We start from the raw sequence: 42,509 nt of genomic DNA on the forward strand, positions 1-42,509 counted from the left end.
ACTGCTCGGCTGGCTGACCTGGCACGGAATTCCGGCGAACGTGCCCGCCGCGACCGGCGCCCGTGGGGCACGCCTGCTGGGCAGCATCACGCCCGGAGCGGGACCCCTCACCCTGCCCCGATCACGCTCCGCGACCGTCACCCATCTGCGGGTAGCGGCATCCCCACCGGAAGAGTAGGAGAGACAGATGCATCCCGTGGATCTGGCGATCATCGTCGTCTACCTGGCCGCCATGCCCGCGATCGGCGTCCTCGTCGGCCGCAAGCAGCGGTCGGCCACCGACTACTTCATCGGCGAGCGCAGCCTGCCGTGGTGGGCGGTGTGCTTCTCGATCGTCGCGACCGAGACCTCGACGCTCACGGTGATCAGCACTCCCGGCCTCATCTGGGCCGGGCAGGGCAGCTACAACGGGCTGACCTACCTGCAACTGCCCTTCGGCTACATCATCGGCCGGATCCTCGTGTCGTTCGTGCTGCTGCCGCGCTACTTCAAGGGAAAACAGACGACGGCGTACGCGTTCCTCGGCGAACGGTTCGGCTCGACGATGCAGGGGGTTTCCTCGATCGCGTTCATCGTCACGCGGCTGCTGGCCGAGGGCGTGCGGCTGTTCGCGGGCGCCATCCCGATCCAGCTGATCCTGTCCTACTACGGGGTGCACGCCCAGTACTGGCAGATCGTGGTCGTGCTCACCGCACTGACGGTGATCTACGCGCTGGTCGGCGGGATCAAGGCCGTGGTGTGGGTCGACGTCATCCAGCTGTCGATCTACATCGGCGGCGCCGTCGTCGCCATGATCGTGCTGGCCACGAAGCTGCCTTCAGGCTGGACGTCACGGGCGGCGGACACCGGCATCTTCAAGCTGTTCGACTTCGACGTCGACATCCTGCATCTGCTGACCAGCCAGTACGCGTTCGTGACGGCGGTGGTCGGCGGGGCGATCTTCACGATGGCCTCGCACGGCGCGGACCAGCTGATCGTCCAACGGTTCCTGTCCTGCCGCAGCATCGCCGACGGGCGTAAGGCGCTGATCGGCAGCGGTATCGCGGTGACCATCCAGTTCGGGCTGTTCCTGTTCGTCGGCGCGATGCTGTGGGCGCACAACGGGTTCAAGAACGCCCAGCAGCTGGGCGGCAAGAGCGACAACATCTTCACGAAGTTCATCACCAGCGAGTTACCCGCCGGGGTCGCGGGGCTGCTGATCGCCGCGATCCTCGCCTCCACGATGGGCGCGCTCGCCTCGGCGCTCAACGCACTGTCCAACTCGACGGTCGCCGACCTCTACCAGCGGTTCACCAAACGCAAGCCCGAGGACTCCACGCTGCTGCGGCACGGTCGCGTGTGGACACTCGTGTGGGCGGTCGTGTTCGCGGTGTTCGGTTCGCTGTTCTCCAGCACGAACAACCCGGTGATCGAGCAGGGGCTGTCCATCACCGGCTACACCTACGGCGCGATGCTCGGCGCGTTCTTCCTCGGCATGTGGGTCAAGCGGGCGCGGCAGCTCGACGCCATCATCGCGTTCGTGGTGACCGTCGCCGTGATGGCGGTGGTGGTGCTCGCGGTGCGCATCCCGCCCGCGCCGGGTGCGAAGCCCGTCGTGCTCGCGTTCCCCTGGTATACCCTGCTCGGCGTAGGAATCACGCTCGTCGTGGGCGGTGGGCTGTCGCTGCGGCACCGCACGGCGGACCCGAAAGCGGACGCCACGGCACTGAAGGAACCGGAGCCCGTCTAGATGGACGCGAAGGTCTTGCTCACCACCGCCGAGACATGCGCGGAGTTCCTGTCGGCGCATCTCGACGGCGACTGGACCGCCAAGGTTCCGGACCTGGAGATGACGGTCGCCGAGGTCGTCGCGCACGCCTGCGACAGCGTGCACTGGTACGCCTACGACCTGGCCGGCGGTCCCGTGGAGCTGTCCACAATGGATGCGAAGGTGAAGCCGGACTCGGCGCCCGCCGAACTCGTGGTGACGGTCGGCACCACCGCGAAGGTGCTGGCGGCGGTCGTGGCCACCAGCTCCGACGAGGCACGAGGCTTCCACCCGGCGGGCATCGCCGACGCAGCCGGCTTCGCGGCCATGGCGTGCGACGAGCTGCTGGTGCACACCTACGACGCGGCACGCGGCCTGGGCGTCGAGTTCGAGCCGCCCGCCGTGCTCGCCGCGGCGGCGTTGTACCGGCTGTTCCCGTGGGCGCCGACGGACACGCCCGCCTGGCCCACCCTGCTGTGGACGAACGGCCGCGCCCCGCTCGGCGAGTACCGCCGGCTGACGAAGTGGACCTGGCACTGCGCCCCGCTCGAGGAGTGGGACGGCGAGCTGCCGATCAGCTAGGCGATGGCGTCGCCGGGAGGCTTCGTTTGTGTCGCTGCCTTTGGACGGTCAGGCCGGGGTTGGTTCCGGCGTCGCTTCGATCTTCTCGTCGCGCAGGCGTTGCGAGATGACCTTCGTGATGCCGTCGCCCTGCATGCTCACGCCGTACAGCGCGTCGGCGATCTCCATCGTCGGCTTCTGGTGCGTGATGATGATCAGCTGGCTCGAATCGCGCAGCTGCTCCAGCAGGCCGATCAAGCGCCGCATGTTGGTGTCGTCCAGTGCGGCCTCGACCTCGTCCATGACGTAGAACGGCGAAGGCCGGGCACGGAAGATCGCGACCAGCATCCCGACCGCCACCAGCGACTTCTCGCCACCCGACAACAGTGACAGCCGCTTGACCTTCTTGCCCGGCGGCCGCGCCTCGACATCGACGCCGGTGGCCAGCATGTCGTCCGGCTCGGTGAGCACCATCCGGCCTTCGCCACCGGGGAACAGGACCGAGAACACGGTCTCGAACTCGCGCGCGACGTCGTGGTAAGCGCTGGTGAAGACCTCCAGGATCTTCTCGTCGACCTCCTTGATCACTGTCAGCAGGTCCTTGCGCGTCGCCTTGAGGTCTTCCAGCTGCGTGGACAGGAACTTGTAGCGCTCCTCCAGCGCCGCGAACTCCTCCAGCGCCAGCGGGTTGACCTTGCCCAGCATCGACAGGTCCTTCTCCGCGCGCTTGGCCCGGCGCTCCTGCGTGCCCCGGTCGTACGGGATCGGCGGCGGCGGGCTGACCTGCTCGCCCCGCTCACGCGCCTCCTCGTACTCGGCCATCTCCCCCGCGCTCGGCGGAACCGGCACGTCCGGGCCGTATTCGGCGACCAGTTCCTCCAGCCCGATGCCGAAGTCCTCGCCGATCTTCGTCTCCAGCTGCTCCAGCCGCAGCCGCTGCTCGGCCCGCAGCACCTCGTCGCGGTGTACCGCGTCGGTCAGCTTCTCCAACTCGCCGGTCAGCTCCCGCACCCGGCTGCGCACCTGGGCCAGCGCGGTTTCCCGGCCCTGACGCGCGGCCTGCACCTGATCGCGTTCGGCCGCGGCGCGCTGCACGGACAACTCGATGCGCTCCAGCGCCAACTCGCCCGCATCCACGACCGCACTCGCGATCGCGGCGCCCTTCGCCCTGGCGGCGCGAGCCTTCTCGGCGCGCTCACGTGCCTGCTGTTCGGCGTAGGCGGCGCGGCGCAGCGATTCCGCCCGGCCCGCGATGCCCCGCGCGCGCTCTTCCGCGGTACGCAGCGCCAGCCGCGCCTCGACCTCTTCCTGCCGAAGGGTCGCCAGTTCGTCGGCGAGATCGTCCCGCTCGCTCGTGTCCGGATCCTCGTCGACGGGCTGCTCGGCGACCGCGGCCAGACGCTCCTCCAGCTCGGCGAGCTTGGTCAGCGCCTCCTCGCGGCTGGCCTCGACCTTCGCGCGCTGCTGGTGCAGCCGCGTCACCTCGGCCTCGGCCGAACGCGCCGCCTGCTGCAGCCGGTTCAGCCGCTCCGACGAACGTGCCTTGCGGACCTTCGCCTCGCCGAGCGCCTCCTTGGCCTGGTCGACCTCGTCGCGGCGGGCCTGCTGCTCGGCGCGTGCGCCTTCCAGTTCGGCGGCGGTGCGTTCGAGGCCGCGCTCGGCCGCCAGCATCCGGTCGCGCGCCTCGTCGACCGCGGCCTGCACCTCGATGACGCTTTCGCTGCGCGCCGAACCGCCGACGGCCCAGTGCGCACCGAACACGTCGCCTTCGGTGGTGACCGTGCTGACGCTCGGCTGCGTGGCCACCACGCGGCGCGCCGTCTCCAGGGTGTCCACAATGGCCACCCGCTCCAGCGCCCGCTCGACCGCCGGGCGCAGCGCCTCCGGCGCGGTCACCACGTCGCGCGCCCACCGCGCCCCCTCGGGCAGCGACGGCCACGACGAGACGTCCACTGTGTACTCCTGGCCGCCGAGCAGCACGCCCGCGCGGCCGGAGTCGTTGTCCTTCAAGAACTTCAGGGCGGCCAGGGCGTCCTCGCCGCCCTGCACCGCGACCGCGTCGGCGACCGGGCCGAGCGCGGCGGCGAGCGCGACCTCGTATCCGGTCTCGACGGTGAGCAGCGCGGCGACCGAGCCGAGCAGGCCGGGCAGCCGGTCCGCGGCGCCGAGCAGCTCGCCGGCGCCGTCCTTGCGCTTGAGGCCCATCGACAGCGCGTCCATGCGCGCCTTCTCCGACGCGATCTCCTTCTCGGCGGCGCGTTCGGCCTTGACCAGTTCCTCGACGCGGGCCCGTGCGACGTTGTCGGCCTCGACCGCGCGGTCGTGCCGCTCGCGCAGCTCGGCGTCGTCGGACTCCTCGATGCCGCCCTCGGCCTTGGCCTCTTCCAGTTCCTCGGTCGCGACCTCGGCGCGTTCGGCGGCCTCCTCGATCGCGGTGCTCAGCCGGTCGATCTCGTCGGACGTGGCGCCGTTCTTGCTGCGCAGCGCCTCGACCTGGCCGGTGAGCTTGGCAAGACCTTCGCGGCGGTCGGCGACGGCCCGAACCGCCGCCATGTGCGCCTTTTCCGCCGCCTGCACCGCATGTTCGAGCTGCTCGCGCCGCTGCACGGTCTCCGACAGCACCGAGCGCGCCTGCGCGACGGCCTCGTTCAGCTCCTCCTCGCGCTCGGCGACCTGCTCGGCCTCGGCCAGCAGTTCCTCCGGATCGCGGCCGCTGCTCTGCGTCTCGACCTCGGCGGAGAGATGCCGCTGCCGTTCCACGGCCAGCCGCACCGTGCCACGCAGCCGTTCGGCCAGCGCCGACAGCTTGTACCAGGTGTCCTGCGCGGCGGCGAGCTTCGGCGCGTCCTCGCCGAGCAGCGCCTCCAGCTCGGCTTCCTCGGCGGCGACGACCTCGAGCGCCTGCTCGACCTCGGCGCGACGGGCACGGGCGGCGTGCTCGTCGGCCTCTTCCCTGGCGATCGTCGTGCGCTGGGTGACCAGGTCGTCGGCGAGCAGCCGCAGCCGCGAATCCCGCAGCTCGGCCTGCACGGCCTGCGCCTTGCGGGCGATCTCGGCCTGCTTGCCCAGCGGTTTGAGCTGGCGGCGCAGCTCCGCGGTCAGATCGCCGAGGCGGTCGAGGTTGCCCTGCATCGCGGTGAGCTTGCGCAGCGCCTTTTCCTTGCGCTTGCGGTGTTTGAGCACGCCCGCGGCCTCTTCGATGAAGGCGCGGCGTTCCTCGGGCTTGGACTCCAGGATCTGGGAAAGCTGACCCTGCCCGACGATGACGTGCATCTCGCGGCCGATACCGGAGTCCGACAGCAGTTCTTGGATGTCGAGCAGCCGGCACGAGCTGCCGTTGATCTCGTACTCGCTCGCGCCGTCACGGAACATGCGGCGGGTGATCGAGACCTCGGAGTACTCGATGGGCAGCGCGCCGTCGGCGTTGTCGATGGTGAGGGTCACCTCGGCGCGGCCGAGCGGCGCGCGGCCGGACGTGCCGGCGAAGATGACGTCCTCCATCTTGCCGCCACGCAGATCCTTCGCGCCCTGCGTGCCCATCACCCAGCGCAACGCGTCGAGCACGTTCGACTTACCGGACCCGTTCGGGCCGACCACACACGTGATGCCGGGCTCGAACCGCAGCGTGGTAGCCGAGGCGAAGGATTTGAAGCCCTTCAGCGTCAAGCTTTTCAGGTGCACTTCGCGGAGATCCCTCCGACCGCTGGGAACTGCTATGAGAAAAGTACTGCCGGTCGGGTGAGTCTACCGAGGCGCTCGTCCCCGCCCGTGGACGCCGGTCGCCGCTCGGCGTGCCGCGGCCTCCTGCGTCACATTCGCCCCAGGCGTCTCACAGTTCGTCGAAACCGTGAAGGCCGCCTTGCGCCTGCGCCCATCGCTCGACAACACGATCCACACTTCCGGGTGAGGCCGAAGACCGCAGCGCGGACAACAACTGCTCACAGTGATCTTTCGGGCCCTCGGCGACGACCTCGACTCGGCCGTCCGCGAGGTTGCGCGCGCTGCCCACCAGCCCCAGTTCGAGCGCGCGGCACCGGGTCCACCAGCGGAAACCGACACCCTGTACTCGTCCGCTCACCCAGGCGGTCAAGCGCACCGACTCGTTCTGCACTGTCACGACCCCCATGCTGCCTCACCGGTTTGACTGCGGACAGTTAACCCTGGGCGGTGCAGTGCACGCGCACCGTTAACAGACAGTGCTAATGTGCGCGACGGGGTCCACCGCTCGGGCTACACACTCCCGGGCAGCAACCGGCCGAAATTCCTCAGCAAGGAGCCACAATGGCCCATTTGGGGTCACGTTCGGGTAAGCGAACCGAAGTCGCACCGCCGCGCGATCCGTCGTCGCGGTCGAAGCGCGCCGGCTACGTCATGATCGCCGTGAGCGGCGTCGTGCTCGCCACCGCTTTCGGCGGCCTTGCCCAGCTCGCCTCGCCGTCCTCGGAGACCTCCGACATCCGCGCGGGCAATACCAATACGGGTTCCGGTCCGCAGGTCATCACCGGTAACCCCGTGCCCGGCACGATGACGGTCGGCGGCCAGGCGGTCCCGAGCCCCAGCCACGGGACGGCCGTGGTGAGCGTGGGCCCGGACGGCCAGTCGGTCGTCACGATCGTGCCGCCCGCCGGTTCGTCGCAGGCGCCCTACGTCCTGCCGCCCGGCACGCCGATCCCGTCGGATGTCTACGTTCCGCCCGGCACGCAGCTGCCGCCGTCCACGCCGCGCAGCGACACCACCACCCCGCCTCCGAGCACGACCACCAGCACCGGCGGCGGGACGACCAGCCCGACCACACAGCCGACGTCGCCGACCACCGATCCGACGAAGCCGACCACGTCGGCGAGCGGCACGACCAGCCCCTCGGGCAGCCCGAGCACGTCCACGAGCAGCACCTCCGGAACGACGTCCGGCGGCACCAGCAGCGGCTCGGGCAGTACCTCCCCCAGCCAGGGCTAGTTTTCGAAGCGGTAGCCCATTCCCGGTTCCGTCAGCAGATGCCGGGGCCGGGAGGGCTCCTGTTCCAGTTTCCGCCGCAGCTGCGCCAGATACACGCGCAGATAATGCGATTCGGTCTCGTACGCGGGGCCCCAGACCTCGCGCAGCAACTGCTTCTGCGACACCAGCCGCCCCCGGTTGCGCACGAGCAGTTCCAGCACACCCCACTCGGTCTTGGTCAGGTGCACCTCGCGATCGTCGCGCAGCACCTTCTTGGCCGCGAGGTCGATCGTGAAGCTGTCGGTGCGCACCACCGCATCCATCCCGTCCGAAGTGGACACCGCCGAGCGGCGGACGGCGGCGCGCAACCGGGCGAGCAGTTCGTCCATGCCGAAGGGTTTGGTGACGTAGTCGTCGGCGCCCGCGTCCAGGGCCTGCACCTTGTCCGGGGAGTCGCTGCGCGCGGACAGCACGATGATCGGCACCGCAGACCAGCCCCGCAGCCCGGCGATCACCTCGTTGCCGTCCATGTCCGGCAGCCCGAGGTCGAGCACCACCACGTCCGGTTTCGCCTCCGCGACCGCCTTCAGAGCCGCGGTGCCGTCGTGCGCGGTGACGACCTTGTAGCCGCGGGCCGTCAGGTTGATCCGCAGCGCGCGCACGATCTGCGGCTCGTCGTCCACGACAAGGACCGTCGGTGTGCTCACGGAATCCGCTCCTCACTGACCACGATCGGAATCACCTGCGGCGCCTGGTAGGCGGGCAGCGACAGGACGACGGTCAGTCCGCCGCCGGGGGTGTCCTCCGCCCTGATCGTGCCACCCATCGCCTCGGTGAACCCCTTCGCCACGGAAAGTCCCAGCCCGATGCCGGGTGTCGCGTCCCGGTCCCCGAGCCGCTGAAACGGTGCGAACGCCGAGTCGGCCGCGCCTTTGCGCAGCCCCTTGCCGTGGTCGACCACCCGCAGCTCCACGTACTCCGCGTAGTTACTGGCGCGCACCGCGACCGCGCCGGCGCCGTGCCGCAACGCGTTGTCCACCAGGTTCGCCGCCACGCGTTCCAGCAGTCCCGGATCCGCCAGCACCGCGGGCAGCCGCTCGTCGACCTCCACCCGCACCCGATCGGAACCGTCCACACTGGACAACGCGTGCCACACCACCTCGTCGTAGCCGACCGGCCGCAGCTGGGGGCGCACGGCGCCGGTGGCCAGCCGCGAAGAGTCGAGCAGGTTGTCCACCAGCCCGGCGAGCCGGTCGGTCGATTCCTCCGCGGTGGCAAGGAGTTCGCCGGTGTCCTCCGGGGAGAGGTCGATGTCGTGCGCACGCAGGCTGCCGATCGCCGCCTTGATCGACGTCAGGGGGGTGCGCAGATCGTGGCCGAGCGCGGACAGCAGCGCGGTGCGCAGCTCGGTCGCCTCCGCCTTGCGCTCCGCCCGCGCGGCCGCGGCCGCCATGCGCTGCTGTCGCAACGCCAGCAGCGCCTGCCCCGCCGCGCCTTCGAGCACCTGCCGGTCCGCGGCGGGCAGCGCGCGACCACGCAGGGTCAGGTGCACGTCGGCGGTCACCGGAATGTCCACATCGGCCTCGTCGGGCTCGGCACACGGGTTCGGACCGCATTCCTCGACCCGTTCCCAAGTGCCGTCCCGCTTTTCCAGCAGTGTCACCGATTCCAGCCCGAAGTTCTCCCGCACCTTCGCCAGCAGCCTCGGCAGCGGCTCGGTGTTGGTGAGCACCGTGCGCGCGTACGACGCGAGCAGCGACGCCTCGGTGCGTGCCTGCGCGGCCTGCGTCGCCCGGCGGGCGGCGGCGTCCACGACGAGCGCCACCAGCACCGCCACGATGATCATCGCCACCAGCGTGACGATGTTGTGCGGCGAATGGACGGCCAGTGTGTAGAAGGGCTCGGTGAAGAAGTAGTTGAGCAGCCCGGCCGAGAGCACCGAGGCCAGCAACGCGGGGCCCAGCCCGCCCACGAACGCCACCAGCACCGTGACCAGGAAATAGTCGACGACGTCGGTGGAGAAGTCGAGTTGCCCGCGCAGGACGGCGCCGAGCACCGTGGCCAGCGCGGGCAGCACCACGGCCAGCACCCAGCCCGCGGCCTTGCGGTTGAAACCCAGCGGGCTGCGGCCGAACAGGGTGCGCAGCCGCCCGCCCGCCGCCTCGTGCGTGACCATGTGCACGTCGATCGCCCCGGACCGCTGCACGACCGTCGCGCCGATCCCCTCGTCGAACAGGCGCGCCAGCCGCGACCGCCGCGACGTGCCGAGCACCAGCTGCGTGGCGTTGACGCCGCGGGCGAAATCCAGCAGCGCGTCGGGCACGTCGTCGCCGACGACGGTGTGGAAGGTGGCGCCGAGATCCTCGGCGAGTTTGCGGCCCTTGGTCAATTCGGCGGGCCCGAGCCCGGTCAGGCCGTCGCCGCGCAGAATGTGCAGCACCATCAGTTCCCCGCCGGCCCGTGCGGCGATGCGGCTGGCCCGGCGGATGAGCGTCTCGCTCTCCGGGCCGCCGGTGATCGCGACGACGATCCGTTCCCGCGCCTCCCACGTGTCGGTGATCCGCTGCTGCGCGCGGTACCGCTGCAACGCGACGTCCACCTGGTCGGCCACCCACAGCAGAGCCAGCTCGCGCAGCGCCGTGAGGTTGCCGGGACGGAAGTAGTTGGCCAGCGCTGCGTCGATCCGTTCCGCCGGGTAGACGTTGCCGTGCGCGAGCCGCCGCCGCAGCGCTTCGGGTGTGATGTCGACCAGTTCGACCTGTTCGGCACGGCGCACCATCTCGTCGGGCACCGTCTCCTGCTGTATCACCCCGGTGATCTTCTCGACCACGTCGCCGAGGCTCTGCAGGTGCTGCACGTTGACCGTGGACAGCACGTCGATCCCGGCCGCGAGCAGCTCCCGCACGTCCTGCCAGCGCTTCTCGTTGCGCGAGCCGGGAATGTTGGTGTGCGCGAGCTCGTCCACGACGGCGACCTCGGGTCTGCGCGCGAGCACGGCGTCGACGTCCATCTCGCCGAACTCGCGGCCGCGGTGGAAGCCCTGCCGGCGTGGCACGGCTTCCAGGCCCTCGAGCAGATCGGCGGTCTTCGTGCGGCCGTGCGTCTCGACCAGCCCGATCACCACGTCGGTACCGCGTTCCTTGCGGCGCCACGCCTCGCCCAGCATCGCGTACGTCTTGCCGACGCCGGGCGCCGCGCCGAGGTAGATGCGCAGCTCACCCCGGCGCGGCTTGTCCTGCTCTTCGTCCACGGATTCAGTGTGCCTCCGCTTGGGCGACCGCGAGATTCAGCTCCGGCACGTTCACCCCGGGGATACCGATCCCGTCGCCGCTGGTGTACTTCGCGACCAGCGCGCGGACGGCTGCCCCGGGCAGGCCGGTGTTCCGGGCGACCCGCGCGATCTGGAGGTCGGCGTAGGCGATGCTGATGTCCGGATCCAACCCGGACGCCGAAGCCGTGACGGCGTCGGCGGGCACCGCGTCCGGCGAGACGCCCTCCCGCTGTGCGATGGCGGCCTTGCGTTCTGCGACGCTCGCCACCAGGTCCGGATTGAAGCCGCCCTTGTTGGAGCCACCCGAGGCCGGCAGGCTCGCCGCGGTCGGGCGCGTGTGGAAGTACGGATCACGCGCGGGATCGGCGGGCACCGGGTCGATGCCGATCAGCGAGGAGCCCACGGCCTGCCCGTTCGCGGTCAGCACCGAGCCCTCGGCGTGCGACTGCAGGCCGGGAATCCGGGACACCGCCCAGATGCCGAGGGGGTAGAGGACGCCGAGCAGCACGGTGAACACGAGCAGCACCCGCAACCCGGCCATGGTTTGTTTGAGCATGGTCACATCCCCGGAATCAGGCGGACCAGCAGGTCCACCAGCCAGATACCGGCGAACGGCGTGACGATCCCGCCAACGCCGTACACCAGCAGGTTCCGCCGCAGCAGCGCCGACGCGCTCGCGGGGGTGTACCGCACGCCGCGCAGCGCCAGCGGGATCAGCGCCACGATGATCAGCGCGTTGAAGATCACCGCGGACAGGATCGCCGACTGCGGCGAGTGCAGGTGCATGATGTTGAGCCCGCCGAGTTGCGGGTAGATCGAGGCGAACATCGCGGGCAGGATCGCGAAGTACTTCGCGAGGTCGTTGGCGATGCTGAAGGTGGTCAGCGCGCCACGCGTGATCAGCAACTGCTTGCCGATCGCCACGATCTCGATCAGCTTCGTCGGGTCGGAGTCCAGATCGACCATGTTCCCGGCTTCCTTGGCCGCCGAGGTGCCCGTGTTCATCGCGACGCCCACGTCCGAGGCCGCCAGCGCGGGCGCGTCGTTGGTGCCGTCGCCGGTCATCGCGACGAGCCTGCCGCCCTCCTGCTCCTTGTGGATCAGGGCCATCTTGTCCTCGGGCTTGGCCTCGGCGAGGTAGTCGTCCACTCCGGCGTCGGCGGCGATCGCCTTGGCGGTCAACGGGTTGTCGCCGGTGATCATGACGGTCCTGATGCCCATGGCACGCAGTTCCGTGAACCGCTCGCGCATCCCCGGTTTGACCACATCGGACAGCCGGATCACGCCGCGGACGACCGCGTTGCCGTTCAGCCGCTCGGCGACGACCAGCGGCGTGCCACCCTGCGTGCTGATCTCGTCCACGACGCGTTCGGTCTCGGCGGGCAGCTCGGCGCCGACCCAGGCGCGGACGGCGCTCGCCGCGCCCTTGCGCACCTGCCTGCCCGTCAGGTCCATCCCGCTCATCCGGGTCTGCGCGGTGAACGGCACGAACTCGCCACGCTCGTCGGCGCCCCGCGTGCCCTCGGTGAGCTCCACGATGCTGCGGCCCTCCGGGGTCTCGTCCGCGAGGCTCGCCAGCCGCGCGGCCCGCGCCAGCTCGTCCGAAGTGGACCCGCCGACCGGGATCAGCTCGGTGGCTCTGCGGTTGCCGAAAGTGATCGTGCCGGTCTTGTCGAGCAGCAATGTCGACACATCGCCCGCCGCCTCCACCGCGCGCCCGGACGTGGCGAGCACGTTGCGCTGCACCAGCCGGTCCATGCCCGCGATACCGATCGCGGACAGCAGCGCGCCGATCGTGGTGGGGATCAGGCACACCAGCAGCGCGGTCAGCACGAGCACCGACTGCTCGCTCCCGGAGTACGCCGCCATCGGCTGCAGTGCGACCACCGCGAGCAGGAAGATGATCGTCAAGGTCGACAGCAGGATCGTCAGCGCGATCTCGTTGGGCGTCTTCTGCCGGGAAGCGCCCTCCACCAACGCGATCATGCGGTCCACAAAGGATTCTCCGGGCTTGGTGGTGATCTTCACGACGATCCGGTCGGACAGCACGGTGGTGCCCCCGGTGACCGCCGAACGGTCGCCGCCGGACTCCCTGATCACCGGCGCGGACTCACCGGTGATCGCCGATTCGTCCACGGTGGCGATGCCCTCGACGACGTCGCCGTCGCCGGGGATCAGCTCGCCGGCTTCGACGACCACGAGGTCACCGACGCGCAGTTCCACCCCGGGAACGTGTTCCTCGCCGGTCTTGGTGAGCCGGCGCGCGACGGTCTCCTTCTTGGTGCGGCGCAGGGACTCCGCCTGCGCCTTGCCCCGGCCCTCCGCGACCGCCTCGGCGAGATTCGCGAACACGACGGTGAACCACAGCCACACCGCGATGCCGATGGTGAACACGCTCGGCTCCCCGATCGCGAACACCGTGGTCAGCACCGAGCCGATCCACACCACGAACATCACGGGGTTTTTGAGCTGGTGCCGGGGATCGAGTTTGCGCAGCGCGTCGGGCAGCGAGGTCAGCAGCTGCCGCGGGCTGAACACGCCCGCGCCGACGCGTCCGGGTTCGGACTCGGTGCGCGGCCGTTCTTCGGTGATGGTCATGCGAGTGCCTCCGCGATGGGGCCGAGCGCGAGCGCCGGGATGAACGTCAGCGCCGCGACGAGAACGATGGTGCCTGCCAGCAGGGAGCCGAACAGCGGCCCGGTCGTGGGCAGCGTGCCCGCGGTCTCGGGCACCTTCTTCTGCGCCGCCAGCGATCCGGCCAGGCACAGCGTGGCCAGTATCGGCACGAACCGGCCCAGCGCCATCGCGATCGCCAGTGTCGCCTGGAACCAGTTGCCGGTGACGGTGATGCCCGCGAACGCGCTGCCGTTGTTGTTGCCCGCCGAGGCGTAGGCATAGAGCACTTCGGACAGTCCGTGCGGGCCGCTGTTGGCCAGCGCGGACGCGGTGTCCGGCAGCAGGAGCGCGGCACCGGCGCCGAGCAGCACCACGGTCGGCATCGCGAGTATCGAGATCGCGGCGGCGGTGACCTCCCGCTTGCCGAGCTTCTTGCCGAGGTATTCGGGCGTGCGGCCGACCATCAGCCCGGCGAGGAACATCGCGATGATCGCCACCACGAGAATCCCGTACAGGCCGGTGCCGACACCGCCCGGCGTGACCTCGCCGAACAGGATGTTCAGCAACGGCACTCCGCCGCCGAGCCCGGTGAAGCTGTCGTGCATCGAGTTGACCGCGCCGGTCGAGGTGCCGGTGGTGCTGGTGGCGAACAACGCGGAACCGGACAGCCCGAAGCGCTGCTCCTTGCCTTCCATGGCCGCGCCGGCCAGCAGCGCCGCGGGGCCGTTGGGATGGGTTTCGGCCCACCACGTGATCGCGAGCATCGCGGCCCAGATCCCGCCCATCACCGACACCAGCACGTAGCCCTGCCTGCGGTTGCCGACCATCGTGCCGAACGTGCGGGTCAGCGACACCGGGATCACCAGCAGCAGGAAGATCTCGATCAGGTTGGTCCACACGCTGGGGTTCTCGAACGGGTGCGCGGAGTTGGCGTTGAAGACGCCGCCCCCGTTGGTGCCCAGTTCCTTGATCGCCTCCTGGCCGGCCGTCGGCGCGAGATCGATCGTGCCGCTCGCGGTGTTCACCCCGGATTTCAGGCTCTGCGTGACCCCCAGCGCGATCAGCACGATCGCGAACAGCACCGAGATCGGCAGCAGGATCCGGATCGTGCCGCGGGTCAGGTCCACCCAGAAGTTGCCGAGCCGGTCGGTCTGCCGCCGCACGAACCCGCGCACCAGCGCGATCGCCACCGACAGCCCGACCGCCGCGGACAGGAAGTTCTGCACGGTCAGCCCGGCCATCTGCACCGTGTGCCCCATGACCGACTCCGGCACGTAGGACTGCCAGTTCGTGTTGGTGACGAAGGAGATCGCGGTGTTGAAGGCGGTACCGGGATCGATGGCGCCGCGACCGAAGTTCAACGGCAGCAACGATTGCAGGCGCTGCAGCAGATACAGCAGCACGATCGAGACGAACGAGAAACCGAGCACGCCCATGGCGTAGGTCGGCCACCGCTGCTCGGATCCGGGGTCGACCCGGAAAAGCCGGTACAGCCCTCGTTCGACGGCGAGGTGCTTCTCACCGGTGAACACGCGCGCCATGTAGTCGCCGAGCGGCTTGTAGACCACCGCGAGCGCGACGAGAAGGAGACCGGTCTGAATGAGACCGGCCGTGAGATCGGACATGTCAGGCCCTCCCGCCGCCGGGCCGCCGCCCCTGACGGAGGCGCTTCGCGCCGCTGTCCCTGTCGGGCCGGATCAGCGCGATGAACAGGTAGACGATCAATCCGAGGGCCAGCACGCCACCCACGACGTTGGCCACCACGCCCGTGCCCGTCACAGCTTCTCCAGTCCGCGCAGGGTGAGCGCCAGCACCGCGAAGATCGCGATCAGCAGCACGGCGTAGAGCAGGTCCATCACTTCGCACCTTCCTTTCGAAGGACAGCCTGCGGCCGTGATCACCCGTTCGTGCGCTGCGCTAACGGCGTCTTGACTCGGCCCCCGTGGGCATTTACGCCGTCTTGACGGGCGGTGAGACCCGCCACACCGAGCGTTACCGGCCAGACGGATCGGACATTTCGCGCAGACAGTTACCGGCGAGTTGTGTTACCACGGTGTTACGCATAGTTGTAAATGCTAAGCATTCGGGAGGCGACGGCATGTGCGGAATCACCGGGTGGGTGTCCTTCGACGCTGACCTGCGCAAACGTCAGGAAGACCTGGACGCGATGACGGCCACGATGGCCTGCCGGGGGCCTGACGACTCCGGCACCTGGGTCGATGAGCATGCCGCGCTGGGGCACCGGCGGCTCGCGATCATCGACCTGCCCGGCGGCAGGCAGCCGATGTCGGTGCGCACGCCGAACGGCGAGATCGCGATGGTCTACAGCGGCGAGGCCTACAACTTCGGCGAGCTGCGCGCCGAACTCGAGGGCCTGGGCCACAAGTTCGAGACCGACAGCGACACCGAGGTCGTGCTGCACGGCTACCTGCAGTGGGGCGAGGGTGTCGCCGAGCACCTCAACGGCATGTACGCGTTCGCGATCTGGGACACACGCGACCAGAAGCTGGTCATGATCCGCGACCGGATGGGCATCAAGCCGTTCTACTTCTACCCCACCCGCGACGGTGTCCTGTTCGGCTCCGAGCCCAAGGCGATCCTCGCGAATCCCTCGGCACGCAGGGTGGTCGACCTCGACGGCCTGCGCGAGCTGTTCGCCTTCACCAAGCAGCCGGGCTGGTCGCTGTGGAAGGGAATGTCCGAAGTGGAGCCCGGCACGGTGGTCCGGGTGGACCGCGACGGCATCCACACGCACACGTACTGGAAGCTCGAAGCACGCGAGCACACCGACGACCAGGAGACGTCGGTGGCCAAGGTGCGCGAGCTGATGACCGACATCGTGCACCGGCAGCTCGTCGCCGACGTGCCGCGCTGCGTGCTGCTCTCCGGTGGCCTGGACTCCAGCGCCATCACCGGGCTCGCCGCCGCCCGGCTGGCCGAGGAGGGTGAGCAGCTGCGCACGTTCTCGGTCGACTTCTTCGGGCAGGAGGAGAACTTCAAGCCCGACGAGATGCGGGACACGCCGGACTCCCCCTACATCCGCGACGTGGCCAAGCTGGTCGGCTCGTCGCACCAGGACGTCATGCTGGACCCGGCCGCGCTCACCGATCCGCAGGTGCGGCGGGCTGTGGTCACGGCACGTGACATCCCGGCGGGCATGGGCGATATGGACACCTCGCTGTATCTGCTGTTCAAGGCGATTCGCGGGGAGTCGACGGTGGCGTTGTCCGGCGAGTCCGCCGACGAGGTCTTCGGGGGCTACCGGTGGTTCCACGACGAGACCGCCCGCAACGCGGAGACCTTCCCGTGGCTGGCGTTCAACACCGGTGTGCACGACCGGGGCGCCTTGCTGCGCGGTGAGCTGGCGGCGAAGCTCGATCTGGACGGTTACATCGCCGACCAGTACCGCACGGCGCTCACCGAGGTGGAGCACATCGACGGGGCGAGCCCCGAGGAGCGGCGGATGCGCGAGGTGTGCCACCTGCACCTGACGCGGATGGTGCGGGCGCTGCTGGACCGCAAGGACCGCGCGTCGATGGCGGTGGGCCTGGAAGTGCGTGTCCCGTTCTGCGATCACCGGCTCGTGGAGTACGTCTACAACACGCCGTGGTCGCTGAAGACCTTCGACGGCAGGGAGAAGAGCCTGCTGCGGCACGCGACCAAGCACGTCTTGCCGCAGTCGGTGGCAGACCGGGTGAAGAGCCCGTATCCGTCCACTCAAGACCCCGGCTACGCGTCGGCACTACAGCAGCAGGCCAAGGAACTGCTCGCCGGCGCGAACGACGACGTGTTCCAGCTCGTCGACCGCAACTGGCTGGCCGGCGCCGTGGAGACGGACCCGTCGACGATGGATGCCCTGACCCGGCACGGCCTGGATCGGGCGCTGGACCTCTACCACTGGCTCGACATCTACCAGCCGGAGCTGGAGCTGGGGTAGCGGCCGGCCCCTCGCCCACCGCCACTGTGTTCGCCGTTACACCTGAAAATTCGCTGTGAAAAACCAGGCATAAGGCACAACGGGGCCGGGGTATCCGTTGAACACGGCAGAGAGGTGAGAGAGATGACCCAAGCTTTCACGCAGACCGCGTTCAGCAACGCACCCGCGCAGCCGGGGCTGCCCACCATGCCGACCGGTTGGCCCATTGGTTCGTACGGCTCTTACGAGGAAGCTCAGCGGGCCGTGGACCACCTCGCGGACAGCGATTTTCCGGTGGCGGACGTGACGATCGTCGGTGTCGAGCCGATGCTCGTCGAGCGTGTGTCGGGCAAACTGAGCTGGCGCCGGGTGCTGGGGAGCGCGGCGATGTCCGGTGCCTGGTTCGGGTTGTTCGTCGGACTGTTGCTGTCGATGTTCTCGACGGGGGCGGGGTTGCTGCCGATCGTCATCGGTCTGGTCGCCGGTGTCGCGTTCAGCATGGTTTTCGCGGCGATCAGCTACGGCGCCACCCGTGGCCGCCGTGACTTCGTGTCGCACAGCCAGCTGGTCGCGCGGCGGTACGACGTACTGAGCCAGCCACGCAACGCCGAACGCGGCCGGGAGCTGCTGACGAACCTCGCGGCCCGCGCCAACCTGGCCAACAGCTGATCCGGTAAGAGAGGGCCCCGCTCGACCGTTGGCGAGCGGGGCCTTTGCCGTTTCCGGGGCGGGACGGGCCGTGGCGGGATGGCGAAGCGACGGCGACGAGCACACACCAGACCTCCCCCACCCCGATCCCGATCCCGCGGCGTAAAACGATCAGCGGATCGGGGTGGGGGAGGCCAACCGGCAGCCGACAACGAAACCGGCACCGGGGAAGAAAGAGATACCTCGCCGACGAGCAGGCCGGGTCCGGCGACGCAGAAGGCCCTTGCTAGGTCCCGCTGGAGATGCCCAGTGGCTCCGGGGTGCTCGGTGTGCCGGTTCTGCCGCCCGTCCTGAGGAGCCTGCGCCACCGCTGCACGTCGTAGACCGCCGGCTGGGTGTGGGTCAGGAAGTCCCGCAGGATCGACAGAAACCGTTGCGGGGACGTGTGATGGGGGAAATGACCCGCGCCCTCGAAGATCTCCAGGCGGCTGCCGGGCATCGCGCTGTGGGCGATCAGCGCGTGCGCGCTCGGCACCACGTGATCCCGGGTGCCCCACACCAGCATCGTCGGTATGCCCTCGGTCAGGTAGCTGCGGTCGAGCATGTTCACGACCTGCCCCCGCCAGTCCACGACCGCACGCAGCGTCCGCAGGAACGCTTGCCTGCTCGGCGATTCCGCCAGCCGTACGTACTTGTCCACGACGTAGTCGAGATCCTCACCGAGGCCGAAACCGCCCGTGGCGCGCAACAGGCTCGTGAACCGGCGAAGGGTTTCGCGCACCGGGGGTGTGCCCAGCAGTGGCAGCAGCGCGTCCGTGCCGGGTGCGGCGGCCAGGCGCAGCAGCGGGTGCACGCCCTGCCCCACACCGCCCGAGCTGACCAGCACGAGCCGTTCGCAGCGTTCCGGGAACTGGTAGGCGAACTGCATCGCGACACCGCCGCCCAGCGAATGGCCGATCACCGTCACGCGGTCGACGTCGAGGGTGGCCAGCAGATCCCGCATGCCGCATGCATAGGCGGCGACCGAGTAGTCGGCGCGCGGCTTGTCCGACCCGCCGTGGCCCAGCAGATCGGGGGCGATCACCGTGTAGCCGCGGCTGAGCGAGGCCAGTATGTCCAGCCACGTCGACGAATCGTCGCCGATGCCGTGGATGAACAACAGCACGGGACCGCTGCCCGCCATCCGGTAAGCACGCCGGTAGCCGTGGATCACGCGGTGGCGCAGGTCGAACGTGTCCGGTCCGATGCCGGTCAACGCGATGTCCTGGGAACGCACCCCACCAGCCCAGCACCGCCGCGTTACCGGCGTGTTGCCGCGCGCGAAGGATTGGCTTTCGCCGCTACCTCGGGCGGCGCGGCCGCGGCTGGCAGCGCGGGCAAAAGTAGGACGAGCGGTTCATGAACGGCTCGCGGCGGATCGGCGTGCCGCACCGGCGGCAGGGCTCGTCGCCCCGGCCGTAGACATTGAGCGAGCGTTCGAAGTAGCCGGACTGGCCGTTGACGTTGACGTACAACGCGTCGAACGACGTGCCGCCCGCCTTGAGCGCCTCGGCCATCACCTCGGTCGCGGCTTCGAGCAGCGTGCGGCCCTGCGCGTTGGTCAGCTTCTCCGTGGGCCGCGACCAGTGCAGTTTCGCCCGCCAGAGCGCCTCGTCGGCGTAGATGTTGCCGACCCCGGAGACCAGCGTCTGGTCGAGCAGAGCGCGCTTGACCTCGGTGCGCCGCGACCGCAACGCCTTGACCGCACGCACCGGATCGAACGCCGGGTCCATCGGATCGCGTCCAATGTGGGCGATCGGACCGGGCAGCAGGTCACCGTCGGCGTCCACCAGGTCCGCCAGCGCGAGCCCGCCGAAGGTGCGCTGGTCGACGAACCGCAGTTCCGGCCCCTCGTCGGCGAACCGCACCCGGACGCGGAGATGCTTCTCATCAGGCGCGCCTTCCGGCTGCACGCGCATCTGGCCGCTCATGCCGAGGTGCGCCAGAATCGCTTCCTTGTCGGAAAGTTCGAGCCAGAGGTATTTGCCGCGGCGGCGCGCCGCCTCGACGCGGGCGCCCGCGAGACGGCCGGTGAAATCGTCGGGCCCGAGCGCGTGACGGCGAATGGCCCGAGGATGAAGCACGTCCACCCGCGCGATGACGCGACCCGCCACGTGCGCCTGCAACCCGGCGCGGACCACCTCGACCTCGGGAAGTTCTGGCATCCATCCAGCCTAACGTCGCGCCGCGGGAACTGACCCAGGTCCCGCGGGCCGGCGGACAAGGCCGGAGCTACTCCGCATCCGCGGGCTTGAGTTCCTCCGACAGCGCGCGCCAGGCCGCCTCGGCTGCCTTCTGCTCGGCTTCCTTCTTGGTCGTGCCTTCGCCGTGCCCGAGGTCGCGGCCGGCGATCAGCACCGTGGCGCTGAACTCCTTGCGGTGGTCCGGACCGGTGTCCTCGACCTTGTACTCGGGCACGCCGAGCGTCGCCGACGCGGTCAGCTCCTGCAGGCTGGTCTTCCAGTCCAGACCGGCACCTCGCAGCGGGGCCTCGGCCAGCAGCGGGTCGAACAGCCGGTGCACCAGCGCCCGCCCCGCCTCGATGCCGTGCGCCAGGTACACCGCGCCGATCATGGCCTCGAGCCCGTCGGCGAGGATGCTCGCCTTGTCCCTGCCGCCGGTGAGCTCTTCGCCCTTGCCCAGCAGCAGATGCGCCCCGAGGCCGCCGTCACCGAGGTTGCGGGCGACCCCCGCGAGGGCGTGCATGTTCACGACGCTGGCCCGCAGCTTCGCGAGCTGGCCCTCGGGTAGATCGGGATGCGTGCGGTAGAGGTGATCCGTCACGACGAGACCGAGCACGGCGTCGCCGAGGAACTCCAGCCGCTCGTTCGGCGGCAGCCCACCGTTCTCATACGCGTAAGAGCGGTGGGTCAGCGCAAGAGTGAGCAGCTCGGCGTCCAAGGTGACGCCGAGCGCTTCGAGTAATGGCGTTGGGTCGGCAGCCGGCCCTCCCGGCTTCGACTTACCCCCCATCTCGGTCAGCCTCAGGCAGGCTCAACGACCTGACGACCGTCGTACTGGCCACAGGTCGGGCAAGCCACGTGCTGCGGCTTCGGCTGGCGGCAAGCGCGGTTCGAGCACGGCACCAGCTGCACCGGCGCCGCCTTCCACGCGGACCGGCGGGTGCGCGTGTTGGCTCGCGACATCTTCCGCTTGGGGACGGCCACGACTAGATCTCCTGTCCAAGGTTCGCTCGCTGACGCGAGCCCTGCTTCACTGCTGCCGAGCTGCTGCTCGTCAAGCGTTCTCGTCGGGGCCGCTCGCCGGAGAATCGCCGAAGCGCTCGACCAGCGCGGCCCACCGAGGATCTATGGTCTCATGCCCGTGTCCGGGCTCGAGATCGGCCCACTTCCCGCCGCATTCCGGGCACAGTCCGGGGCAGTCCTCGCTGCACAGCGGCACCTGCGGCAGGGCGAGCACGATCGCGTCCCGCACGATCGGCTCCAGGTCGATCTTGTCGTCGACCAGCCGCGCGACCTCGTCCTCCTCGGTGGTGGAGTCCGTGGTCGAGTCGGGGTAGGCGAACAACTCGGTCAGCTCGACCTCGACCTCGTCCTCGGTCGGGTCGAGGCAGCGCGAGCACTGTCCGCGCACCGACGCGGCGGCCGTCCCGCTGACGAGCACGCCCTCCACGACCGATTCCAGCAGCAGATCCAGCTCGATCTCGCTGCCCTCGGGTACGACGATGACGTCGGGCACGCCGAGCGCGGTGCCGACAGGGGCCTTGCGGTGCACAGAACGACTCTGGCCCGCGCGGCGGCCCAGCTCGCGGGTGTCGATCACCCAGGGGCTGCGCGTGTCGAGGGAAAGATTTTCGTCAGACATTGCCCATCAAGACTACGCCGGTCCGGGCGCGCCGGGCGCGACGGTGCCGGGTCAGGCCTGGAAGTCGTACAGGGGGGTGCGCGAGCCGAGAGTCGTCGGCGCGCGCAGGTGGTTGCGCCCGGAGTCGACGGTGCGCAGCGTGGTCGACAGCAGCTCGGAGAACTCGGCCAGTTTGCCGTCGACGTAGGCGTCGCACTCGGTGCGCTGCCGGTCGGCCTCGACGTGTGCCTCGTCCACGATCCGTGCGGACTCGGCGTGCGCGGCCTGCACGACCTCGGTCTGCGAGACCAGCCGCGCCTGCTCGTGCCGCCCGTCCTCGACGGCGCGCTCGTAGGCCTCGCGGCCCGCCTGGATCATGCGCTCGGACTCGGCGCGTGAGCGCTCCACGAGGTTCTGGTACTCGGCCTGGCCCGCGCCGACCATCCGGTCGGCCTCGGCCCGGGCGTCGGCCATGATCTTCTCGGCGCGCGCCTGCGCGTCGGTGAGCAGGCGCTCGGCCTCTTCGTTCGCCTCGGAGACGGTGCGGTCGGCCTCGGCGTGGGCGCCGTTGACCATCGCCCCCGCCTCGGCCTTCGCCTTGTCCAGCAGCTCGTCACGCTTGTCGAGGACGTCCTGGGCGTCGTCGACCTCCTGGGGCAGTGCGTCCCGGACGTCGTCGAGCAGCTCGAGTACGTCCCCGCGCGGAACCACGCAGCTGGACGTCATCGGCACCCCGCGCGCCTCTTCCACGATCGTCACGAGCTCGTCGAGAGCCTCGAACACCCGGTACACGGCACTCTCCCTAAGTGGCCCTTTCCCCACAAAACTCTTGTCCCCAGTTTGCCGCGTCAGGCCATGAAGACGAGGGATGCGCGATGTCCAGGCGTGTCAATACGCTCAGGAGTTCACGTCGACGAGCTGGAAGCTCTCGTAGTGGTCACCGGTGTAGAAGTATTCGCCACCCGACCCGGTGATGATCCGGCGCGTTCCGCGGTCGCTGCTACCGGGAGTGATCACGGTGTACTCGTGGTAGTAGCCGGAGGAGCAGCTCGGCAGCAGGCCCTCACGGTTCTGGAAAACCGTGCTGTCCTGTTGGTACGGGTAGGGCCCGCCCTGCTGGATGAGGTTGTAGGTGTCGGTGGCCTCGGCGGGCAGCGCGCTGAGCTTGACCACCTGCAAGCCCGAGGTGTCCCCGCAGCTCGCCTGCGCGACAGCCGTGGGAGCGGGCGCGGCCGAGGCAGGCGCGATGGCCGCCGTGCCACCGAAAAGAGCGAGGAGAAGAGTCAGAAGTGCGGCAACGAAACGAGATCTTTTGTTGGTCATTTTCGGACCGTAGCGCGACCTCGTGATCGACGGGATGAAGTCCCGACGAACGTTGTCAGCCGTCCGAGTTACTTGCCGCGAGCTTCGCCTTGAGCCGCTCCAGCACCGCGCCCGGCACGAGGTTCTTCACGTCCCCGCCGTACTTCACGATCTCCTTGATCAGCGAGCTGGACACGAAGCCGTAGGCCGGGTTGTTCGACATCAGCAGCGTCTCCACGCCGGAGAGCTCGCGGTTCATCTGAGCCATCTGCAGCTCGTAGTCGAAGTCGCTGACCGAGCGCAGGCCCTTGGCGATCGCCATGATGCCGTTGTTCTTGCAATAGTCCACGAGCAGTCCGCGCCACGAGTCGACACGGACGTTGGGCAGGCCGCCGGTGATCTCCCGGATCATCTCCATCCGCTCTTCGATGGAGAACATGCCCTTCTTGTTCGGGTTGATCAGCACGGCCACCCAGACCTCGTCGAACAGCTTCGACGCCCGTTCGATGATGTCGAGGTGCCCGTTGGTCACGGGATCGTAGGAGCCGGGACAGACCACTCGCCGCATGGCGCGGACGTTACCTTGCCTCACCCCGCTTGGCGCGAGGACGTGACGTACTCCGCCCAGTACATCGCCGTGTCGCCGTGACTCATCGTGCGCAGTGGCTCGAAGCCGGCGGGCCAGTCCGGCTCGCCGTCCCGCCGGGCCCGCTCGATGATCACCAGCCCGTCCTCGGCGACCCAGCCGCCCTCGGCCAGCGCGGTCAACATCACACCGAGCCGTGCGGTGTCCACGGCGTAGGGCGGATCGGCCAGCACCAGGTCGAAGGGCTCGTCCGCGGGCTTGGCCAGCACGGACTCGACGGTGCCCGCCCGCACCGTCCCGCCGAGCCGGAGATCCGCGACGTTGGCCCGCAGCACGCCTACCGCGCGACGGTCGGACTCGACGAACAGCGCGCCGGACGCGCCGCGGGACAGCGCCTCCAGCCCCAGCGCACCGGAACCGGCATAAAGGTCCAATACCCGGCGACCCCGCAGCTCACCGGCCGATTCGAGCGCGTTGAACAGCGCCTCCCGGACACGCTCCGACGTCGGCCGGGTGCCCTGCGCAGGCACCTTGAGCCGCCTGCCTCCCGCGCGCCCGGCGACGATCCTGGTCATTCCCACATCTTGCAGGACGTGTGTTTTGCGCCAGGACTTGGTGAGTGGCCGCCGCGGCACGCGTAGAGTCGTTCTTCCTGTTACCGGCGAGAGTGAGCTGTAGGAGCGCTGCGTGTCGGAACCCCGGATCAGACGGGCCGAGATCGCCATCGAGCAACGTCACGTGGATCGCGTCTACTCCCGCCTCGCCGAGCTTCGGTCACAGGCCGAGGCGATGCGCGCCAAGGGTTACGAGATCGGGCACGGCGCGCAGCGCGAGGCCGTGTTCGAGCAGGCGTCCATGCTCTTCGAGCGGGACATGATGGTCTTTCACGCCAACCAGACGCTGCAGACGCTCGACGCCGAGTACGAGGGACTCGTGTTCGGACGGCTCGACCAGACCAGCGGCGAAAAGATCTACGTCGGCAGGCTCGGCATCCGCGACGCCGAGTTCGACAACCTCGTCACCGACTGGCGGGCTCCCGCGGCGGCGGCGTTCTACCAGGCCACCGCGGAAGAACCGATGGACGTCGTGCGCCGCCGCGTCATCCGCTGCTCCGGGCAGAACGTGCTCGACGTGGACGACGACGTGCTGATCGCGGACGCCGTGCCGGACCACATGAGCGTCGTCGGCGAGGGCGCGCTGATGGCCGCACTCGGCCGTTCGCGTGGCGAGAAGATGCGCGACATCGTCGCCACCATCCAGCGCGAGCAGGACGAGGTGATCAGGGCGCCGTGGCGTGGCGTCACCGAGATCACCGGCGGTCCCGGCACCGGGAAGACGGCGGTCGCGCTGCACCGCGCGGCCTACCTGCTCTACCGGCACCGGCGGCAGCTCGGCGGGGCCGGCGTCTTCGTGGTCGGCCCGTCCGGCGTGTTCACCAACTACATCTCGCGCGTGCTGCCGTCGATGGGCGAGACCAACGTGGAACTGCGGGCACTGGGCGAGGTGCTCGACGGGATCGTGGCGACCCGGCAGGACCCGGCGAAACTGGCCGCGGTCAAGGGCTCGCTGCGGATGCGCAAGGTGCTGACGCGGGCGATGCGCGACACCCCGCCGGACGTGCCGGACGAGATCCGCATCGTCTACCGCGGCGAGGTGCTCAAGCTGCGCGGCAAGGAGCTGGAGAAGGTGCGCCGCAAGGTGCACTCGCACGGCGGGCCGCCGAACCGTTCGCGCGTGCGCGCGGCCGAGGCGCTGCTGGAGGCGCTGGCCGACAAGGCCGAGGAGAACGCCCGCACCGACGGACGGACGGTCGACCGGGCGGAGCTGATCACCGAACTGGGCGAGCGGATCGATTTCCACCGGTTCCTCGTGGTGTGGTGGCCGGTGCTGTATCCGGGCGAGATCCTGCGCTGGCTCGCCGATCCGGCCCGATTGGCGCGGGCGGGCAAGGGCGTGCTCAACCGGGACGAGGTCGCGCTCGTCGCCGCGTCGTTCGCCGACCGTGTGCGGGACTGGTCGGTCGCCGACGTCGCGTTGCTCGACGAGCTGCGCGTGCTGACCGGACCGCCGCCGAAGCGGCGCCGCAAGCCGCAGCAGATCGAGCTGGACGCCGCTCCCCCGGCGCGTGGCGTGGAAAGCCATGGGCCGCACCGGCCCGAGCACTACGACGAGTACTCGCACATCGTCGTGGACGAATCGCAGGACCTCTCCCCCATGCAGTGGCGGATGATCGGCAGGCGCGGCAAGTACGCGAGCTGGACGGTCGTCGGGGACCCGGTGCAGAGTTCGTGGCCCGAGCCGGACGAGGCCGCGCAGGCGCGGGACCAGGCGTTCGGCCCGCGCACCCCGCGCCGCCGGTACACGCTGCGCACGAACTACCGCAACTCCAAGGAGATCTTCGACCTCGCCGCGCGTGTGGTCGCCGGGCACGCGGAGGACGGCGATCTGCCCGAGGCCGTGCGTACCACGGGCCTGGAGCCCGAGATCCGGATGACCGATACCGCGAGTCTGGAGGGCTCGGTGCATTCGGCGGCGAAGGAACTGCTGGACGCGGTCGAGGGCACGGTCGGCGTGATCTGCGCGATGGACCGGGTGCCCGAGGTCAGCGGCTGGCTGACCGGGCACTCCGACGAGCGGCTCAAGGTCGTCGGCAGCCTCGATTCCAAGGGCCTGGAATACGACGGCGTCGTGCTGGTCGAGCCGACCGAGCTGATCACCGAGTCGACCACCGGCCGTCGCGTGCTCTACGTCGCGCTGACCCGTGCGACGCAGCAGCTGACCGTCGTCGCCTCCGGGCGGGAATGGTTGTGACAACGCACGTGTTGCGTTGAACGTGAGTTCTCTGACCGATGTGAAGCTGTCCGTGCTCGATCTGTCGCCGATCCCCGCCGACGGGGACGCCGGCACCGCACTGCGGAACACCATCGATCTGGCGCGGGCCACCGAAGCGCTGGGATATCACCGCTTCTGGGTCGCCGAGCACCACAACATGCCGGGCATCGCCAGTTCGGCGACGGCCGTGCTGATCGGGCACGTCGCGCAGGCGACCGAGCGGATCAGGGTCGGTTCGGGCGGGATCATGCTGCCCAACCACGCGCCGCTGATCGTGGCCGAGCAGTTCGGCATGCTGGAGGCGTTCCACCCGGGCCGGATCGACCTCGGTATCGGCCGTGCGCCGGGCACCGACCAGCGCACGGCGCTCGCGGTGCGCGGGTCGATGGCGGCGCTGTCCGCGGAGAACTTCCCCCAGCAGCTGGCCGAACTGATGGACTACTTCGAGCCGGACGCGGCGCGCGCGGTCAACGCCTACCCCGCGGTCGGGCACAAGCCGCCGTTCTGGCTGCTCGGGTCGAGCGGGTTCAGCGCGCAGCTGGCCGGGGCACTCGGGCTGCCGTTCGCGTTCGCGCACCACTTCAGCGCGCAGAACACGCTGCCCGCGGTGCGGCTGTACCGCGAGTCGTTCAAACCGTCGGCGGTGCTGGACGAGCCGTACCTGATGCTGGGCGCGGCCGTGATCGCGGCGGAGACCGACGAGCGGGCGCAGTGGCTGGCGGGGCCGAGCGGTTTGACGTTCTTGAGCCTGCGGCGCGGCCGGCCGATTCCGTTGCCGACGCCGGAGGAAGCGGCGGAGTACCCGTATTCCGATCTGGACCGGCAGTTCCTGCAGGAGCGCTTCGGCAGCAACATCATCGGCTCGCCGGAGACCGTGCGCAAGGGCATGGAGAAGCTCCTGGCCGACACGGGCGCCGACGAGCTGATGATCACCACGATGGTGCACGGGCAGGCCGACCGGGTGCGCTCCTACGAGATCGTGGCGGACCTGGCGAAGTAGGCCACCCCCTCATGGCGCAGCGGACCATGAGGGGGTGCCTCACGGCATCCGTCAGGACAGCAGTGCCGTGCGCGTGCGCGGCATTCCGGACGCGCCCGAGGCGGCCGTCTTGACACCGAGTACCTGGTTGATGCCGATCGCGCCCTTCTCGAACGTGAGCGCGCACGCCGCCATGTAAAGGCGCCACACCCGCGCGCGACCCTCGCTCGTCAGGCGCACGGCGTCGTTCCAGTTGGCCTCGAGGTTCGCCACCCACGCGCGCAGCGTCAGCGCGTAGTGCTCCCGCAGGGCTTCCACATCGCGGATTTCGAACCCGGCCTGCTCGATCGCGTTCACCATCACGCCGACCGGCTCCAGCTCGCCGTCCGGGAAGACGTACCGGTTGATGAAGGTGTCGCCGCCCGTGTGCGCTCCGACGCCCACCTTGCGCGAGATCGCGTGGTTGAGCAGCCTGCCGCCGGGACGCAGCAGGTCGTACAGCGCTCGCGCGTAGGTCGGCAGCATCGCCTCGCCGACGTGCTCGGCCATGCCGATACTGGAGATCGCGTCGTAGGGCCCGTCGCCGACCTCGCGGTAGTCCTGCACCCGGATCTCGACCAGATCCGACAATCCGGCCTCGGCGACCCGTTTGCGTGCGAAGTCGGCCTGTGCCTGCGAAAGGGTGACGCCGACGGCGTGTGCGCCGTACTCGCGCGCCGCGTGGATGACGAACGTGCCCCACCCGCAGCCGACGTCGAGCACGCGCATCCCCTCGTGCAGCCCGAGCTTGCGGCACACCAGGTCGACCTTGGCGGTCTGCGCGTCCTCCAGCGTCTCGGCCTTGTCGTCCCACACCGCGCACGAGTAGGTCATGCTCGGGCCGAGCACGAGCGCGTAGAAGTCGTTGCCGACGTCGTAGTGGTGACTGATGGCCTGCGAGTCGCGGCGCCGGGTGTGCAGCCGCCCGCCCAGCCGGATCTCCTCCGCGGGCGGCTTCGGCGGCAGGCCGAACGCGCGCAGCCGCAGCCCGGCCTTCACCATGTCGCGCTTGACCATCTTGTCCACGGCGAGTTCCTGGCCGCCGATGATGCGTTCCAGCTGCGCGAGCGTTTCGAAGAAGTCGCTTTCCACGTCGATGTCGCCGGAGACGAAGGCGCGCGCGAGGCCGAGTTCGTTCGGTGCCCACAGCAGGCGGCGCAGTGCTCGCCGGCGGCGGACCACGAGACGGGCCGCGGCGTCCGGCGGGCCGGCCTCGCTGCCGTCCCAACACCGGATTCGGAGCGGAAGTTCGCTGCCCAGCACCGCACGCACCAAAGCGTGGACGGCACCCGCAGCATCATGCGAGGTACCCACGTGATTCATTCAATCACTCACGCAGGTTTTACGCCCATGCCTATATCGGCATTTAGTCCGTTTCGCCGGTTTCCAAGGCCGTGTACTTTCCCACATTACTTAGCATGGGCAAGTACACGGCCTTTCTGCTACACGACCTCTTATTCGAGCACCAGGAGCAGATCGCCGCCCTCGACCTGCTGGACGGAGTTGATCGCGAGGCGACCGACCTTGCCGCCCGCGGCCGCCGTGATCGAGGCCTCCATCTTCATGGCCTCGATCGTGGCGACCGTGGCACCCGCGGTCACCTCGTCGCCCTCGGCCACCGACAGCGTGACCACACCCGCGAACGGAGCCGCGACGTGCTTCGGGTTGCCCTTGTCGGCCTTCTCCGCGGCGGGCAGGTCCGAGGCCACCGACCGGTCCCGCACCTGGATCGGCCGCAGCTGACCGTTCAGCGTGGACATCACGGTGCGCATACCGCGCTCGTCGGCCTCACCGATCGCCTCCAGCTCGATGAGCAGCCGCACGCCCGGTTCGAGGTCGACGGCGTACTCCTCGCCCGGGCGCAGCCCGTAGAAGAAGTCTTTGCTGGGCAGCACACTCGTGTCGCCGTAGGCCTCGCGGTGCGCCTCGAACTCCTTCGTCGGCGCCGGGAACAGCAGCCGGTTCAGCGTCGTGCGGCGGTCGTTCGCCAGGCCCTCGCGGTCCTCGCCGGACAGTTCCGCGACCGGCTTCGGCTCCGCGCGGCCTTCCAGCGCCCTGCTGCGGAACGGCTCCGGCCAGCCACCGGGCGGGTCGCCCAGCTCGCCGCGCAGGAAGCCGATGACCGAGTCGGGAATGTCGAACTTGCCCGGCTCCGCCTCGAACTTCTCCGGCGAGACACCCGCACCGACCAGGTGCAGCGCGAGGTCACCGACCACTTTGGACGAAGGCGTGACCTTGACGAGGTGGCCGAGGATCTTGTCCGCCGCCGCGTACATCGCCTCGATGTCTTCGAACCGGTCGCCCAGGCCCAGCGCACGGGCCTGCGTGCGCAGGTTGGACAGCTGCCCGCCCGGGATCTCGTGGTCGTACACGCGCCCGGTCGGCGACGCGAGCCCCGCCTCGAACGGCGCGTAGATCTTGCGCACGATCTCCCAGTACGGCTCCAGGTTCCCGATCGCCCGCAGCGACAGGCCGGTCGGGCGCTCCGAATGGTCGGTCGCCGCCACGATCGCCGACAGCGAAGGCTGCGACGTGGTGCCCGCCATCGACGCGACCGCGCCGTCCACCGCGTCCGCGCCCGCGTTGATCGCGGCGAGGTAGGTGCCCAGCTGACCGCCCGCGGTGTCGTGGGTGTGGATGTGCACCGGGAGGTCGAATTCCTTGCGCAGCGCCGACACCAGCTTCGCCGCCGCCGGCGCCCGCAGCAGGCCAGCCATGTCCTTGATCGCCAGCACGTGCGCGCCGGCGCCGACGATCTGCTCGGCCAGCTTGAGGTAGTAGTCCAATGTGTACAGCTTCTCGGCCGGGTCCGAGAGGTCCGAGGTGTAGCACAGCGCCACCTCCGCGACCGCGGAACCGGTCTCGCGCACCGCCTCGATGGCCGGGCGCATCTGCTCGACGTCGTTGAGCGCGTCGAAGATCCGGAAGATGTCGATGCCGGTCCTGGTGGCCTCCTCGACGAAGGCGCTGGTCACCTCGGTCGGGTAAGGCGTGTAGCCGACCGTGTTGCGGCCACGCAGCAACATCTGCAGGCAGATGTTCGGCACCGCCTCACGCAGCTGCGCGAGCCGCTCCCACGGGTCCTCGGCGAGGAACCGCAGCGCGACGTCGTAGGTGGCGCCGCCCCAGCACTCCAGCGACAGCAGTTCCGGCGTCGTGTGCGCCACGGCCGGCGCGATGGCCAGCAGGTCCTTGGTGCGGACGCGGGTGGCCAGCAGCGACTGGTGCGCGTCGCGGAACGTGGTGTCGGTGACGCCGATCGTCGGGGATTCCCGCAGCCAGCGCGCGAAACCCTCCGGGCCCAGCTCGGTCAGCTTCTGCTTCGAACCGGCGGGCGGCTCGCCGCTGCCGATCTCGGGCAGCTTGCTGGCCGGGTCGATCAGCCTCGGGCGCTCGCCGTTGGGCTTGTTCACCGTCACGTCGGCCAGGTACGTGAGCAGCCGCGTGCCGCGGTCGGCGGAATGCCGGGCGGTCAGCAGGTGCGGACGCTCCTCGATGAACGACGTCGTGACGCGCCCGTTCCGGAAGTCCTCGTCGTCCAGCACTGCCTGCAGGAACGGGATGTTCGTGGCCACCCCGCGGATCCGGAACTCCGCCACGGCACGACGGGCGCGGCCCACGGCGGTCTTGAAGTCGCGGCCACGACAGCTCAGCTTGACCAGCATCGAGTCGAAGTGCGCGCTGATCTCGGTGCCCGCGAAGGCGGTACCGCCGTCGAGCCGGATGCCCGACCCGCCCGGCGAGCGGTAGGCGCTGATCATCCCGGTGTCCGGGCGGAAGCCGTTGGCCGGGTCCTCGGTGGTGATCCGGCACTGCAGCGCCGCGCCACGCAGGTAGATCTTCTCCTGGGACAGACCGAGATCGGCCAGCGTCTCCCCCGCCGCGATGCGCATCTGCGACTGCACCAGGTCGACGTCGGTGACCTCCTCGGTCACCGTGTGCTCGACCTGGATGCGCGGGTTCATCTCGATGAAGACGTGGTTGCCGCTCTTGTCGAGCAGGAACTCGACCGTACCGGCGTTGCGGTAGCCGATCTTGCGCGCGAACGCGACCGCGTCGGCGCAGATCCGGTCGCGCAGCTCGGGATCGAGGTTCGGCGCGGGCGCCAGCTCGATCACCTTCTGATGCCTGCGCTGCACCGAACAGTCGCGTTCGTACAGATGAATCACATTGCCCGCGCCGTCGGCGAGGATCTGCACCTCGATGTGCCGGGGGTCGACGACGGCCTTCTCCAGGAACACCGTCGGATCGCCGAAGGCCGACTCCGCCTCGCGCGCCGCGGCCTCGATCGCCTCACGCAGCTGCGCGGGGTCGTCCACGCGGCGCATCCCGCGCCCGCCACCACCGGCGACGGCCTTGACGAACACCGGGAAGCCCACCGAGTCGGCGGCCGCGACCAGCTCGTCCACATCGCTCGACGGCGCCGACGAGCCCAGCACCGGCACGCCGGCCTCGCGGGCGGCGGCCACCGCGCGAGCCTTGTTACCGGTCAGCTCCAGGATGTCGGCACTCGGGCCGATGAATGTGATCCCCGCCTCTTCGCATGCGCGGGCCAGATCCGGGTTCTCCGAAAGGAAACCGTAGCCGGGGTACACCGCGTCGGCACCGGCCTTGCGTGCCGCGCCCACGATCTCCTCGACGGACAGATACGCGCGCACGGGGTGCCCCTGCGCACCGATCTGATACGCCTCGTCGGCCTTCAGCCGGTGCAGCGAGTTGCGGTCCTCGTAGGGAAAAACCGCCACAGTGCCCGCGCCAAGCTCATAGCCGGCGCGGAACGCGCGAATTGCGATCTCGCCGCGGTTCGCGACGAGTACCTTCCGGAACATGCCCGGTCCTCCTGATGAGTACGGATCGGTTGCAGGCTGACGTTACCTTGCCTGTCCCGGAAGGCGGGAGTTCGATCTCAGTTCTTGGACGGTTCAATCGTCTGCAACGGTGCAGAGCAGCCGGTTCGGGGTGCCCTGCGGCACGGAGGTCAAAACATTCTTCGACGCACCGTCCACGATTCCCTTGCCGACTTCCGCGGGAGTTGCCTCAGGGTGCACGGCCCGGTACAGAGCGGCAGCACCGGCGACGAACGCCGCCGCCATGGACGTGCCCGACGCGGTGGCGGGACCGCCGGTGGTCGCGGAGGGGATGTCCACACCGGGCGCGAACACGTCGATGCCGGGGCCGGTGTTGGACTTGGGCGCGACCGCGTTGTGCGAGTCGGTCGCGCCGACCGTCAGCGCCTCGGCCACGCGCCCCGGCGAGGACAGGCTCGCGTCGCTGCCGGTCCAGCCCGCGGGCACGGCGACCGGCATCACGGCCGCGAGCTGGCGGACGGCGTTGTCGAGGCCGTCGTTGGCCGGGCCGCCGATACCCAGCACCGCGACGGAGGGCTGCTTGGCGTTCTTGGTCACCCAGTCGATCCCGGCGAGAATGTTGGACAGGCGGCCGTTGCCGGTGTTGTCGAGCACCCGCACCGGCACGATGTGCACCTTCTTGGCGACGCCGAAGTCCTTGCCGCCGAGGATGCTCGCGAGCCGGGTGCCGTCCCCGTTGCCGTCGCCGGCGTCGTCGTTGCCCTCGACGAAGTTCTTGCCCTGCTCGACCCGGCCCTCGAACTCCGGCTGCTTGGCGTCGACGCCGGTGTCGATCACGTAGGCCGTCACCGTGTCGGCCGTGGTGGTGTAGCGGTACACCCCGTCGGCGCTGCCGTCCACGCGGTCGAGGCCCCAGCTGGGCGGGTTTTCCTGCCGGCCGGGATCGGCCAGTGCGCCGGGCGCGGACACCAGCGTCACGGCGACGGAGAGCACCAGGGAAGTCACTGTTCGTGCCGAAAATTTGATCACAAGTCAGGGTGACGCGCGTGCCGGCGACGGGACAAACGCTGTACCACTATCGAGCGTCGCGCTCGCTTCGTGCGGTCCTCTAGCTCTTTTCCAGATACTCCGCACGATCCTCGTCGATCACGGCCGCGACCATGTGTGCCAGCTCGGGATTCTGCGTCAGATCGGGATCGACGCCAACGACGGCCTGTGCGGTTTCGCGTGCCTCGGCGATCAGATCCTCGTCCCGCAGCAACGAAAGCAGCTTCAGCGTGGAGCGCTTGCCGGACTGCGCGGCACCGAGGATGTCGCCTTCGCGGCGCAGTTCGAGGTCCAGCCTGGACAGTTCGAAGCCGTCCGTTGTGGACTCGACCGCACCCAGCCGTTCCCTGGTGGAGGTCCCGTCGAGCGCTTCGGTGACGAGCAGGCACAGTCCCGGCACCTTCCCGCGGCCCACCCGGCCACGAAGCTGGTGCAGCTGGCTCACCCCGAACCGGTCGGCGTCCATGATCACCATCGCGGTGGCGTTGGGCACGTTCACGCCGACCTCGATCACCGTGGTGGCCACGAGCACGTCGAGTTCGGCGGCGGTGAAGGCACGCATCATCGCGTCCTTCTCGTCGGCGGGCAGCCGCCCGTGCAGGATCCCGAGCCGCAGCCCTTGCAGCGGACCGGCTTCCAGCTCCTGTGCCACGTCGAGCACGGCCAGCGGCGGGCGCTTGTCGCTCTTGTCCGACGGCGGCTCGTCACCGATGCGCGGGCACACGATATAGGCCTGATGTCCCTTCTGGACCTCCTCGCGCACGCGCTGCCACACCCGGTCGAGCCACGCGGGCTTCTCCGCGACCGGCACGACCGTGGTCGCGATCGGCGAGCGGCCCACCGGCATTTCCTTGAGCGAGGACGTTTCCAGGTCGCCGTACACCGTCATCGCGACCGTCCGCGGAATCGGCGTCGCCGTCATGACCAGCACGTGCGGGCTCGTCCCGTCGGCACCGCGGGAACGCAGCGCGTCCCGCTGCTCCACGCCGAAGCGGTGCTGCTCGTCGACCACGGCGAAACCCAGGTCCGCGAAGGAAACCGTGTCCTGGATCAGCGCGTGCGTGCCGACCACGATGCCCGCCGCGCCGCTCGCCGCGTCCAGCAACGCCTGCTTGCGCTCCTTTGTGGACATCGAACCGGTGAGCAGGGTGATCCTGGTGGCCTCGTCGGCGGCGCCGAGTTCGCCCGCCTGCCCGAGATCGCCCAGCATCTCCCGCAACGAGCGCGCGTGCTGGGCCGCGAGCACCTCGGTGGGCGCGAGCATCGCCGCCTGCCTTCCGGCGTCCACGACCTGCAGCATCGCGCGCAACGCGACGATGGTCTTACCGCTGCCGACCTCGCCCTGCAGCAGCCGGTTCATCGGATGCTCGCCGGAAAGGTCGGCCGCGATGTGCTCGCCCACCTCGCGCTGCCCGGCGGTCAGCTCGAACGGCAGGCGCTTGTCGAACGCCTCGAGGATGCCGCCGGATTTCGGCGGGCACGCGGGCGCGGGCCGGGACACCGCCGAGGACCGCCGCTGCGCGAAGATCAGCTGGATGGCCATCGCCTCGTCCCACTTGAGCCGGTGCCGCGCCCGCTCCAGGGTTTCCCAGCTGTCCGGCCGGTGGATGCCGCGCAGCGCGTCGTCCAGGCTGAGCAGGCCCTGGCGCTGGAGAATCGGCTCCGGCATCTGGTCCTCGTCGATCTCGAGGATGTCCAGCACCTGCCGGACGCAGCGCATGATCGACCACGACGGCAGCCCCGCGGCCGCCGGGTACACCGGGATGATCTGGGCGAGAAAGTCGTCCATTGTGGACTCGTCCTCGGACTCCAGCAGCTGGTACTCGGGGTTGGCCAGCTGCAGTTTGCTGCGGAACGCGTTGACCTTGCCCGCGAACAGCCCGGTCTTGCCGACCCGCAGTTCCTTCTCCCGCCAGGCCTGGTTGAAGAACGCGCAGTTGAGCCTGCGCTGCCCGTCGGTGATGACCAGTTCCAGGATCGAGCCGCTCTTGGTCTTCATGCGGCGCTTCTCGACGCGTTCGATCCGCGCCAGCACCGTGGCGTGCTCGCCGATCTCCAGCCCCGCGATGTCGGTCAGCTCGCCACGGCGGGCATAGCGGCGCGGGTAGTGGCGCAGCAGGTCGCTGACCGTCTCGATGCCCAGCGACTCGGTGAGCGCCTTGGTGGTCTTGGCGCCCAGCAGCGGGGTCAGCTTGTCACTCAGTACTGCCACGTTCACTCCACGCCGATCAGCAGGACGGCATCGGTCTGGCCACCCGGATAGCTCACGAACTCGACCTCGGGCCGCGTCTCGCGCAGCCGGTCGGCCAGCTCCACGTCGATCCCCGCGGGCGCGGCCGCCCCGGTCAGCACGGTCAGCAGCTCTCCGCCGGCGGCGAGCATCCGTTCGCAGACGGTCACCGCGGCCGCGAGCAGGTTCGGCGCCGACCGCGGTTCGACCAGCACGACCTCGCCGTCCACGAACCCGATGAGATCGCCCGCGTGCGCCCGGCCCACCCAGGTTATCGACTCCTCGCGGGCGACGACGAGCTCGCCACGCCGGGTGGCCGCGGCGGCCTCGGCCATCGCCACGACGTCGTCGTTCGCGCGCCGCTGCCGGTCGTGCACGGCGAGTGCGGCCAGCACCTGCACCGGCGAGGCGCACGGGATGACGACCACCTCGCGGTCGCCGATCATCGGATGGCCCGCGGTGGCATCGGCGGCCTCGGTCAGGTCCATCCCCCCGGGCAGGATCGTGATGTGGCCGACCGCGCGCTCGGTGATCAGCCCCAGCATCTCCTCGACGCTCGGCTTGGTGCCCGCTTCCGGCGCGAGGACCGCGACGCCCTCCTCGCGCAGCAGTTCCGCGAGCGGCTCGCCGCGCACGATCGCGACGACCGTGCGGTCCGCTCCGGCCGGCGCCTCGATCGGGGTGGGCGTGATGAGCGGCTCGACGCGGACGCGGCGGGGCCTGCCCACGCCGAGGCCGGCCTCGATGGCCGCGCCGATGTCGGCGCAGTGCACGTGGACCGCGTATCCGCCGGATCCGTCGCCCGCGACCGTGACGCTGTCGCCCAGACCGCTCAGCACGCGGCGGAACGGGGTCAGGTCGGGGTCTTGGACGTCCTCCAGCAGGTACATGACCTCCCAGGCGTAGGGAGCGGGTTCGGCCTCCGCCGCGGTGGTGTGGGCTTCGCAGGAGTGGGCGAGTTCGGTGGCGGTGCCGGTGACGACACCGGCGAGCGCGTCGAACACGGCGACCAGCCCGCGCGCGCCCGCGTCCACCACGCCCGCGGAGGCGAGCACGGGCAGCTGCTGGGGCGTCTGCTCGAGTGCCTCGGAGGCGGCCTTCGCGGCGGCCGTGACGACGTCCTGCAGCGACTGGTGCGCGTTCGTCGCGGCGGCCACGGCCTGGAGGATGGTGAGCATCGTGCCCGCGACGGGGCGGGCGACGGCCTCGGTCGCGGCCTTGTCGGCGTAGCGCAGCGCCTTCGCCAGGGCCGCCCCGTCCAGCTCGGTGGCGTCGCCCGCGGATTCGGCGAGACCGCGCAGGACCTGGGAGAGGATGACGCCCGAGTTGCCGCGCGCGTTGTGGATGGCCCCCTTCGCGAGCGCGGCGAGTGCCTGGCCGGCGCCGGTCGCCTCACTGTCGGTGACGAGTGCGTCGCGGGCGCTGGCCATGGTGTGCAGGAGGTTGGAGCCGGTGTCGGAATCGGCGACCGGGTAGACGTTGATGCCGTTGATGGCGGGTCGCAGCACGTCGAGACTGTGCACGCAGGCCGCTGCCCACGCCCTCACCGCCGTCTCGTCCAGCGCCCGCACGCACGACCTCCTCACCCAGGCTCTCCGCAGCGTATCGACCCGGGCGCGGGTGGCGCGAAGACACTCGTTACTATGGTCGAGTTGCTCAGCGCTGCTGGGCGTGGTTTGTCTTCCCTGAATGTCAAAGGAGTTCGACGTGGCTGCCGTGTGCGACGTCTGTGGCAAGGGACCCGGCTTCGGCAAGGCGGTCTCGCACTCCCACCGGCGTACCAACCGCCGCTGGAACCCGAACATCCAGACCGTGCACGCCAAGGTCGGTCTGTCCCAGCGCAAGCGCCTGAACGTGTGTACCTCGTGCCTCAAGGCAGGCAAGGTCGTCCGCGGCTGACCGTTGGCGGTTCTTCCAGGGCCCGGGTGGACCTCAGTCCCCCGGGCCTTTCGGCGTACCTAGGGAAGCTTCCAGTCGATCGGGTCAGCGCCCTGCTCCTGCAGCAGTTGGTTCGCCTTGGAGAACGGGCGGGAGCCGAAGAAGCCGTTGTGCGCCGACAGCGGGCTCGGGTGCACGGACTCGATGCACGGCACCCCGTTGAGCAGCGGTTTGAGGCTGCGCGCGTTGGAGCCCCACAGGATCGCGACCAGCGGACCGCCGCGCGCGGCCAATGCGCGGATCGCCTGCTCGGTGATCTCCTCCCAGCCCTTGCCCTTGTGCGAGTTCGGCGCGCCCGGCCGCACGGTGAGTGACCTGTTCAGCAACAGCACACCCTGCTTCGTCCACGGCGTCAGATCACCGCACGCCGGCTGCGGATGACCCAGGTCGTCGCAGTACTCCTTGAAGATGTTGATCAGCGACTTGGGCAGCGGCCGCACGTCGGGCGCCACGGCGAAGCACAGGCCGATCGGATGCCCCGGCGTCGGGTACGGATCCTGCCCGACGATCAGCACCCGCACCTCGGAAAACGGCTGCTGGAACGCCCGCAGCACGTTCTCCCCCGCGGGCAGGTACCGTCGCCCCGCCGCGATCTCCGCGCGCAGGAACTCGCCCATTCTGGCGATCCGGTCCGCGACCGGGGCGAGCGCTTCGGCCCACCCTGCTTCGACGACCTCGGGCAGCGGTTTCGCAGTCACGGCGGCGACTTTAGCGCTTGCCTCCGCACCCTTCGGCCCGGGGAGACGGACAGCCGTGTGCCGTGGGAATTGTCAGTCCAGCCGCCGCAGGTGCTCGCGGAACTCCTGGGCGCGCTTGACATAACTCTCCACGACGTTCTGGATCTGGTCGGGCCCGAAGGACGTGTTCGGCCGGGTCTTCGCCGGAACGCCCAGCGCGATGTGGCCGGACGGGACGTTGGAGCGGTAGGACAGCACCGCGCCCGCCCCGACCATGCCGCCGTCCTCGATCACGGTGCCGTTGAGCACCACCGAACCCGACGCGAGCAGGCAGCCCGTGCCGATCCTCGCGCCCTCGACGTGCACCGCGTGGCCGATCGCCGAACCCGGGCCGAGGATTGTGGGCTCGATGGCGGTGGTGTGCACGACGCACCCGTCCTGGATGTTCGACCGCTCCCCGATCTCGATGTAACCGTGGTCGCCGCGCAGCACCGTCTGCGGCCACACCGAGGCGTACGCGCCGATCCGCACGTCGCCGATCACCGTCGCATCCGGATGCACATAGGCCTGCGGATGGATCTGGGGCACGCGATCCCCCAGTGCGTAAATCGCCACGACGGCTCCAATCACTACAAACTCACTTCCCGTGCGATTGGATCACGAGCATGCTCGGCCGGATAGTCCTCGCCGCCGTGACGCTCGCGGCATCGCTGATCTGGCCCTCGGGCCCCGGCGACGACCTGCACAACGGCCTCGCCGCCACCCCGCCGATGGGCTGGAACAGCTGGAACCAGGTCGGCTGCGACGGCCTGAACGAACAGGTCGTGCGCGACGCCGCGGACACCCTCGTGCGCACCGGGATGCGCGACGCGGGATACCGCTACGTCGTGGTCGACGACTGCTGGCAGGACCTCACGCGCGCCGCGGACGGTTCGCTGCGGCCCGATCCGGAGCGGTTTCCGCACGGCATCGCCGCGCTCGCGGACTACGTGCATTCGCGCGGTCTGCTGTTCGGGATCTACGCGGTACCGGGCAGCGGCACCTGCGCGATGTACAACAGTGGTTATCCCGCAACGGGAATCGGCTCGCTCGGGCACGAAGGTCAGGACGCGCGGACCTTCGCGGCCTGGGGCGTGGACTTCCTCAAGTACGACTGGTGTTACGCCGACACCCACGACGGTCTCGACGAACGGACCGCGTTCGCGAAGATGCGCGACGAACTCCAGCGCACCGGGCGGCCGATCCTCTACTCGATCTCCGAATACGGCGTCCAGCAGCCGTGGAACTGGGGCCGCGGCGTGGCGAACATGTGGCGCACCACCTACGACCTGACCCCGGACTGGAACTCGGTCACCGCCACGATCGAACAGCAGGCGGAGGTGGCCACGGGCAGCCCCGGCGCCTGGAACGACCCGGACATGCTGCAGATCGGCAACGGCACGCTCACACCGGAGGAGGACCGCGCGCACTTCAGCATGTGGGCGGTGCTCAACGCGCCGCTGTTCGTCGGTACCGCACCGTCCGCCGACGACCTGGCGACGCTGGAGAACCCGGAGGTCATCGCCGTCGACCAGGACTTCGCGGGAACGCAGGGCCGCAGGCTGTCCACGAACGGCGCCCTCGACGTGTGGGGCAAACCGTTGTCCGGCGGTGGTTACGCGGTCGTCCTGCTCAACCGCGGCGACACACCCGCGACGATGTCGGCGGACATCGCGGGCCGGTGGCGGGTGCGGGATCTGTGGCTGCACAAGGACGTGCCGAGCGCACGGGCGACGGTGCCCGCGCACGGGGCCGTCATGCTCCGGCTGACTCCGGCGTGACGTCCTTGCCGAAGCACACGCTCAGCGTCGTTCCTTTGTAGACGCCGAACTGCGGGATCTTCTCGTACCCCGAGGACTGGTACAGCGCCATCGCCTCGGGTTGGTTCAAACCGGTCTCCAGCACCATCCGCCGGTGCCCGGCGCGCGCCGCCGTGCGCTCCAGTTCGGCGAGTACCTGGCGCGCGAAACCCTTACCCCGCGCGGAATTCACCACGAACATGCGCTTGATCTCGGCGCCCGTCGGGTTCTGCCGCGCACGCCAGCCGCCACACGCGACGGGTTCACCGCCGGCGTAGCCGACCAGGAACAACCCGTGCGGCGGCGCGAACTCCGCCGGTTCGACCGGGGTCTTGTCCTGGTCGCCGTAGCGCACGACGTACTCCTGCTGTACCTCGGCGATGAGCTTGACGGAGTCGGGATCGTCGAACGGTGTCACGCGAAGCTCCATCACCTCCAGTGCTCCCAGCCCTTCTCGCCCCGGTACGGCCCGCCGTCCACGGTCAGCCCCGAGTCCGGCATGGTCACCGCGCCGATCCGGCGCCAGCCCTCGGGCAGGTCGGCGAAGGAGGGGAAGGTGGCCGCGAGCGCGTGGTCCTCGCCGCCGGTGAGCACCCAGTGCAGCGGGTCGCCCCCCAGTGCGGTCGACACGTCCACCAGGCGCTGCGGCACCTCCAGCAGATCGGTGCGCACGTCGATGCCGACGTTCGAGCTCTCCGCGATGTGCCCGAGATCGGCCAGCAGCCCGTCGGACACGTCGATCATGGCGGTCGCGCCGGCCTCGGCCGCGGCGGGCCCGGCGGCGTACTGCGGTTCCGGGCAGCGCTGCGCGTTGACCGCGCCGATCGGTGACCGGAACCCGCGATGCAGGACGGCCAGTCCGGCAGCGGCCCAGCCGAGCCGACCGCACACCGCGACGACGTCGCCGGGCCGGGCGCCGGACCGTTTGACCGGCTCACGCCCACGCAGATCACCCAATGCGGTGATGCTGATCACCAGCTGGTCGGATCGCACCATGTCGCCGCCGACGAGACCGGCGCCGGCCCGGCCTGCTTCGGCCCACATCCCGTCGGCCAGTTCGGTGATCAGGTTCGTGGGGGTGTCACCGGGGCAGGCCAGCCCGACCAGCACGGACGTCGGCACCGCGCCCATGGCCGCGATGTCGGCGAGGTTGACCGCGACCGCCTTGCGCCCGACCTGTTCCGGGGTGGACCAGTCGAGCCGGAAATGCACACCCTGCACCAGCACGTCGGTGCTCGCCACGACCCGGCCGTCGGGCGTCGCGACGATCGCCGCGTCGTCGCCGGGACCGAGCAGCGTGCTCGCGGGCTGTCTTCGGTTCTCGGTCACGGCGCGGATCAAGCCGAACTCACCCAGCTCGGCGACCGAACCGGCGTCCGGCACGTTGCGTGACGACACGCGCTACCTCCGTCCCTCGTAAGTCGGAATGTCTGATCACCTATCGTCTACCGGTTGAGGTAGGTTGCTTCCACGTTCCTACCTTGAGTTCGCTGAAGAAGACGAAGGGGCGCGCCGTGGTTCACGCATACATCCTGATCCAGACCGAAGTCGGCAAGGCCGCCGCGGTCGCCGGGGAGATCGCGGGCATCCCCGGCGTCACTTCATCGGAGGACGTGACCGGTCCCTACGACGTCATCGTGCGCGCCGAGGCCGAGACCGTCGACCAGCTCGGGCAGCTCGTGGTCGCGAAAGTGCAGGGCGTCGAGGGCATCACGCGCACGCTGACCTGCCCGGTCGTGCACCTGTAAGACCGTGCCGGACACCGATTCGACGGGCGCGCCGCCGCGACGCCTGATGCTGCTGGCCGCGGTGCTCGCGGTCGCGCTGGCCGCCGCGGTCGCCGTGGTGAGTCTGGTAGCGCAGTCAGGCCGCAACGACCAGCAGAACTCCGGCCAGCTCGCGCTGGTGCCGGTGCCCGCGCCGCAGGCGGGTTCGCCGAGTTGCGCGACCCTGATCCCCGCGCTGCCCGCCGATCTGATCTCCAACGGCGCGACGCTCAAGCGCCGCGAGCTGGCGGCGCCGGCGCCCGAGGCGACGGTCGCGTGGGGCCAGCCGGACGCCATCGTGCTGCGGTGCGGGCTGGAGCGGCCGCCGGAGCTGACGCCGACCGCGCAGCTGCGCGTGGTGTCCGGCGTGCAGTGGCTGCCGGTGGAAGGCGAGGGTTCGTCGACCTGGTACGTGGTCGACCGCGACGTCTACATCGGCCTGACGGTGCCGGATTCGGCCGGAACCGGCCCCCTGCAAGAGGTTTCCGACGCCGTCGCCGCCAAACTCCCCCCAACCCCCCTCCACTTCTAACCCGCGAGTCCAGCTTTCCCTGCGCCCGAGTCCACCGTTCCGTGCGCGCGAGTCCGGCGATCCGTGCGCCCCCGCGAGTTGGGCGTTCCGTGCGCTCGAGTCCGGCGTTCCGTGCGCGCGAGTTGAGCGTCCCGGGCGCCTGAGTCGGCCGATCCGTGCGCGCGAGTTGGACGATCCGTGCACGCGGGTCGGGCCTTCCGAGCGCCCGAGTCGGGCGATCCCTGCGCCTGAGTCCGGCGATCCGTGTGCCCGAAATGCCAACTCGGACGCGTGGAAGTCCAGACTCGCGCGCACGGAAGTCTGAACTCGCGCACACGGAACGCCGGACTCGCGCACCGGAAGGCCGGACTCGGGCGCACGGAAGTCTGGACTCGGGCGCTGGGAACGGCGGACTCGCG

General features: G+C 69.8%; 38 protein-coding genes and 1 pseudogene (1 of these 39 cut by a window edge). 12 read left to right on the top strand and 27 right to left on the bottom strand.

Annotated features, from left to right (window positions below; all coding sequences use genetic code 11):
* The 3 genes in view from HFP15_RS26700 to HFP15_RS26710 are tightly spaced (at most 9 nt apart) and all read left to right on the top strand, a layout consistent with a single transcriptional unit that may run on beyond the window.
* Nucleotides 1-178 carry the 3' portion of an anhydro-N-acetylmuramic acid kinase gene (locus HFP15_RS26700; RefSeq protein ID WP_168519504.1) on the top strand. It extends 995 nt beyond the left edge of the window, so only the last 178 of its 1,173 coding nucleotides appear in the window; its start codon lies beyond the left edge, outside the window; it ends in the stop codon at nt 176-178.
* Between the two features lie 9 nt (nt 179-187).
* A complete protein-coding gene (locus tag HFP15_RS26705; protein ID WP_168519505.1) occupies nt 188-1,729 on the top strand; it encodes a sodium:solute symporter in 1,542 nt (513 codons plus the stop codon).
* Entirely contained in the window at nt 1,730-2,329 is a 600-nt protein-coding gene (locus HFP15_RS26710; RefSeq protein ID WP_168519506.1) for a maleylpyruvate isomerase N-terminal domain-containing protein, read from the top strand.
* A 48-nt stretch (nt 2,330-2,377) separates the two neighbouring features.
* Here the strand turns inward: HFP15_RS26710 and smc are convergent, their stop codons facing one another.
* Together smc and HFP15_RS26720 are read right to left on the bottom strand one after the other, a co-directional pair.
* Nucleotides 2,378-5,989 (bottom strand): chromosome segregation protein SMC, encoded by a 3,612-nt coding sequence (smc, locus tag HFP15_RS26715; RefSeq protein WP_168519507.1) that lies wholly within the window; start codon nt 5,987-5,989, stop codon nt 2,378-2,380.
* Between the two features lie 148 nt (nt 5,990-6,137).
* Nucleotides 6,138-6,434 carry an acylphosphatase gene (locus HFP15_RS26720; RefSeq protein WP_168519508.1) on the bottom strand — a complete coding sequence of 99 codons (297 nt, stop codon included), beginning with the start codon at nt 6,432-6,434 and terminating at the stop codon, nt 6,138-6,140.
* Nucleotides 6,435-6,589: 155 nt separating this feature from the next.
* On the opposite strand from HFP15_RS26720, the gene HFP15_RS26725 reads away from it, so the two are divergent.
* Nucleotides 6,590-7,264: a hypothetical protein gene (locus tag HFP15_RS26725; RefSeq protein WP_168519509.1), complete on the top strand. Its 675-nt coding sequence runs from the start codon at nt 6,590-6,592 to the stop codon at nt 7,262-7,264.
* Here the strand turns inward: HFP15_RS26725 and HFP15_RS26730 are convergent.
* The 7 genes and pseudogenes from HFP15_RS26730 to HFP15_RS43595 form a co-directional block, all read right to left on the bottom strand.
* Nucleotides 7,261-7,950, bottom strand: coding sequence for a response regulator (locus HFP15_RS26730; RefSeq protein ID WP_168519510.1), 690 nt, complete (start codon nt 7,948-7,950; stop codon nt 7,261-7,263). The genes HFP15_RS26725 and HFP15_RS26730 overlap by 4 nt on opposite strands.
* A complete protein-coding gene (locus tag HFP15_RS26735; RefSeq protein WP_168519511.1) occupies nt 7,947-10,493 on the bottom strand; it encodes a sensor histidine kinase in 2,547 nt (848 codons plus the stop codon). Before HFP15_RS26735 ends, HFP15_RS26730 begins: the two co-directional genes overlap by 4 nt.
* A gap of 4 nt (nt 10,494-10,497) precedes the next feature.
* Nucleotides 10,498-11,070 (bottom strand): potassium-transporting ATPase subunit C, encoded by a 573-nt coding sequence (locus HFP15_RS26740; RefSeq protein ID WP_168519512.1) that lies wholly within the window; start codon nt 11,068-11,070, stop codon nt 10,498-10,500.
* Nucleotides 11,071-11,072: 2 nt separating this feature from the next.
* Entirely contained in the window at nt 11,073-13,112 is a 2,040-nt protein-coding gene (gene kdpB, locus HFP15_RS26745) for a potassium-transporting ATPase subunit KdpB (RefSeq protein WP_168519513.1), read from the bottom strand.
* The gene (gene kdpA, locus HFP15_RS26750) at nt 13,109-14,755 is read right to left on the bottom strand and encodes a potassium-transporting ATPase subunit KdpA (RefSeq protein ID WP_168519514.1); all 1,647 of its coding nucleotides are present in this window, start codon (nt 14,753-14,755) and stop codon (nt 13,109-13,111) included. The genes kdpB and kdpA overlap by 4 nt, the downstream gene beginning before the upstream one ends.
* Before the next feature lie 58 nt (nt 14,756-14,813).
* A pseudogene (gene kdpF, locus HFP15_RS42965) lies at nt 14,814-14,909 on the bottom strand (K(+)-transporting ATPase subunit F); the annotation flags it as partial.
* On the bottom strand, nt 14,906-15,031 hold the full coding sequence (locus tag HFP15_RS43595) for a hypothetical protein (protein WP_281355649.1): 126 nt from the start codon (nt 15,029-15,031) through the stop codon (nt 14,906-14,908). The gene HFP15_RS43595 and the pseudogene kdpF, both read right to left, overlap by 4 nt.
* 197 nt (nt 15,032-15,228) lie before the next feature.
* Between HFP15_RS43595 and asnB the strand changes: the two genes are divergently transcribed.
* Together asnB and HFP15_RS26765 are read left to right on the top strand one after the other, a co-directional pair.
* A complete protein-coding gene (gene asnB / locus HFP15_RS26760) occupies nt 15,229-17,067 on the top strand; it encodes an asparagine synthase (glutamine-hydrolyzing) (RefSeq protein WP_168519516.1) in 1,839 nt (612 codons plus the stop codon).
* Nucleotides 17,068-17,190: 123 nt separating this feature from the next.
* Nucleotides 17,191-17,715 (top strand): general stress protein, encoded by a 525-nt coding sequence (locus tag HFP15_RS26765; protein ID WP_168519517.1) that lies wholly within the window; start codon nt 17,191-17,193, stop codon nt 17,713-17,715.
* A 265-nt stretch (nt 17,716-17,980) separates the two neighbouring features.
* Here HFP15_RS26765 and HFP15_RS26770 read toward each other — a convergent pair whose 3' ends face one another.
* From HFP15_RS26770 to rsmD, 9 genes are all read right to left on the bottom strand, one after another.
* Nucleotides 17,981-18,970 carry an alpha/beta fold hydrolase gene (locus tag HFP15_RS26770; protein ID WP_312871752.1) on the bottom strand — a complete coding sequence of 330 codons (990 nt, stop codon included), beginning with the start codon at nt 18,968-18,970 and terminating at the stop codon, nt 17,981-17,983.
* 64 nt (nt 18,971-19,034) lie between these two features.
* Nucleotides 19,035-19,898: a bifunctional DNA-formamidopyrimidine glycosylase/DNA-(apurinic or apyrimidinic site) lyase gene (gene mutM / locus HFP15_RS26775; RefSeq protein WP_168519518.1), complete on the bottom strand. Its 864-nt coding sequence runs from the start codon at nt 19,896-19,898 to the stop codon at nt 19,035-19,037.
* Between the two features lie 67 nt (nt 19,899-19,965).
* Nucleotides 19,966-20,706, bottom strand: coding sequence for a ribonuclease III (rnc, locus tag HFP15_RS26780; RefSeq protein ID WP_168519519.1), 741 nt, complete (start codon nt 20,704-20,706; stop codon nt 19,966-19,968).
* Between the two features lie 11 nt (nt 20,707-20,717).
* A complete protein-coding gene (gene rpmF / locus HFP15_RS26785; protein WP_168519520.1) occupies nt 20,718-20,900 on the bottom strand; it encodes a 50S ribosomal protein L32 in 183 nt (60 codons plus the stop codon).
* A gap of 70 nt (nt 20,901-20,970) precedes the next feature.
* Nucleotides 20,971-21,558 carry a YceD family protein gene (locus HFP15_RS26790; RefSeq protein ID WP_168519521.1) on the bottom strand — a complete coding sequence of 196 codons (588 nt, stop codon included), beginning with the start codon at nt 21,556-21,558 and terminating at the stop codon, nt 20,971-20,973.
* Nucleotides 21,559-21,609: 51 nt separating this feature from the next.
* Nucleotides 21,610-22,329 carry a DivIVA domain-containing protein gene (locus tag HFP15_RS26795; RefSeq protein WP_168519522.1) on the bottom strand — a complete coding sequence of 240 codons (720 nt, stop codon included), beginning with the start codon at nt 22,327-22,329 and terminating at the stop codon, nt 21,610-21,612.
* Nucleotides 22,330-22,434: 105 nt separating this feature from the next.
* Nucleotides 22,435-22,860 (bottom strand): guanyl-specific ribonuclease, encoded by a 426-nt coding sequence (locus tag HFP15_RS26800; protein WP_168519523.1) that lies wholly within the window; start codon nt 22,858-22,860, stop codon nt 22,435-22,437.
* Between the two features lie 55 nt (nt 22,861-22,915).
* A complete protein-coding gene (gene coaD, locus HFP15_RS26805; protein ID WP_168519524.1) occupies nt 22,916-23,407 on the bottom strand; it encodes a pantetheine-phosphate adenylyltransferase in 492 nt (163 codons plus the stop codon).
* Nucleotides 23,408-23,427: 20 nt separating this feature from the next.
* The gene (gene rsmD, locus HFP15_RS26810) at nt 23,428-24,150 is read right to left on the bottom strand and encodes a 16S rRNA (guanine(966)-N(2))-methyltransferase RsmD (protein WP_168519525.1); all 723 of its coding nucleotides are present in this window, start codon (nt 24,148-24,150) and stop codon (nt 23,428-23,430) included.
* On the opposite strand from rsmD, the gene HFP15_RS26815 reads away from it, so the two are divergent.
* Nucleotides 24,113-26,236: a HelD family protein gene (locus HFP15_RS26815; protein WP_168519526.1), complete on the top strand. Its 2,124-nt coding sequence runs from the start codon at nt 24,113-24,115 to the stop codon at nt 26,234-26,236. The genes rsmD and HFP15_RS26815 overlap by 38 nt on opposite strands.
* Before the next feature lie 22 nt (nt 26,237-26,258).
* Nucleotides 26,259-27,257: an LLM class flavin-dependent oxidoreductase gene (locus HFP15_RS26820; protein WP_312871753.1), complete on the top strand. Its 999-nt coding sequence runs from the start codon at nt 26,259-26,261 to the stop codon at nt 27,255-27,257.
* 51 nt (nt 27,258-27,308) lie between these two features.
* Here the strand turns inward: HFP15_RS26820 and HFP15_RS26825 are convergent, their stop codons facing one another.
* From HFP15_RS26825 to HFP15_RS26845, 5 genes are all read right to left on the bottom strand, one after another.
* A complete protein-coding gene (locus HFP15_RS26825) occupies nt 27,309-28,598 on the bottom strand; it encodes a class I SAM-dependent methyltransferase (RefSeq protein WP_168519527.1) in 1,290 nt (429 codons plus the stop codon).
* A gap of 131 nt (nt 28,599-28,729) precedes the next feature.
* The gene (locus HFP15_RS26830; RefSeq protein WP_168519528.1) at nt 28,730-32,104 is read right to left on the bottom strand and encodes a pyruvate carboxylase; all 3,375 of its coding nucleotides are present in this window, start codon (nt 32,102-32,104) and stop codon (nt 28,730-28,732) included.
* Nucleotides 32,105-32,197: 93 nt separating this feature from the next.
* Nucleotides 32,198-33,088 carry a S8 family peptidase gene (locus tag HFP15_RS26835; protein ID WP_312871755.1) on the bottom strand — a complete coding sequence of 297 codons (891 nt, stop codon included), beginning with the start codon at nt 33,086-33,088 and terminating at the stop codon, nt 32,198-32,200.
* Nucleotides 33,089-33,191: 103 nt separating this feature from the next.
* Nucleotides 33,192-35,342, bottom strand: a complete 2,151-nt coding sequence (gene recG / locus HFP15_RS26840; RefSeq protein WP_168519529.1) for an ATP-dependent DNA helicase RecG — start codon at nt 35,340-35,342, stop codon at nt 33,192-33,194.
* A gap of 2 nt (nt 35,343-35,344) precedes the next feature.
* A complete protein-coding gene (locus HFP15_RS26845) occupies nt 35,345-36,931 on the bottom strand; it encodes a fatty acid kinase ATP-binding subunit FakA (protein WP_168519530.1) in 1,587 nt (528 codons plus the stop codon).
* Nucleotides 36,932-37,067: 136 nt separating this feature from the next.
* Between HFP15_RS26845 and rpmB the strand changes: the two genes are divergently transcribed.
* Entirely contained in the window at nt 37,068-37,259 is a 192-nt protein-coding gene (rpmB, locus tag HFP15_RS26850) for a 50S ribosomal protein L28 (protein WP_168519531.1), read from the top strand.
* Nucleotides 37,260-37,318: 59 nt separating this feature from the next.
* Here rpmB and HFP15_RS26855 read toward each other — a convergent pair whose 3' ends face one another.
* Complete coding sequence (locus HFP15_RS26855; RefSeq protein WP_168519532.1) at nt 37,319-37,996, bottom strand: uracil-DNA glycosylase; 678 nt, start codon at nt 37,994-37,996, stop codon at nt 37,319-37,321.
* 72 nt (nt 37,997-38,068) lie between these two features.
* Entirely contained in the window at nt 38,069-38,590 is a 522-nt protein-coding gene (locus HFP15_RS26860; RefSeq protein ID WP_168519533.1) for a gamma carbonic anhydrase family protein, read from the bottom strand.
* 50 nt (nt 38,591-38,640) lie between these two features.
* Between HFP15_RS26860 and HFP15_RS26865 the strand changes: the two genes are divergently transcribed.
* On the top strand, nt 38,641-39,795 hold the full coding sequence (locus tag HFP15_RS26865; RefSeq protein WP_168519534.1) for a glycoside hydrolase family 27 protein: 1,155 nt from the start codon (nt 38,641-38,643) through the stop codon (nt 39,793-39,795).
* Here HFP15_RS26865 and HFP15_RS26870 read toward each other — a convergent pair.
* The gene (locus HFP15_RS26870; protein ID WP_168519540.1) at nt 39,770-40,243 is read right to left on the bottom strand and encodes a GNAT family N-acetyltransferase; all 474 of its coding nucleotides are present in this window, start codon (nt 40,241-40,243) and stop codon (nt 39,770-39,772) included. The two genes, HFP15_RS26865 and HFP15_RS26870, sit on opposite strands and share 26 nt — an antisense overlap.
* Nucleotides 40,243-41,211 (bottom strand): thiamine-phosphate kinase, encoded by a 969-nt coding sequence (locus HFP15_RS26875; protein ID WP_312871756.1) that lies wholly within the window; start codon nt 41,209-41,211, stop codon nt 40,243-40,245. Before HFP15_RS26875 ends, HFP15_RS26870 begins: the two co-directional genes overlap by 1 nt.
* Before the next feature lie 116 nt (nt 41,212-41,327).
* On the opposite strand from HFP15_RS26875, the gene HFP15_RS26880 reads away from it, so the two are divergent.
* Nucleotides 41,328-41,561: an Lrp/AsnC family transcriptional regulator gene (locus HFP15_RS26880; RefSeq protein WP_144751370.1), complete on the top strand. Its 234-nt coding sequence runs from the start codon at nt 41,328-41,330 to the stop codon at nt 41,559-41,561.
* 4 nt (nt 41,562-41,565) lie between these two features.
* Entirely contained in the window at nt 41,566-42,111 is a 546-nt protein-coding gene (locus tag HFP15_RS26885; RefSeq protein WP_312871757.1) for a DUF3515 domain-containing protein, read from the top strand.
* Nucleotides 42,112-42,509: the final 398 nt, after the last annotated feature.

The organism is Amycolatopsis acididurans (genome assembly GCF_012328925.1).
Classification (GTDB): Bacteria; Actinomycetota; Actinomycetes; order Mycobacteriales; family Pseudonocardiaceae; genus Amycolatopsis_E; species Amycolatopsis_E acididurans.

Coding starts and splice junctions, on each gene's coding strand:
- kdpB (WP_168519513.1), bottom strand. CDS start 13,112: ATGACCATCACCGAAGAACGGCCGCGCACCGAGTCCGAACCCGGACGC.
- HFP15_RS26800 (WP_168519523.1), bottom strand. CDS start 22,860: ATGACCAACAAAAGATCTCGTTTCGTTGCCGCACTTCTGACTCTTCTC.
- HFP15_RS26725 (WP_168519509.1), top strand. CDS start 6,590: ATGGCCCATTTGGGGTCACGTTCGGGTAAGCGAACCGAAGTCGCACCG.
- HFP15_RS26790 (WP_168519521.1), bottom strand. CDS start 21,558: ATGTCTGACGAAAATCTTTCCCTCGACACGCGCAGCCCCTGGGTGATC.
- HFP15_RS26720 (WP_168519508.1), bottom strand. CDS start 6,434: ATGGGGGTCGTGACAGTGCAGAACGAGTCGGTGCGCTTGACCGCCTGG.
- rsmD (WP_168519525.1), bottom strand. CDS start 24,150: ATGGCGATCTCGGCCCGTCTGATCCGGGGTTCCGACACGCAGCGCTCC.
- mutM (WP_168519518.1), bottom strand. CDS start 19,898: ATGCCAGAACTTCCCGAGGTCGAGGTGGTCCGCGCCGGGTTGCAGGCG.
- asnB (WP_168519516.1), top strand. CDS start 15,229: ATGTGCGGAATCACCGGGTGGGTGTCCTTCGACGCTGACCTGCGCAAA.
- HFP15_RS26705 (WP_168519505.1), top strand. CDS start 188: ATGCATCCCGTGGATCTGGCGATCATCGTCGTCTACCTGGCCGCCATG.
- HFP15_RS26740 (WP_168519512.1), bottom strand. CDS start 11,070: ATGCTCAAACAAACCATGGCCGGGTTGCGGGTGCTGCTCGTGTTCACC.
- HFP15_RS26830 (WP_168519528.1), bottom strand. CDS start 32,104: ATGTTCCGGAAGGTACTCGTCGCGAACCGCGGCGAGATCGCAATTCGC.
- HFP15_RS26865 (WP_168519534.1), top strand. CDS start 38,641: ATGCTCGGCCGGATAGTCCTCGCCGCCGTGACGCTCGCGGCATCGCTG.
- HFP15_RS26710 (WP_168519506.1), top strand. CDS start 1,730: ATGGACGCGAAGGTCTTGCTCACCACCGCCGAGACATGCGCGGAGTTC.
- HFP15_RS26765 (WP_168519517.1), top strand. CDS start 17,191: ATGACCCAAGCTTTCACGCAGACCGCGTTCAGCAACGCACCCGCGCAG.
- kdpA (WP_168519514.1), bottom strand. CDS start 14,755: ATGTCCGATCTCACGGCCGGTCTCATTCAGACCGGTCTCCTTCTCGTC.
- rnc (WP_168519519.1), bottom strand. CDS start 20,706: ATGGGGGGTAAGTCGAAGCCGGGAGGGCCGGCTGCCGACCCAACGCCA.
- coaD (WP_168519524.1), bottom strand. CDS start 23,407: ATGCGGCGAGTGGTCTGTCCCGGCTCCTACGATCCCGTGACCAACGGG.
- HFP15_RS26825 (WP_168519527.1), bottom strand. CDS start 28,598: ATGAATCACGTGGGTACCTCGCATGATGCTGCGGGTGCCGTCCACGCT.
- HFP15_RS26870 (WP_168519540.1), bottom strand. CDS start 40,243: ATGGAGCTTCGCGTGACACCGTTCGACGATCCCGACTCCGTCAAGCTC.